Source organism: Microbacterium sp. NPDC064584 (assembly GCF_040687315.1).
Classification (GTDB): Bacteria; Actinomycetota; Actinomycetes; order Actinomycetales; family Microbacteriaceae; genus Microbacterium; species Microbacterium lacus.
This window is the reverse complement of the sequence record NZ_JBFBMZ010000005.1, coordinates 79,842-136,470: the sequence shown is the minus strand read 5'-3', so window position 1 is coordinate 136,470 and position 56,629 is coordinate 79,842. Positions and strand designations below refer to the sequence as shown.

56 protein-coding genes, 1 tRNA gene and 1 pseudogene (1 of these 58 running past the window's edge) are annotated in these 56,629 nt (G+C 70.0%); 15 read left to right on the top strand and 43 right to left on the bottom strand.

Annotated elements, in window-relative coordinates; genetic code table 11:
- The 4 genes from AB0P18_RS09455 to AB0P18_RS09440 all read right to left on the bottom strand — a co-directional run.
- On the bottom strand, positions 1-519 hold the 5' portion of the coding sequence (locus AB0P18_RS09455; protein ID WP_344053114.1) for a hypothetical protein. The gene continues 78 nt to the left of window position 1, outside the view; the window shows 519 of its 597 coding nt (coding positions 1-519); the start codon lies at positions 517-519; its stop codon lies beyond the left edge, outside the window.
- Positions 516-1,469 carry a 16S rRNA (cytosine(1402)-N(4))-methyltransferase RsmH gene (gene rsmH / locus AB0P18_RS09450; protein WP_363359805.1) on the bottom strand — a complete coding sequence of 318 codons (954 nt, stop codon included), beginning with the start codon at positions 1,467-1,469 and terminating at the stop codon, positions 516-518. Before rsmH ends, AB0P18_RS09455 begins: the two co-directional genes overlap by 4 nt.
- A gap of 104 nt (positions 1,470-1,573) precedes the next feature.
- Entirely contained in the window at positions 1,574-2,005 is a 432-nt protein-coding gene (gene mraZ / locus AB0P18_RS09445) for a division/cell wall cluster transcriptional repressor MraZ (RefSeq protein WP_344055816.1), read from the bottom strand.
- 185 nt (positions 2,006-2,190) lie between these two features.
- Complete coding sequence (locus AB0P18_RS09440) at positions 2,191-2,559, bottom strand: DUF3040 domain-containing protein (RefSeq protein ID WP_363359804.1); 369 nt, start codon at positions 2,557-2,559, stop codon at positions 2,191-2,193.
- Positions 2,560-2,624: 65 nt separating this feature from the next.
- Between AB0P18_RS09440 and AB0P18_RS09435 the strand changes: the two genes are divergently transcribed.
- Positions 2,625-3,719 carry a polyprenyl synthetase family protein gene (locus AB0P18_RS09435; RefSeq protein WP_363359803.1) on the top strand — a complete coding sequence of 365 codons (1,095 nt, stop codon included), beginning with the start codon at positions 2,625-2,627 and terminating at the stop codon, positions 3,717-3,719.
- Positions 3,720-3,747: 28 nt separating this feature from the next.
- Here the strand turns inward: AB0P18_RS09435 and AB0P18_RS09430 are convergent, their stop codons facing one another.
- On the bottom strand, positions 3,748-4,092 hold the full coding sequence (locus tag AB0P18_RS09430) for an Rv2175c family DNA-binding protein (protein WP_344053106.1): 345 nt from the start codon (positions 4,090-4,092) through the stop codon (positions 3,748-3,750).
- A 174-nt stretch (positions 4,093-4,266) separates the two neighbouring features.
- Here AB0P18_RS09430 and AB0P18_RS09425 point away from each other — a divergent pair, with 174 nt between their 5' ends.
- Entirely contained in the window at positions 4,267-5,481 is a 1,215-nt protein-coding gene (locus AB0P18_RS09425; protein WP_363359802.1) for a LysM peptidoglycan-binding domain-containing protein, read from the top strand.
- 82 nt (positions 5,482-5,563) lie between these two features.
- A complete protein-coding gene (gene pknB / locus AB0P18_RS09420; RefSeq protein WP_363359801.1) occupies positions 5,564-7,507 on the top strand; it encodes a Stk1 family PASTA domain-containing Ser/Thr kinase in 1,944 nt (647 codons plus the stop codon).
- Positions 7,508-7,582: 75 nt separating this feature from the next.
- Here the strand turns inward: pknB and AB0P18_RS09415 are convergent, their stop codons facing one another.
- The 4 genes from AB0P18_RS09415 to AB0P18_RS09400 all read right to left on the bottom strand — a co-directional run bounded on the left by AB0P18_RS09415 (position 7,583) and on the right by AB0P18_RS09400 (position 11,738).
- On the bottom strand, positions 7,583-8,515 hold the full coding sequence (locus AB0P18_RS09415; protein WP_363359800.1) for a hypothetical protein: 933 nt from the start codon (positions 8,513-8,515) through the stop codon (positions 7,583-7,585).
- Positions 8,516-8,687: 172 nt separating this feature from the next.
- Positions 8,688-10,025: a class II 3-deoxy-7-phosphoheptulonate synthase gene (locus AB0P18_RS09410; protein WP_344053099.1), complete on the bottom strand. Its 1,338-nt coding sequence runs from the start codon at positions 10,023-10,025 to the stop codon at positions 8,688-8,690.
- Between the two features lie 66 nt (positions 10,026-10,091).
- Positions 10,092-10,784 carry a lysophospholipid acyltransferase family protein gene (locus AB0P18_RS09405; protein ID WP_363359799.1) on the bottom strand — a complete coding sequence of 231 codons (693 nt, stop codon included), beginning with the start codon at positions 10,782-10,784 and terminating at the stop codon, positions 10,092-10,094.
- Between the two features lie 3 nt (positions 10,785-10,787).
- Positions 10,788-11,738, bottom strand: coding sequence for an ROK family glucokinase (locus AB0P18_RS09400; RefSeq protein ID WP_363359798.1), 951 nt, complete (start codon positions 11,736-11,738; stop codon positions 10,788-10,790).
- A 220-nt stretch (positions 11,739-11,958) separates the two neighbouring features.
- Here AB0P18_RS09400 and AB0P18_RS09395 point away from each other — a divergent pair, with 220 nt between their 5' ends.
- A complete protein-coding gene (locus tag AB0P18_RS09395; RefSeq protein ID WP_344053093.1) occupies positions 11,959-13,785 on the top strand; it encodes an AMP-dependent synthetase/ligase in 1,827 nt (608 codons plus the stop codon).
- 58 nt (positions 13,786-13,843) lie between these two features.
- On the opposite strand, the gene AB0P18_RS09390 is transcribed toward AB0P18_RS09395, so the two are convergent.
- From AB0P18_RS09390 to AB0P18_RS09380, 3 genes are read right to left on the bottom strand one after another with little or no spacing between them, the layout of a single operon-like run.
- A complete protein-coding gene (locus AB0P18_RS09390) occupies positions 13,844-14,335 on the bottom strand; it encodes a peptide deformylase (RefSeq protein WP_344053091.1) in 492 nt (163 codons plus the stop codon).
- Between the two features lie 4 nt (positions 14,336-14,339).
- Positions 14,340-15,836: a MinD/ParA family protein gene (locus AB0P18_RS09385; RefSeq protein ID WP_363359797.1), complete on the bottom strand. Its 1,497-nt coding sequence runs from the start codon at positions 15,834-15,836 to the stop codon at positions 14,340-14,342.
- A 54-nt stretch (positions 15,837-15,890) separates the two neighbouring features.
- Positions 15,891-19,298: a pyruvate carboxylase gene (locus tag AB0P18_RS09380; RefSeq protein ID WP_344053087.1), complete on the bottom strand. Its 3,408-nt coding sequence runs from the start codon at positions 19,296-19,298 to the stop codon at positions 15,891-15,893.
- 85 nt (positions 19,299-19,383) lie between these two features.
- Here AB0P18_RS09380 and AB0P18_RS09375 point away from each other — a divergent pair, with 85 nt between their 5' ends.
- On the top strand, positions 19,384-20,193 hold the full coding sequence (locus AB0P18_RS09375) for a ParA family protein (protein WP_344053085.1): 810 nt from the start codon (positions 19,384-19,386) through the stop codon (positions 20,191-20,193).
- A gap of 55 nt (positions 20,194-20,248) precedes the next feature.
- On the opposite strand, the gene AB0P18_RS09370 is transcribed toward AB0P18_RS09375, so the two are convergent.
- From AB0P18_RS09370 to AB0P18_RS09360, 3 genes are all read right to left on the bottom strand, one after another.
- Positions 20,249-20,791 (bottom strand): MerR family transcriptional regulator, encoded by a 543-nt coding sequence (locus tag AB0P18_RS09370; protein WP_344053083.1) that lies wholly within the window; start codon positions 20,789-20,791, stop codon positions 20,249-20,251.
- Positions 20,792-20,884: 93 nt separating this feature from the next.
- A complete protein-coding gene (locus AB0P18_RS09365) occupies positions 20,885-21,574 on the bottom strand; it encodes a MerR family transcriptional regulator (RefSeq protein WP_344053081.1) in 690 nt (229 codons plus the stop codon).
- Positions 21,574-22,080: an FHA domain-containing protein gene (locus AB0P18_RS09360; protein ID WP_344055815.1), complete on the bottom strand. Its 507-nt coding sequence runs from the start codon at positions 22,078-22,080 to the stop codon at positions 21,574-21,576. The genes AB0P18_RS09365 and AB0P18_RS09360 overlap by 1 nt, the downstream gene beginning before the upstream one ends.
- 171 nt (positions 22,081-22,251) lie before the next feature.
- On the opposite strand from AB0P18_RS09360, the gene AB0P18_RS09355 reads away from it, so the two are divergent.
- Positions 22,252-22,602 (top strand): hypothetical protein, encoded by a 351-nt coding sequence (locus AB0P18_RS09355; protein ID WP_344053079.1) that lies wholly within the window; start codon positions 22,252-22,254, stop codon positions 22,600-22,602.
- A gap of 29 nt (positions 22,603-22,631) precedes the next feature.
- Here the strand turns inward: AB0P18_RS09355 and AB0P18_RS09350 are convergent, their stop codons facing one another.
- Positions 22,632-23,036: a hypothetical protein gene (locus AB0P18_RS09350; protein WP_344055814.1), complete on the bottom strand. Its 405-nt coding sequence runs from the start codon at positions 23,034-23,036 to the stop codon at positions 22,632-22,634.
- Positions 23,037-23,195: 159 nt separating this feature from the next.
- On the opposite strand from AB0P18_RS09350, the gene AB0P18_RS09345 reads away from it, so the two are divergent.
- Positions 23,196-23,924, top strand: a complete 729-nt coding sequence (locus AB0P18_RS09345) for a copper resistance CopC family protein (RefSeq protein WP_363359796.1) — start codon at positions 23,196-23,198, stop codon at positions 23,922-23,924.
- A gap of 9 nt (positions 23,925-23,933) precedes the next feature.
- Positions 23,934-25,334, top strand: coding sequence for a dihydrolipoyl dehydrogenase (gene lpdA / locus AB0P18_RS09340; protein WP_363359795.1), 1,401 nt, complete (start codon positions 23,934-23,936; stop codon positions 25,332-25,334).
- A 174-nt stretch (positions 25,335-25,508) separates the two neighbouring features.
- Here the strand turns inward: lpdA and AB0P18_RS09335 are convergent, their stop codons facing one another.
- Together AB0P18_RS09335 and AB0P18_RS09330 are read right to left on the bottom strand one after the other, a co-directional pair.
- Positions 25,509-26,141, bottom strand: a complete 633-nt coding sequence (locus tag AB0P18_RS09335) for a CYTH domain-containing protein (RefSeq protein ID WP_363359794.1) — start codon at positions 26,139-26,141, stop codon at positions 25,509-25,511.
- Positions 26,128-26,361, bottom strand: coding sequence for a response regulator (locus tag AB0P18_RS09330; RefSeq protein WP_344053072.1), 234 nt, complete (start codon positions 26,359-26,361; stop codon positions 26,128-26,130). The genes AB0P18_RS09335 and AB0P18_RS09330 overlap by 14 nt, the downstream gene beginning before the upstream one ends.
- A 67-nt stretch (positions 26,362-26,428) precedes the next feature.
- On the opposite strand from AB0P18_RS09330, the gene AB0P18_RS09325 reads away from it, so the two are divergent.
- Positions 26,429-27,160: a glutamine amidotransferase gene (locus AB0P18_RS09325; RefSeq protein WP_363359792.1), complete on the top strand. Its 732-nt coding sequence runs from the start codon at positions 26,429-26,431 to the stop codon at positions 27,158-27,160.
- A 21-nt stretch (positions 27,161-27,181) separates the two neighbouring features.
- Here AB0P18_RS09325 and AB0P18_RS09320 read toward each other — a convergent pair whose 3' ends face one another.
- The 6 genes from AB0P18_RS09320 to AB0P18_RS09295 all read right to left on the bottom strand — a co-directional run bounded on the left by AB0P18_RS09320 (position 27,182) and on the right by AB0P18_RS09295 (position 34,330).
- Positions 27,182-29,692, bottom strand: coding sequence for a glycogen/starch/alpha-glucan phosphorylase (locus AB0P18_RS09320; protein WP_363359791.1), 2,511 nt, complete (start codon positions 29,690-29,692; stop codon positions 27,182-27,184).
- Between the two features lie 102 nt (positions 29,693-29,794).
- The gene (locus AB0P18_RS09315; RefSeq protein WP_363359789.1) at positions 29,795-30,796 is read right to left on the bottom strand and encodes a YihY/virulence factor BrkB family protein; all 1,002 of its coding nucleotides are present in this window, start codon (positions 30,794-30,796) and stop codon (positions 29,795-29,797) included.
- An 88-nt stretch (positions 30,797-30,884) separates the two neighbouring features.
- Complete coding sequence (locus AB0P18_RS09310) at positions 30,885-31,721, bottom strand: prepilin peptidase (RefSeq protein WP_363359788.1); 837 nt, start codon at positions 31,719-31,721, stop codon at positions 30,885-30,887.
- A gap of 404 nt (positions 31,722-32,125) precedes the next feature.
- Positions 32,126-32,824, bottom strand: coding sequence for a hypothetical protein (locus AB0P18_RS09305; protein ID WP_363359787.1), 699 nt, complete (start codon positions 32,822-32,824; stop codon positions 32,126-32,128).
- 291 nt (positions 32,825-33,115) lie between these two features.
- Positions 33,116-33,283 (bottom strand): hypothetical protein, encoded by a 168-nt coding sequence (locus AB0P18_RS09300; RefSeq protein ID WP_363359786.1) that lies wholly within the window; start codon positions 33,281-33,283, stop codon positions 33,116-33,118.
- A gap of 54 nt (positions 33,284-33,337) precedes the next feature.
- On the bottom strand, positions 33,338-34,330 hold the full coding sequence (locus AB0P18_RS09295) for an aldo/keto reductase (protein WP_363359785.1): 993 nt from the start codon (positions 34,328-34,330) through the stop codon (positions 33,338-33,340).
- A gap of 136 nt (positions 34,331-34,466) precedes the next feature.
- Between AB0P18_RS09295 and AB0P18_RS09290 the strand changes: the two genes are divergently transcribed.
- A complete protein-coding gene (locus tag AB0P18_RS09290; RefSeq protein ID WP_363359784.1) occupies positions 34,467-35,747 on the top strand; it encodes a glutamine synthetase family protein in 1,281 nt (426 codons plus the stop codon).
- 89 nt (positions 35,748-35,836) lie between these two features.
- Positions 35,837-36,619: an SDR family oxidoreductase gene (locus AB0P18_RS09285; protein WP_363359782.1), complete on the top strand. Its 783-nt coding sequence runs from the start codon at positions 35,837-35,839 to the stop codon at positions 36,617-36,619.
- Positions 36,620-36,680: 61 nt separating this feature from the next.
- Here AB0P18_RS09285 and AB0P18_RS09280 read toward each other — a convergent pair whose 3' ends face one another.
- Positions 36,681-37,607, bottom strand: a complete 927-nt coding sequence (locus AB0P18_RS09280; protein WP_363359781.1) for a L,D-transpeptidase — start codon at positions 37,605-37,607, stop codon at positions 36,681-36,683.
- A gap of 106 nt (positions 37,608-37,713) precedes the next feature.
- On the opposite strand from AB0P18_RS09280, the gene AB0P18_RS09275 reads away from it, so the two are divergent.
- A tRNA-Pro gene (locus AB0P18_RS09275) sits at positions 37,714-37,790 on the top strand.
- 43 nt (positions 37,791-37,833) lie between these two features.
- On the opposite strand, the gene AB0P18_RS09270 is transcribed toward AB0P18_RS09275, so the two are convergent.
- Complete coding sequence (locus AB0P18_RS09270) at positions 37,834-38,436, bottom strand: HD domain-containing protein (protein WP_363359780.1); 603 nt, start codon at positions 38,434-38,436, stop codon at positions 37,834-37,836.
- 206 nt (positions 38,437-38,642) lie between these two features.
- On the opposite strand from AB0P18_RS09270, the gene AB0P18_RS09265 reads away from it, so the two are divergent.
- A complete protein-coding gene (locus AB0P18_RS09265; protein ID WP_363359779.1) occupies positions 38,643-39,230 on the top strand; it encodes a GNAT family N-acetyltransferase in 588 nt (195 codons plus the stop codon).
- A 162-nt stretch (positions 39,231-39,392) separates the two neighbouring features.
- Positions 39,393-39,779: a S4 domain-containing protein gene (locus AB0P18_RS09260; protein WP_344053027.1), complete on the top strand. Its 387-nt coding sequence runs from the start codon at positions 39,393-39,395 to the stop codon at positions 39,777-39,779.
- Between the two features lie 9 nt (positions 39,780-39,788).
- Here AB0P18_RS09260 and AB0P18_RS09255 read toward each other — a convergent pair whose 3' ends face one another.
- Positions 39,789-40,691 carry an NUDIX domain-containing protein gene (locus AB0P18_RS09255; RefSeq protein ID WP_363359778.1) on the bottom strand — a complete coding sequence of 301 codons (903 nt, stop codon included), beginning with the start codon at positions 40,689-40,691 and terminating at the stop codon, positions 39,789-39,791.
- 92 nt (positions 40,692-40,783) lie between these two features.
- On the opposite strand from AB0P18_RS09255, the gene AB0P18_RS09250 reads away from it, so the two are divergent.
- Entirely contained in the window at positions 40,784-41,212 is a 429-nt protein-coding gene (locus AB0P18_RS09250) for a GNAT family N-acetyltransferase (protein WP_363359777.1), read from the top strand.
- A 33-nt stretch (positions 41,213-41,245) separates the two neighbouring features.
- Here AB0P18_RS09250 and der read toward each other — a convergent pair whose 3' ends face one another.
- The 16 genes and pseudogenes from der to AB0P18_RS09170 all read right to left on the bottom strand — a co-directional run.
- Positions 41,246-42,769, bottom strand: coding sequence for a ribosome biogenesis GTPase Der (der, locus tag AB0P18_RS09245; protein ID WP_363359776.1), 1,524 nt, complete (start codon positions 42,767-42,769; stop codon positions 41,246-41,248).
- Complete coding sequence (gene cmk / locus AB0P18_RS09240; RefSeq protein WP_363359775.1) at positions 42,759-43,463, bottom strand: (d)CMP kinase; 705 nt, start codon at positions 43,461-43,463, stop codon at positions 42,759-42,761. The genes der and cmk overlap by 11 nt, the downstream gene beginning before the upstream one ends.
- Positions 43,456-44,565 (bottom strand): prephenate dehydrogenase, encoded by a 1,110-nt coding sequence (locus AB0P18_RS09235; protein ID WP_363359774.1) that lies wholly within the window; start codon positions 44,563-44,565, stop codon positions 43,456-43,458. The genes cmk and AB0P18_RS09235 overlap by 8 nt, the downstream gene beginning before the upstream one ends.
- 50 nt (positions 44,566-44,615) lie before the next feature.
- On the bottom strand, positions 44,616-45,407 hold the full coding sequence (locus AB0P18_RS09230) for a pseudouridine synthase (protein WP_363359773.1): 792 nt from the start codon (positions 45,405-45,407) through the stop codon (positions 44,616-44,618).
- Complete coding sequence (scpB, locus tag AB0P18_RS09225) at positions 45,404-45,991, bottom strand: SMC-Scp complex subunit ScpB (protein WP_363359772.1); 588 nt, start codon at positions 45,989-45,991, stop codon at positions 45,404-45,406. Before scpB ends, AB0P18_RS09230 begins: the two co-directional genes overlap by 4 nt.
- Positions 45,981-46,814 carry a ScpA family protein gene (locus AB0P18_RS09220; RefSeq protein ID WP_344053010.1) on the bottom strand — a complete coding sequence of 278 codons (834 nt, stop codon included), beginning with the start codon at positions 46,812-46,814 and terminating at the stop codon, positions 45,981-45,983. The genes scpB and AB0P18_RS09220 overlap by 11 nt, the downstream gene beginning before the upstream one ends.
- Positions 46,798-47,631 carry a ParA family protein gene (locus AB0P18_RS09215; protein WP_344055813.1) on the bottom strand — a complete coding sequence of 278 codons (834 nt, stop codon included), beginning with the start codon at positions 47,629-47,631 and terminating at the stop codon, positions 46,798-46,800. The genes AB0P18_RS09220 and AB0P18_RS09215 overlap by 17 nt, the downstream gene beginning before the upstream one ends.
- Positions 47,632-47,759: 128 nt before the next feature.
- Entirely contained in the window at positions 47,760-48,683 is a 924-nt protein-coding gene (gene xerD / locus AB0P18_RS09210; protein ID WP_363359771.1) for a site-specific tyrosine recombinase XerD, read from the bottom strand.
- Position 48,684: 1 nt separating this feature from the next.
- Positions 48,685-49,272 carry an NUDIX hydrolase gene (locus tag AB0P18_RS09205; protein WP_363359770.1) on the bottom strand — a complete coding sequence of 196 codons (588 nt, stop codon included), beginning with the start codon at positions 49,270-49,272 and terminating at the stop codon, positions 48,685-48,687.
- Positions 49,265-50,968, bottom strand: coding sequence for a CTP synthase (locus AB0P18_RS09200; protein WP_363359769.1), 1,704 nt, complete (start codon positions 50,966-50,968; stop codon positions 49,265-49,267). The genes AB0P18_RS09205 and AB0P18_RS09200 overlap by 8 nt, the downstream gene beginning before the upstream one ends.
- Positions 50,969-50,982: 14 nt before the next feature.
- Positions 50,983-52,674, bottom strand: coding sequence for a DNA repair protein RecN (recN, locus tag AB0P18_RS09195; RefSeq protein ID WP_363359768.1), 1,692 nt, complete (start codon positions 52,672-52,674; stop codon positions 50,983-50,985).
- A complete protein-coding gene (locus AB0P18_RS09190; RefSeq protein WP_363359767.1) occupies positions 52,671-53,615 on the bottom strand; it encodes an NAD kinase in 945 nt (314 codons plus the stop codon). Before AB0P18_RS09190 ends, recN begins: the two co-directional genes overlap by 4 nt.
- On the bottom strand, positions 53,612-54,427 hold the full coding sequence (locus AB0P18_RS09185; RefSeq protein WP_363359766.1) for a TlyA family RNA methyltransferase: 816 nt from the start codon (positions 54,425-54,427) through the stop codon (positions 53,612-53,614). The genes AB0P18_RS09190 and AB0P18_RS09185 overlap by 4 nt, the downstream gene beginning before the upstream one ends.
- Positions 54,424-54,588, bottom strand: coding sequence for a hypothetical protein (locus AB0P18_RS09180; protein WP_344052996.1), 165 nt, complete (start codon positions 54,586-54,588; stop codon positions 54,424-54,426). Before AB0P18_RS09180 ends, AB0P18_RS09185 begins: the two co-directional genes overlap by 4 nt.
- Positions 54,589-54,627: 39 nt before the next feature.
- The gene (locus tag AB0P18_RS09175; protein ID WP_363359765.1) at positions 54,628-55,665 is read right to left on the bottom strand and encodes an HAD-IIA family hydrolase; all 1,038 of its coding nucleotides are present in this window, start codon (positions 55,663-55,665) and stop codon (positions 54,628-54,630) included.
- Positions 55,665-56,629: pseudogene (locus AB0P18_RS09170) on the bottom strand (primosomal protein); the annotation flags it as partial. The gene AB0P18_RS09175 and the pseudogene AB0P18_RS09170, both read right to left, overlap by 1 nt.

The window sequence follows — 56,629 nt, the reverse complement described above, 5'->3', positions numbered from 1 at the left end:
GTCCGTCTCGACCGGGGCGCCCTCGATCGTCGCGTCGGGCGCCGTCACGAGGGGCGTGTCGGTGATGAGTGCGTTCGGAACCGTGGAGCGTCCGATCGCGTCGACCGAAGACGCTCCGAGTGCCGCCTGCCCGGCACCGAGCAGGGCGCCGTCGCTCAACCGGAGGTAGCTCGGAGATTCCTCGATCACCATGCCGAGCGCCGACGCGTTGGCGGCGAGGTACTGGGGAGAGCTCAGACCCGCGACGTCGTCGGCGAGGATCTGCTTCTGCCACGTGAGCTGGCGTGCTTCCTGCGTCAGCGCGGAGAGCTCGTAGGAGCTCTGCGTCGTCATGATCGAGAGCGCCATCTGCGCGGTCCCGATCGCGAGAGCCCCGGCGAGGGCGACGATCCCGTAGACGAGCTTCGGGCGGCGGCGGCGAGACGGCTCCTCGACCACGCGCAGGCGCCGACCCGATGACGGCACCCTCTCGGTCGGGCGAAGCAGGTCGAAGTCGAGCAACGGGTCGACAGCGCTCATCGGTCAGCCCTCACTCGTTCGGCGGCGCGCAGACGCACCGGGGTCGCCCGCGGATTGCGGGCACGTTCGTCGTCCGTGGCCAGCTCGGCGCCTTTCACGAGAAGGCGGAAGCGCGGCGCGTGCTCGGGCAGTTCCACGGGAAGTCCCGCGGGAGACGTGGATGCCGAGGCCTCGGCGAACGCTCGCTTCACGAGGCGGTCCTCGAGAGACTGATAGGCCAGCACGACGATGCGGCCGCCGATGGGAAGGGTGCCCAGAGCGGCGGGAATCGCTCGTTCGAGAACGGCGAGCTCGCCGTTCACCTCGATGCGCAGAGCCTGGAACACGCGCTTCGCGGGGTGACCGGCGCGCTGTGCGGCATACGGCGTGGCCGCCACGAGGATCTCGACCAATTGCCCGGAGCGCTCGATCGGCGCGACCTGGCGCGCCGCGATGATCGCGCGCGCGTAGCGCCCCGCAAGCTTCTCCTCGCCGTACCGTTCGAAGATCCGCCGCAGTTCGCCTTCGCTGTACGTGGCGAGCACGTAGGCCGCCGTCGGCCCGCTGCTCTGGTCCATGCGCATGTCCAGCGGAGCGTCCTGGGAGTAGGCGAACCCGCGGTCGGCGACATCCAGCTGCAGCGAGGACACCCCGAGGTCGAACAGGATGCCGTCCGCGGAGTCGAAGCCGGCGGAGGCGAGAGCTGCGGCGATGCCGTCGTAGACCGTGTGGACGAGGGTGATCCGGTCCGCGAACCGCTCCAGCCGCTCACCGGCGATGCGCAGCGCGTCCTGGTCTCGGTCCAATCCCACCAGGTGCACGCCGGGGAAACGCTCGAGCAATGCCTCGGAGTGGCCCCCCATGCCGAGGGTCGCGTCCACGAGGACCGCGCCGTCGCGTTCGAGCGCGGGCGCGAGCAGCTCGATGCAGCGCTCGAGAAGGACGGGGGTGTGGATGTCGCGCAGGCTCATGGTGTCTCGGGATCGTCGACCCCAGATCCTGATCCCCATCCGCTCTGACCTGACACCGGGGAAGTGCGTCAGGGCGTGAGCGGCTGGGAGTCAGGGCCGGGGGGCTAGAAAAGTCCCGGAATCACCTCCTGCTCGAGTTCGGCGTAGCTCTCTTCGTTGCCTTCGGCGTAGGCGTTCCATGCCTCCGCGTTCCAGATCTCGGCGTGCGCCCCGACGCCCGTGACGACGAGCTCCTTCTCGAGCCCGGCGTAGGCCCGAAGCGACGGCGGGATCGTGATGCGGTTCTGCCCGTCGGGCTTCTCCGCGCTCGCTCCGGAAAGGAACATGCGCAGGAAGTCGCGCGCCTGCTTGTTCGACAGCGGCGTCTCACGGATCCGCTCGTGGATCCGCTCGAATTCGTCCGCGCTGAACACGTAGAGGCACCGTTCCTGGCCGCGCGTGATGACGATTCCCGCACCCAGGTCGTCGCGGAATTTCGCCGGGAGGATCACGCGACCTTTTTCGTCGAGCTTGGGAGTGTGCGTGCCGAGAAGCATCGCCACCACCCCCTTCGTCCGACCCCCGCGGGATGCTCGCCACTTTACTCCACTTCACTCCACTTTGTCACCCATTCGTGACCTCGAAGCCCCCCTCTCCTCCCCCGCCTCTTCTCCACCCGCGTGGTGGGGCAAAAAAAAGCACCGACCCGAAGGTCGGTGCTTTGGTGTGACGTCGCGCGCGGCTACTGGCCCTCGCGCCGCCGGTCCCAGCGATCGTTCATGCGATCCATGAACGAAGATGCGGGCCGGGGCTTCGCGGCAGACGGCGCGATGTCGACGGGCCCGCGCGGGATCCCGCGCGTCGGCGTGACCGCCAGGATCACGCCGCCGAGCATCACGACGAAGCCGATGACGCCCACGACGATGAGCTGAGTGGAGACGCCGACGATGAGGGCGCCGAGCCCCACGAGCACGAGGATCGTGCCGTACACGATGTTGCGATAACTCAGCGTGCGACCGTCCGTCGGCGCGCTGACCACATCGGCGTCATTGCGCATGAGATGGCGTTCCATCTCGTCGAGCAGACGCTGCTCCTGTTCGGAGAGTGGCATGCATCCCCCTCTGCTTGCTCGGACCCGACGATTCTACGCGCGCCCTCGATCACTAGGCTAGGCCCGTGTCACCCTCTCCGGATGCCGTCGAAGCTGTTTCTCAGCGTCTGAACATGTTCCTGACGGCGCAGCGCGCCGCCGCCGCCGATTTCGGGCCTGAGGCGGTACTCCTCGTCGAGGCCGGTGCGACCGCTCTGGAGGGCGGGAAGCGCCTGCGCGGCAGGTTCTGCGTCGCAGGGTGGAGGGCTGTGGAGGAGGCCGGAGGATCCTCCCCGGCGCTCCCGGATGACCTCATCACGGTCGCCGCCTCCCTGGAGATCTTCCATGCCGCCGCCCTCGTCCACGACGACGTGATCGACAACTCCGACACGCGTCGCGGGCGTCCTGCCGCCCACCGCGCGCTCGAGGCCGCGCACCGCTCGCGGCACTGGGTCGGCGACGCCGGAGCCTTCGGCAGGTCGGGAGCGATCCTGCTGGGCGACCTGCTCGTGGCCTGGAGCGATGATCTTCTCGAAGAGGGCCTGGCCGCAGCATCCCCCGCGCGCGCGTCGGCGGCGCGCAGGGAATACGCGATCATGCGGCGAGAGGTCACGATCGGCCAGTTCCTCGACATCGCCGAGGAATCCGCCTACGTCACGGAGCCCGACGACGAGCACGCGGCGCGCGCCTTGCGTGTGGCGTCGCTCAAGTCGGCCCGGTACAGCATCCAGCAGCCGCTTGCGATCGGCGCCGCGCTCGCGGGAGCGGATGCCGACCAGCAGGCGGCCCTGGCTGCTTTCGGCCATCCGGTCGGCATGGCCTTCCAGCTGCGCGACGACGTGCTGGGCGTGTTCGGCGACGAATCCGAGACGGGCAAGCCCTCCGGCGACGATCTGCGCGAGGGTAAGCGCACCGTGCTCATCGCCTACGCGCGCGAAGGCCTGGGCTCGACGGCCCGTCGGGTGATGGACGAGCTCATCGGCGATCCCACGCTGGACGCGCAGCAGATCGCGTCGCTGCAGCAGACGATCATCGAGACGGGAGCCCTGGAGCGCGTCGAGCACCTGATCGCCGACTACGCGCGCGAAGGTGAGCGATCGCTGTCCGGCGCCCGTCTGGGCAACGCGGCCGTCGGAGGCCTGCGCGACCTCGCCCGCGCCGCGACCGTCCGCACGACCTGACGGTCGCCGCCCGTTCAGCCGAGCCGGATCAGCCGAGCGCCTGGGCGACGCGGCGGACTTCGCTCTTGCGGCCGGCACGGAGCGCCTCGATCGGCGCCACGCCGATGGACTCCTCCGGCGCCAGCAGCCAGTCGATGGCCTCGTCGTCCGAGAAGCCCGCATCGTGGAGCACGAACAGTGTTCCGCGGAGGGATCCGATGGGCGCATCGTCCATCAGGAAGACGGACGGCACGCGAAGAGCCCCGTGACGTCGCGAACCGACCAGATGCTGCTCATCCAGGAGGCGGCGCACCCGGCCGAGCGGTTCGCCGAGGATCTCGGTCAGATCGGCAAGGGTCAGCCATTCGGTTTCGACAGGCGTGGCGTCAGTCACGGTCCCAGTATCGCGCACGGCGGAAGGTGTCCCACCAGTCCGCGACGCCCGGACGGAGCTCATACGCGCGGACCGGACACCGTTCTAATGTTCACTTCAGTCACACCAGCCACATTGGTTGACAGCAGTTAGCATCCGTGACACCGTTTCAGGCAGTCGACAGAGGGGGATCCCGTGAGAGCCGACTCCTTCCACATGGCCGCGCCACCGCGGCGGATCGCCGCGAACGCCCTGCCCGCGCTCGCCGGATCGCTCGCGGTCCTCATGACCGCCGCCCCGGCGCACGCCGTGCAGCAGCCGGAGCGCTCCGTCGCACCGATCGACCTCGGTGCGCTCACGGCGCTCGACCGTGCGACCCTGTCCTCCGCGGCGACCCTCCGCGTGACGACCACCGCGCCGGACACGTACGAGGTCCAACCGGGCGACACCGTGTCGGCGATCGCCGCGCGCAACGGCCTGCGCACCGCCGACGTCCTCGCGATCAACGGCTTGTCCGCGTCGTCGATCATCTACCCCGGACAGACCCTGCGCCTGATCGGCGCGGTACCCGAGAGTGCGCCCGCCGCTTCCGCGCCGACCGGCTCCGCGCACGTCGTGAGCGCCGGCGAGACGATCAGCGCGATCGCCGCGAGGTACGGACTGTCCGTGCAGAGCGTGCTCACCGCGAACGGTCTGGACTGGTCGTCCGTGATCTACCCCGGGCAGAGCATCGCCATCCCCGGCGCAACGTCACCGGCTGCTCCGCCGGCGCCCGCGGCGCCCGCGGCTCCCGCTGCGACGGAGACGGCCGGCACGTACGTCGTGGTGTCCGGCGACACGATCAGCGGGATCGCCCGCCAGCACGGGACGTCCACGCAGGCCGTCCTCAGCGCGAACGGGCTGGACGCCTCCTCGATCATCTACCCGGGGCAGACACTCTCCATCCCGGTCTCGGTCTCGCCGGTGCTCGCCGCGCAGACGGCGCCCGCGCCCGCATCGAGCGGACTCGACGCCGAGCAGGCCGGCAACGCGGCTCTCATCATCCAGATCGGCAGGGAACTCGGCATCCCGGATCGAGGAATCGCGATCGCGCTGGGAACCGCCATGCAGGAATCGTGGCTGCGCAACCTGGACTGGGGCGATCGCGACTCGCTCGGTCTCTTCCAGCAGCGACCGAGCTCCGGTTGGGGCACACCCGAGCAGGTGCGTGACCCCGCCCGCGCGGTGCGCGTCTTCTACGGCGGCCCCGCGGATCCGAACGGAACCGCCACCCGGGGGCTTCTGGACATCCCCGGCTGGCAGGACATGTCGTACGCGGATGCCGCGCAGGCGGTCCAGATCTCGGCCTACCCCGAGCGCTACGCGCAGTGGGAACAGCCCGCGTACGCGTGGCTCGCCGCCCACGGGTGAGTGCTCCCGACCCGGGAATCCGGGCGGTTGCAGGGGTGAGCCGCTCCGCGGGCTCGCAGGAACCCGTCCGTAGACTCGGATCGTGAGCACGAGTCAGCAGGCCGACCCGTTGATCGGTCGTCTTGTCGACGGCCGATACCGGGTGCGCGCGCGGATCGCGCGCGGGGGCATGGCGACCGTCTACGTGGCCACGGACCTCCGCCTCGAGCGGAGGATCGCTCTGAAGGTGATGCACGGTCACCTCAGCGACGACACCGTCTTCCAGAGCAGGTTCATCCAAGAGGCCCGCGCCGCGGCGCGCCTGGCCGACCCGCATGTCGTGAACGTCTTCGACCAGGGCCAGGACGGCGACATGGCCTACCTCGTCATGGAGTACCTGCCGGGCATCACGCTGCGCGAGCTGCTGCGCGAACAGCGGCGGCTCACCGTCCCGCAGACCGTCACGATCATGGATGCGATCCTCTCCGGGCTCGCGGCCGCCCACCGCGCGGGAATCGTGCATCGCGACGTGAAGCCCGAGAACGTGCTCCTCGCGGAGGACGGCCGGATCAAGATCGGAGATTTCGGTCTCGCCCGCGCCACGACGGCGAACACCGCGAGCGGAGCGCAGCTGCTCGGCACGATCGCCTATCTCGCCCCGGAGCTCGTGACGCGCGGCATGGCCGACGCGCGCAGCGACATCTACTCGCTCGGCATCATGCTGTACGAGATGCTCGTCGGCGAGCAGCCTTACAAGGGCGAGCAGCCCATGCAGATCGCCTTCCAGCACGCGACGGATTCCGTGCCGCGGCCGAGCGTGAAGAACCCCGGCGTCCCCGAGCAGCTCGACGAGCTCGTGCTGTGGGCGACCGAGAAGAACCCCGACGAACGACCCACCGATGCCTCGGTGATGCTCGACCGGCTCCGCGAGATCGAACGCGAACTCGGCATCGCGCCGCAGGTCGCGCGCACCTTGTCGGCCGGGATCATCCGCGAAGAGGTGGCCGGCGACTCGGGGGATCTCACGCAGGTGCTGCCCGCGGCCATGACAGGCCCGACGGGCGCGGTGGAGGAAGCCGACAACGCCACGCGCCTGCGCACCGCGTCGCGCAGACGCTCCCGGCGCGGCGCATGGCTCGTCGCCCTGGTTCTGCTGCTGGCCGGTCTGGCCGCGGGGGCCGGTTGGTGGTTCGGCTCCGGGCCCGGGTCTCTGGTCGGTGTACCGGATGTGAGCGGACGCAGCTTCGCCGAGGCGCAGACCATCCTCGCCGAGCGGGGACTGCAGGCGGTGCAGCAGGACGTCTACGACATCGACATCGAGGCCGGACTCGTCGTCGGCACTGACCCGCCGGCCGGTTCTCGGCTCGATAAGGACGCGTCGGTGTCGGTGCTCGTCTCGCAAGGGCCGCAGCCGCAGACGGTGCAGGCGCTCGCCGGTGTCGCCGCGAACGAGGCGCGCGGCATCCTGCAGGCGATAAACCTGACGGTGGCCGAACCGGACCAGGAATTCTTCACGGACGCCGCCGAGGGCAGCGTGATCGGCGTGTCGGTCGCGCCCCGGGCGGGCGGCGACGCCGTCGACTGCACGCAGGGATGCACGGTGCTCGAGGGCGACACGGCGACGCTGTCGGTCTCGGTCGGCCCGGTGCCGGACGTGAGCGGTATGGGTGTGGACTCGGCGACCGTCACGCTCGGCGACAAGGGCCTCACGGTCGCCGGCACCGTCGAGGAACCCAGCGACTCGTTCGATGCAGGCAGCGTCATCCGCCTCGCCGATCGCGACGGCGGCGGAAACTGGCGTCCCGGCGAAAGCGTCACCCTCGTGGTCTCGAGCGGTCCGCCCCTGTTCCCCGTGCCCAACATCGTCGGGATGACCCGCGATGAGGCGAAGAAGACCCTGACGGACGCCGGCTTCGACTTCGAATACGCGACGCTGTGGGATGCCGTCCTCAACGAGATCACGAAGGTCGAGTCGCAGGTCCCGGCCGCGGGCAGCGAGCGCGCGAAGGGCACCGTGGTGTCGTTCCGCATCCAGGGCGCGTTCTGACCCACCCGCTCCTCGCGAGAGGGCAGATATGCACCCCTTCTGCGGCGTGTTGCCCAACAGAAGTGCCCTCTCGCGTCAGCAGGTGAGTGCCCGACGAACCCGCGCGGCGAGTGCCCGGCAGTCCGGCACGAGGTCGGCGTCGCCGATCAGCATCACGCGGTAGCCGGCGTCCTGGAGCAGTTGCACCCTCGTCAGATCCGCGAGCCAGCGCGCACGCGACGTGCGGTGCTCATCACCCTGGAACTCCAGCAGCAATCGCTCCCTGCGGTAGCCGAGGTCGGCATGCCTGAGTCCCTGGGCGGTCTCGACGGGCAACTGGACCTCCGGCTCGGGCAGCCCGCAGCCGACGAGGCCGAGACGCAGGAAGGTCTCCTTCACCGAGTCGACCGGATGCCGCACCGCCGCCACCGCGACCCGCAGCGCCTTCGCTCCACGCTTCCCGTTACGTCGGTCGGCCGCCGCCTCGAGCTCGGCGAGAGTGCAGAGAGCCGGTGCCCGACCCGCATCCGTGCGCTCGCCGCTCACGAGGAAGTCGCCGATCGCGACGAGCCACTCGGTGGAGAGCGTGGCGCCGGGCCGGAGCGCCGAGCGGACGGACAGGCTCGCCCACACATCCGCCGGCGCGACGATCCGCACCCCGTTCTCCCACCGCCGGGACGGTGGCCGCTCGAGAACACGCCACCCGGTCACCCCGGCGCGCCGCACCCGGTCGTCGGTACCGACCGAAGTCACGTGCACAGAGTCCTCGTGCTGCGCGAACGCGGGGAGCGGCATCCGGTACAGCCGCGCCGCCGTCAGGTGACTGAACCACTCGTCGACCTCGAGGGTCGGCGCGAGAGCGCGGCAGCGGTCCTCCTCGTCGTCCGCGAGACCGGCGGTGTACACGCCGTGGAACGGATGCCCGATGTCGGCACTTCGCAGCCGGGCTCGACCCACGCCCGCGGCCGCGGCATCGGCGAGGCTGAAGGATCGAGCCGTCAACTCCGACGGGAGCGGCGTGTAGCGCATGCCCTGATCGTGCGCGATCGCACGCCGCGATCGTCTCGCAGTACTCACTCCGGTGGACAACCGATCCCCGCACGCCGTCTGGGGAGGAGGCGCCTGCCGTCCGCGAGAGGGCAGAAAAGCACCTGCCGCACGGCGTGTCGCCCTACAGAAGTGCCCTCTCGCGGAGCAGCTGTCAGCGCTTGTCGAGCTCCTCGGCCACGAGGAATGCGAGCTCGAGGGACTGCATGTGATTCAGTCGCGGATCGCACAGGCTCTCGTAACGGGTGGCGAGCGTGGCCTCGTCGATCATCTCCGAACCCCCGAGGCACTCCGTCACGTCATCGCCGGTCAGCTCGACGTGGATGCCGCCCGGGTGGGTGCCGACGGCGCGATGCGCGTCGAAGAAGCCGCGCACCTCGTCCACGACGTCGTCGAACCGGCGCGTCTTGTAGCCGGTCGGGGTCGTGATGCCGTTGCCGTGCATCGGATCGGTCACCCACAGCGGCACGGCTCCGGAGTCGCGCACGGCCTCCAGCAGCGGAGGCAGCGCGTCGCGGATCTTGCCGGCGCCCATCCGGGTGATGAACGTCAGGCGGCCGGGCTCGCGCTCGGGGTCGAGCTTGTCGATCAGGGCGAGAGCGGTTTCGGGCGTCGTCGTGGGGCCGAGCTTCACGCCGATCGGGTTGCGGATCTTCGAGAAGTAGTCCACGTGCGCGCCGTCGAGGTCGCGCGTGCGCTCCCCGATCCAGAGGAAGTGCGCGGACGTGTTGTACGGCGTCGACGTGCGCGAGTCGATGCGCGTCATCGGCCGCTCGTAGTCCATGAGCAGACCCTCGTGGCCGGTGTAGAAGTCGACGCGACGCAGCTCGTCGAAGTCGGCGCCGGCCGCCTCCATGAACTTGATGGCGCGGTCGATGTCGTGCGCGAGTCGCTCGTACGCCTGGTTCGCCGGGTTCTCGGCGAACCCCTTGTTCCAGCTGTGCACCTCGCGGAGGTCGGCGAAACCACCCTGTGTGAACGCCCGGATCAGATTGATCGTCGACGCGGCCATGTGGTAGCCCTTGAGCAGCCGCGCGGGGTCCGCGCGACGCGATCCCTCGGTGAAGTCGAAGCCGTTGACGATGTCGCCCCGGTAGGCCGGCAGCGTCACATCGCCGCGGGTCTCGGTGTCACTCGAGCGCGGCTTGGCGAACTGCCCCGCCATCCGACCCATCTTCACGACGGGCATCGCGGCGCCGTACGTCAGGACGACCGCCATCTGCAGGACGGTCTTGATGCGGTTGCGGATCTGCTCCGCGGTCGCGCCCGCGAACGTCTCGGCGCAGTCGCCGCCCTGCAGCACGAATGCGCGACCGGATGCCGCACGGGCGAGGTCGACGCGCAGCTTGTCGACCTCACCGGCGAACACGAGCGGAGGCAGCGACGCGATCTCGGCCGAGACGGCGGCCACGGCGTCGGTGTCGTACCACGTGGGCTGCTGCTTGATGGGAAGAGTCCGCCAGTGGTCGAGGGTGTCAAGCTGCTGGAGCATCCGCTCAGTCTATCGGCGCCCGGGCCCCGCCCTCCGCGCCATGACGCCGCCGCCGACCGTGCGCGCTCAGGGCGCCGGCGAAGCCGGCATGCGGTTCTTGACAGTGGAGGCGTACACGTCGTCGTACGTCTGCTCCCCCAACCGCTGCAGAGCGACCATGATCTCGTCGGTGACCGAACGGAGGATGTAGCGATCGCCCTCCATTCCCGCGAAGCGCGAGAAATCGAGCGGCTCGCCGATCACGACTCCCACACGACCGACACGCGGGATGCTGCGCCCGATCGGCATGATGACGTCCGTGTCCACCATCACGACGGGGATCACCGGCACGTGCGCTTCGAGCGCCATCCGGGCCAGGCCCGTGCGACCCCGGTACAGCTTGCCGTCGGGGCTGCGGGTGCCCTCAGGGTAGATGCCGAGCAGATCGCCGCGTCCCAGCACCTGCAGCCCGGTGTTCAGCGACGCCTCCGACGCCTTCCCGCCGGTCCGGTCGATCGGGATCTGCCCTGTCGCCTTCATGAACATCCGGGTGGCCCAGCCTCTCAGGCCCTTGCCGGTGAAGTAGTCGCTCTTGGCGAGGAAGGACATCGGCCGGTCGATCATGAGCGGGAGGAAGATCGAGTCCGACACCGAGAGGTGGTTGCTCGCGAGGATCGCGGCGCCCTCGCTCGGGACGTTGCGCCGCCCGACGATCCACGGTCGGAAGATCGCCTTGACCAGCGGCCCGATCACGATGTACTTCATCAGCCAGTAGAACATCGGCTACGCGCCTTCCCCTGACCGTGCCGTCTCGGCGAGATCGGCCGCGCCGATGAAACCGGCGTCGTTGCCGAGCTCCGCGATCGCGAACGCGGCGATCGGACGGTCGCCGTATCCGGGGAGCGAGGTCTCGTACGCGATGCGCACCGGGCCGAGAAGGTCTTCGCCGAGCTGCGCGACACCGCCGCCGATCACGAACAGTCCGGGATCCAGCACCGCCTGGAAGCCGCCGCACGCCTCACCGAGAGCGGTCGCCACCCTCCGGAGCGCCTCGACGGCGCCCGGGTCGCCAGCGAGCACCAGCCGGGACACGGCCGGTCCGCTGATCGAGCCCGTCTGCGCCCGGAGCTCTGCGAGCGCGGTGCCGATGCCACCGGCATCGGCGATCGCGTTCGCCTCGCGCTGGAGGGCCCGCCCGGACGCATACTGCTCGAGGCATCCGTTCTGGCCGCAGCCGCACGGCAGTCCGTCGCGCGTGAAGCGGATGTGTCCGAGCTCGCCGCCGATTCCGTGACCGCCGCGATAGAGCGCGCCGCTCGCGATCACCGCCCCGCCGACACCGGTGCCCATCGTGAGCATGACCATGTCCTCGACGTCGCGCCCCGCGCCGAACCGGAACTCCGCCCAACCGGCGGCGTTCGCGTCGTTCTCGATCGTGACGGGCACGTCGATGCGGGCTTCCAGGATCGCTTTGAGGGGCTCGTCGCGCCACGCGATGTTCGGCGCGTGGATCACGTTCGCCCGCTGCCGATCGATGAAGCCCGCGGCCGCGACCCCGACGGCGGCGATGTCATGGTGTGCGGCGAAGTGCCGGGACATGTCGACGACGGCATCCGCGAGTTCGCCCGTGTCCACGGGCGTGTCCACGCGCAGCTTCTCCACGATGCGTCCGTCCGCGTCGACCACGCCGCCCGCGATCTTCGTCCCGCCGATGTCGATGCCGACCTTGAGCACTGCCCGTCCCTCCCGGCCGACACGCGCGCGACGGCGTCTTGAAGTCTATCCCCGGGGGCGCCGGCGGCCAGTGCGGGAGGACCGGCGGCGCATTCGCACGACATGCGTGACACTGAGAATCAGCGCAGGTGAAACTCAGTGTCACCACCTTCGCTGGTAGGCCCGCGTCGCGCCACGGTAGACTCGAATCCGATCGTCACCCGACACCGAAGGAGCTGCCGTGGTCCAGTTCGAAGTACCCGCAATCGTGCCTGCCGATCCGCAGGCGAATGTCACCGATCTCCTGGTCGATCGCGTCAAGGCCACCCCGAATCTGGCCCTGTTCGCCGTTCCCGAGGGCGACGGATGGCGGGACATCACCGCCGCCGAATTCCACGCGCAGGTGATCGCCCTGGCCAAAGGCCTGGTCGCCGCCGGCATCGAGCCCGGCGACAAGGTCGGCTTCATCGCCCGCACGACGTACGACTGGACGCTGGTCGACTTCGCCCTCTTCTTCGCCGGCGCCGTGATGGTGCCGATCTACGAGACGAGCTCGCCCGCGCAGATCGCCTGGAACCTCACGGACTCCGGCGCGATCGCCTGCATCACCGAGTCCACCGACCACTCGGCCCGGCTTGACGAGATCCGCGCCGAGGTGCCCCTGGTCCGGTCGGTGTGGGAGATGCACCGCGGCGATCTCGACAAGCTCGTGAGCCAGGGCAAGGACGTGACGGATGCCGAGATCGAGCGTCGGCGCAACATCGCGAACGGCGCCGACATCGCCACGCTGATCTACACGTCCGGCTCGACCGGCCGCCCCAAGGGATGCGTTCTCACGCACAGCAACTTCGTCGAACTCATCCGCAACGCGACGCGCTCCAACAAAGAGGTCTTCGAGTCTCCCGGCGCGTCCACCCTGCTGTTCATCACCACCGCGCACATCTTCGCGCGCTTCATCTCGATCCTCGACATCCACGCAGGCGTGAAGACGGGTCACCAGCCCGACACGAAGCAGCTTCTTCCCGCGCTCGGCTCGTTCAAGCCGACGTTCCTCCTCGCCGTCCCCCGCGTATTCGAGAAGGTGTACAACTCCTCCGAGCAGAAGGCGGAGGCCGGCGGCAAGGGCAAGATCTTCCGCGCGGCTGCGGACGCAGCGATCGAGCACTCGAAGCTCCTGCAGGACGGCAAGAAGATCCCGTTCGGCCTGAAGATCAAGTTCGCCCTGTTCGACCGGCTCGTCTACAGCAAGCTGCGGGCAGCCATGGGCGGCCGCGTCGAGTACGCGGTGTCCGGCTCGGCTCCCCTCGGCCCGCGACTCGGACACTTCTTCCACAGCCTCGGCATCACGATTCTCGAAGGCTACGGACTGACGGAGACGACGGCTCCCGCCACGGTCAACCAGGCGAGCAAGTCGAAGATCGGCACGGTCGGTCCGGTGATCCCGGGCGTCGGCATCCGCATCGCCGACGACGGCGAGATCCAGGTGCGCGGTGTCAACGTGTTCAAGGAGTACTGGCGAAACCCCGAGGCCACGGCCGCCACGTTCGACGGCGACTGGTTCAAGACCGGCGACATCGGAGCCTTCGACGCCGAGGGCTTCCTCACGATCACCGGTCGCAAGAAGGAGATCATCGTCACGGCCGGCGGCAAGAACGTCGCCCCCGCCGCGCTGGAGGACCCGATCCGCGCCAACCCGATCGTGGGCCAGGTCGTCGTGGTCGGCGATCAGAAGCCGTTCATCGCCGCTCTGGTGACCCTCGACAGCGAGATGCTCCCCACGTGGCTCGGCAACAACGGGCTGCCCTCGGACATGTCGCTGACGGATGCCGCGAAGAACCCGGCGGTGCGCGCCGAGGTCCAGCGCGCCATCGACGGCGCCAATGCGCGCGTGTCCCGAGCGGAATCGATCCGCAAGTTCACGATCCTCGACACGGAGTGGTCCGAGGCGAGCGGTCATCTGACTCCGAAGATGAGCATCAAGCGCAACGTGATCATGGCCGACTTCGCCGGCGACGTCGACGAGCTGTACAGCGTCCCGGTCTCCACGACCAACGTGTCGCTGGGCTGACGCGAGGACGGATGCGGAAAGCCCCGAGGCTCGGCCTCGGGGCTTTCCGCATCGTGGGTCAGAACCAGTCGCTTTCGCGGATCTCCCGCATCGCCGTACGCCGGGTCTCGGCAGGCAGGCGACTGAGGTACAGCATGCCGTCGAGGTGGTCGGTCTCGTGCTGCAGCGCCTGAGCCAGCAGGCCGTCGCCCTCCAGCACGACCGGGTTGCCGTCCAAATCGATGCCCTCGACTCGCGCGTGCGGGTGGCGCAGCGCCTCATGCCACAGCCCCGGGACCGACAGGCAGCCCTCGCCGACGAGTTCGGCCTCCCCCTCGACGGCGACCAGCACCGGATTCAGGACATAGCCGATGTCGCCGTCGATGTTGTAGCTGAACGCGCGCAGGCCCACGCCGATCTGCGGGGCGGCGACGCCGGCGCGACCGGGCAGCTCGACGGTGTCGAGCAGATCGCGGACGAGGGACCGGATGCCGTCATCGATCTCCCCGATCGGCGCGCTGGGCGCTCGCAGGATGGGGTCGCCGAAGACGCGAATGGGTCGGACGGTCATGCGCTCAGGCCGCCGACGCGAGCGAGCGGAGCCCCTCGACCACCGCGGCGGCGAGTTCGCGTGCAGCCTGGCGCGTCCCCGGCTGCAGCTCGCGGTACGAGATCGCGCTGCCCGCGGCGATGTGCGGATCGTACGGGACCCGCACGACCGTACGGACCCGGCTGCGGAAGTGCCCTTCGAGCTCGTCCTGACGCACGAGCGGCGCACCGGGCCGGGCGTTGTTGATCACCACGACCGCACCGCGGACCTGCTCGGCGTAGCCGTTCGTCTCCAGCCAGGTGAGGGTCTCCGAGGCGAGGCGGGCCTCGTCGACGCTCAGCCCCGCGACGACGACGATCTGGTCGGCGAGGTCGAGGGTCGCGCCCATCACGGAGTGCACGATCCCCGTGCCCGTGTCGGTCAGCACGATCGAGTAGTAGTGCGCGGCGACGCCGGCGACGTCGTGGTAATCGCGGTCGCTGAGAGCCTCGGAAACCCGCGGATCGGCATCCGATGCGAGCACGTCCAGCCGGGTCTCGTCTCGGGCGACGATGTTCGAGATGTCGTTGTAGCCCGAGACCTCGGACCGCACCTTCACGAGGTCTCGCACCGTCTTGCCGCTCGAGCGCGAGATGCGCTCCGCGAGCGTGCCGCGATCCGGGTTCGCGTCCACGGCGATGACCCGGTCGTCGCGCGCGTCGGCCAGAGCCATGCCGAGGAGGGTGGTGACCGTGGTCTTGCCGACCCCACCCTTCCTCGAGAGCACCGGCACGAATCGCGCTCCCCCGCTCAGCGGAGCCGAGATCCGCCGATCGAGCTCCTTGCGATCCCGTGCACGCTTGCCGTCGCCGAGGTTGATGCGACGACGCGAGATCGAGTAGACGAAGTGCTGCCACGCGCCCTCGGGCTCGGGGCGGACGATGTGCTGCGGGTCCAGCAGCCGATCGGCGGTGAGCAGATCCGCGGTCTCCCGATCCGCCTCGAATTCACCCAGGCGCTTGGAGGTCATCGCGACCTCGGTGCGCGGCTGCATCGCGGGCTGCGGGCGGACGGCCTCGCCGGGGTGGTGCGCCTCCCGTCGCGTGGTCGGCAGCGATCCGGTGTCCGCGACGGCGGTGGAGGGGGCGTCGAGGACGGGTGCAGCCGGGCGAGGGGGGATGTCATCGACGATCACCGCGTCCTCGACGTCGCCGGTCGCCGGCGCGTGCATCGACTCCGGGACGACGGTGTCGTCCTCGATGACGGCTTCCGCGACGATCTCCGGATGCACCTCGGGCGCGGCCTCCACCTCGGATTCGTGGATCTCGATCACGAGAGGACCGTCTTCGGTGAAAGCACGCACATCGTCGACCACGTCGTCGTCGACGAGGTCGTCATCCTCGTGCGGGGGCAGGACGACGTCCACTTGCGCGGTGTGCCCGCCCAGGATGCCGATGCCCGAGGTCTCGACGCTGGCCGCGTCCGAGAGCACGGCGTGCTCGCCGGTGTCGTCGTGCGTCGGGTCGTTGCGATCGGGCGTCACGGGTATCTCCAAGACAGGAAGGGAAGATGCGCGAAGATCAGCGCATCCTCCAGGCTACTGTCCGGTGCGGATGACGACCAAAAGGTCGCCGGCCTCCACCTGCTGCGTCGCACCGATCGCGAGACGCTCCACGACGCCGTCCACCGGCGCGGTGATCGCCGCCTCCATCTTCATCGCCTCGATCGACGCGACCGGCTGACCGGCCTTGACCGTCTCCCCCACCGACGCCTTGAGCGTCACGACGCCGGAGAACGGCGCCGCGACCTGACCCGGCTTCGTGGTGTCGGCACGCTCGGCCTGTCGCTCCTGCACCGCGATGCTGCGGTCGCGCACATACACCGGGCGCAGCTGGCCGTTGAGCGTGGTCATCACGGTGCGGATGCCCTTCGCGTCGGCTTCGCCGATGGCCTCGAGTCCGACGTACAGCTGCACGCCGGGATCGATCTCGGCCACGTGCTCCTCGCCGGGCTTGAGCCCGTAGAGGTAGTCCGGGGTGCCGAGACTGGACAGGTCGCCGTACGTCTCGCGCGCCGCCTCGAACTCTTTCGCCGGGCCGGGGAAGAGCAGGCGGTTCAGGGTACGACGGCGGGATGCCGCGTCCCCAGCGAGACCTTCGCGCTCGGCATCCGTCAGCGGAGGGATCTCGATCGAGACCTGACGACCGGCGAGGACCTTCGTGCGGAACGGCTCCGGCCAGCCTCCGGGAAGGTCGCCGAGTTCGCCGGCCATGAAGCCGACGACCGAGTCGGGGATGTCGTAGTTCTGCGGGTTCTCGGCGAAGTCGGCCGGATCCGCCTTCGCTGCCACGAGCGCGAGGGCCAGATCGCCGACGACCTTCGACGAGGGGGTGACCTTCGGGATCCGGCCGAGGATCCGGTCGGCGGCGGCGTACATGTCCTCGATGAGTTCGAAATCATCCGCCATGCCCAGAGCGATCGCCTGCTGGCGGAGGTTGGAGAGCTGACCCCCGGGGATCTCGTGGTGGTACACCCGGCCGGTGGGCCCGGGCAGGCCCGACTCGAATGGCGCGTACAGGTGGCGGACGCCCTCCCAGTACGGCTCCAGGTCGCTGATCGCGGCGAGGTCGAGACCCGTGTCGCGGTCGGTGTCGGCGAGAGCCGCGACCAGCGCGGACAGGGAGGGCTGGCTCGTGGTGCCCGACAGCGGCGCGGCCGCGGCATCCACGGCGTCCACGCCGGCAGCGCTCGCCGCGAGCAGGGTCGCGAGCTGGCCGCCGGCCGTGTCGTGCGTGTGCAGGTGCACGGGCAGGTCGAATCGCTCGCGCAGTGCGGTGACGAGCCGGGCCGCCGCGGCGGGACGCAGGAGTCCCGCCATGTCCTTGATCGCGAGGATGTGCGCGCCGGAAGCCACGATCTGGTCAGCCAGACGCAGGTAGTAGTCCAGCGTGTAGAGGTCTTCCGCGGGGTCGAGCAGATTGCCGGTGTAGCAGACGGCGACTTCGGCGACGGCGGTGCCCGTGTCCAGGACGGATTCGATCGCCGGCCGCATCTGGTCGACGTCGTTGAGGGCGTCGAAGATCCGGAAGATGTCGACGCCGGTCGCGGCCGCCTCCTTCACGAAGGCATCCGTCACCTCGACCGGGCGCGGCGTGTAGCCGACGGTGTTGCGTCCGCGCAGCAGCATCTGGATCGGGATGTTGGGGATCGCCTCGCGGACCGCCGCCAGACGCTCCCAGGGATCCTCGGCGAGGAAGCGCAGCGCGACGTCGTACGTCGCACCACCCCACGCCTCCACGGACAGCAGCCCCGGGGTCATCCGCGCGACGTGGGGACCGACGCGGACGAGATCGCGCGTGCGCACGCGTGTCGCGAGGAGAGACTGGTGGGCGTCGCGGTAGGTGGTCTCGGTGACCGCGAGCGGCACCTGGGCGCGCAGCGCCTGCGCGAACCCGGCGGGGCCGAGCTCCCTCAGTCGGTCCAGAGTTCCCGCGGGAGCGGGAGCCGACAGGTCGATCGCCGGAAGCTTGCTGCCGGGCGAGGTCGCCAGCGGCTTCTCGCCGTAGGGGCGATTCACGGTGACGTCGGCGAGCCAGTTGATGAGCTTCGTCGCGCGGTCGCGGGACGGGTTCGTGGTCAGCAGCGCCGGACGCTCCTCGATGAACGCCGTGCTGAGATCGCCCACCACGAACGACGGATCATCGAGCACCGCGCGCAGGAACGGGATGTTGGTCGCGACACCGCGGATGCGGAACTCCGCGAGCGCGCGCTTGGCCCGGGCGACGGCGGCGGGGAAGTCCCTCCCGCGGCACGTGAGCTTGGCGAGCATCGAGTCGAAGTGAGGGCTGATCTGGGATCCTGCGGCGGTCGTTCCGCCGTCGAGACGGATGCCGGCACCGCCGGGCGACCGATACGTCGTGATGCGTCCGGTGTCGGGACGGAACCCCTGCGACGGGTCCTCCGTCGTGATGCGGCACTGCAGCGCCGCCCCGCGCAGGACGATGTCCTCCTGATTCAGACCGAGGTCGACCAGGGTCTCGCCGGCCGCGATGCGGATCTGCGACTGCACCAGGTCGACGTCGGTGACCTCTTCCGTGACGGTGTGCTCGACCTGGATGCGGGGGTTCATCTCGATGAAGACGTGCTCCCCCGCCCGCTCCCCCGCGGTATCGACCAGGAACTCCACCGTTCCCGCGTTCGCGTAGCCGATCGACTCCGCGAACGCGACGGCGTCGCGGTGGATGCGGCGACGCAGCTCCTCGTCCAGGTTCGGTGCGGGCGCGATCTCGATCACCTTCTGGTGCCGACGCTGCACGGAGCAGTCGCGCTCGAACAGGTGCACGGTGTGCCCGGTCGCGTCCGCGAGGATCTGCACCTCGATGTGGCGCGGGCGGACGACGGCCTGCTCCAGGAAGACGCGCGAGTCGCCGAACGCAGCACCCGCTTCGCGCATCGCCTCCGCGATGGCCGGCGGGAGCGCCCCGGGCGTCTCGACACGGCGCATGCCGCGACCGCCGCCACCGGCGACGGCCTTCACGAAGATCGGGAAGCCGATGTCCGCGGCCTGGGCGACGAGGACGTCGACGTCCTCCGAGGCCTCGGTCGAGCGCAGCACGGGGACGCCCGCGGCGATCGCGTACTGCTTCGCGGTCACCTTGTTGCCCGCCATCTCCAGGGCGGCCGAGGGCGGCCCGATGAACGTGATGCCGTTCTCGGCGGCCCGTGCGGCGAGCTCGGGATTCTCGGACAGGAAGCCGTAACCGGGGTAGATCGCGTCCGCGCCGGATTCGAGTGCGACGCGGATGATCTCGTCGACGTCGAGGTACGCGCGTACCGGATGCCCCGGCTCGCCGATCACGTAGGACTCATCGGCTTTCTGCCGGTGCAGCGAGCCCCTGTCCTCGTAAGGGAAGACGGCGACGGTGCGCGCCCCCAGCTCGTATGCGGCACGGAACGCGCGGATGGCGATTTCACCGCGGTTGGCGACCAGGATCTTGCGGAACATTCACACCTCGCTGGGTGGCCCGTCGATGAGGCCTGGGGTCGGGCTGAGTGTGCTCTCAGCCTAGGGGACGGTAACGTGGTGGATTGTGCACGTACTCTCCGTCAGCTCGCTCAAGGGCGGGGTCGGCAAGACAACCGTGACTCTGGGACTCGCCTCCGCGGCATTCGCGCGGGGAGTTCGGACTCTCGTGGTGGATCTCGACCCGCAGTCCGATGTCTCCACCGGCATGGACATCCAGGTCGCCGGTCGCCTCAACGTCGCCGACGTGCTGGCGAACCCGAAGGAGAAGGTCGTCCGTCAGGCGATCACCTCGAGCGGCTGGGCGAAGGTGCACCCCGGAACGATCGACGTGATGATCGGAAGCCCGTCGGCGATCAACTTCGACGGGCCGCACCCCTCCGTGCGCGACGTCTGGAAGATGGAGGAGGCGCTGGCCACGATCGAGGCCGACTACGACCTCGTGCTGATCGACTGTGCGCCGTCGCTCAACGCCCTGACCCGCACCGCGTGGGCGGCATCCGATCGGGTCATCGTCGTGACCGAGCCCGGTCTGTTCTCCGTCGCGGCCGCCGACCGCGCTCTGCGCGCGATCGAGGAGATCCGCCGTGGTCTCTCGCCGCGCCTGCAGCCCCTCGGCATCGTCGTCAACCGCGTGCGGCCCCAGTCGATCGAGCACCAGTTCCGCATCAAGGAGCTGCGCGACATGTTCGGCCCGCTCGTGCTCTCGCCGCAGCTGCCGGAACGCACGTCTCTTCAGCAGGCGCAGGGCGCCGCGAAGCCCCTGCACATCTGGCCCGGCGACTCCGCGCAGGAGCTCGCCGCGGACTTCGACGCCCTGCTGGACCGCGTCGTCCGCACCGGGCGCATCCCGGTCGCCGGCGAAGCCCGCGCCTGAACCCGTCCCCCGCGCACGGCTCCTCCGTCGCGCGGAGCCCGCGTCTGGCTGAGCGTCAGGCGGTGCGGGCGGCGCGGCGAGCCGAAAGCTCGTCCATCGCCTCGGGCGCCTGCGCGTCGAAGTCGACGAGCGTCGACTCGACCTCGTGCAGCACCTTCCCGACCGCGATGCCGAAGACGCCCTGCCCGCGGCTGACGAGGTCGATGACCTCATCGTTCGACGTGCACAGGTAGACGGACGCGCCGTCGCTCATGAGCGTGGTTCCGGCGAGGTCGCGGATGCCGGAGGCTCTCAGCTGCTCGACGGCGGTGCGGATCTGCTGAAGGGAGATCCCGGTGTCCAGCAGTCGCTTCACGAGCTTGAGCACGAGGATGTCGCGGAAGCCGTACAACCGCTGGGATCCCGAGCCGTTCGCTCCCCGGACGGTGGGTTCCACCAGTTCGGTGCGGGCCCAGTAGTCCAGCTGACGGTAGGTGATGCCGGCCGCGCGCGCTGCGACGGCGCCGCGGTAGCCGACCTCGTCATCCATCGCCGGCAGGCCGTCCGTGAAAAGGAGGTCGGTCACGAACCGGGGTTCGCCCTCGTCGTGCGCGTTCATACGCCTCCTCCTTGATGATCGGACATCTCAACGTTAGATGGGCCACGGCCCTCGGGCAACGACATCCGCTCCGGCCGGGCGGCGTGTCGCTGATCAGGAAAGGATTCGATCCAGCGCCGCACGGGCGAAGATCGCCCGCACATCGTCGAGACGCTGAGCGAGTTCGGGCGCCAGTTCGCTCGCGCGGGCGCGGGATCCGGCATCCGATCGCCGGAGGAGCGGGGCAAGCGCCGACTCGACGAGGGCGACATCGCGTTCGGCGCTCTGGCGGAGCGTGCGGACGTGGCGCGGCTCGATGCCGTGCCGGTCGAGGGCGACGAGGGCCCGAAGAATCGCCACGGCCTGGTCGTTGTACCCGTCTGCTGCCGTCAGGACGCCCGTGCTGATCGCGTCGTTGAGCAGCTGCGGAGCCGCTCCCGAGGCCGCGAGCAGCTCCTCGCGACGGTAGCGGCGCGGAGCCGCGACGATCGACGGCGGCACCGTCGTGGGCAGTGCCGGATCGCGCCCGGCGTCGAGATCTGCCAGGTACTCGCGGATCACGACGAGGGGCATGTAGTGGTCGCGCTGCAGCGTCAACGCGAGTCGCAGTCGTTCGAGATCGCCCTGCGAGAACTTGCGGTAGCCGGACTCGGTCCGGGTCGGCATCACGATGCCCTGCACCTCGAGGAAGCGGAGTTTGCTCGAGGTGAGATTCGGGAACTCGGGGCTCAGCCGTGCCAGCACCTGACCGATGCTGAGCAGACCCGCGGACGACGAGCGTTCGCGGGCGGACGACGCCGGCATCAGGCGTCCGCCGCCTGCGCGAGGTCGGCGGGCGAGACGAAGAAGTTGAGGCGGAACTTGCCGACGCGCACTTCCGAGCCGTTCGTGAGCACGGCACGGTCGACGCGCTCGCCGTTGACGTACGTCCCGTTCAGCGAGCGCTGGTCGACGAGCTCGAAAGACGTGCCGCTGCGCGTGATCTCGGCATGACGGCGGGACACGGTCACGTCGTCGAAGAAGATGTCGGCCTCGGGGTGGCGGCCCACGGTCGTCACGTCGGTGTCCAGAAGGTACCGGGCTCCGGCTGTCGGGCCGGAGCGGACGAGGAACAGCGCCGAGCGCGTCGGGAGAGCCTCGATCGCGTCGAGCTCGGCTTCGCTCAGGTCGCTGCCGAAGGGCACGAACGACAGGTCGGAGTCGTGCCCGAAGGTCTGCGTCGTGTCGGCACCGTGCGAGAAGCCCGCGTCGGCGCCCGTACCGGGAGCCTTGCGGATGTCATCCGGCTCGGGGCGGCGGTTGTCCTCCACGGTGTTCCTCTCGTCCATTCCAGCGTAACGGATCGGGCGCCCCTCGAAACGGCCGCATCGGGGGGATGAAGGCGCCGGACGCAATGTTGCGTCGTGTGTCGCGTGACGTGTCCGCCGGCGGCATCGCGCCTAGCCTGACGGATAACCGAACCTACCTGTCAGGAGATCACCGTGTCGAGTCCGCACCGCCACCTTCCGCCCGTTCCGGTGCGTGAGCGTGCGGCGTGCATGTGCATCCACGGCGCCTCCTGCTCGTCCTTCGCCCCCGGGCACGCTCTGCACCTGATCCAGGCACGCCTCTCGGCGGCGACGCCGTCGGATTGGGTCGACGGCATCGTCGAATCCGCGGATGCCGGCACCGGCGTGATCGCGGTGCGCACGCTCGCCGAGGGTGAACTGGTCGAGCTGTGGAGCGGCGCCGGCGCCGCGGCGGAAGCCCTCACGGGCACACCGATCGCGCTGCACGGGCGGTACGACGTGCTCGCCGTGGGAGCGCGTCGCTTCAACGTCCTGCGCGGCTGATCCGCCGGACGCTCACCGAGTGTGCGGCGTCACGCCGCCTTCATCATGCTGTCTTTGAGGGCCATGCAGGCATCCATGCAGGCCTGGCACGCCTGAGCGCACATCTTGCAGACGTCGCTGGAGTCCGCGTGCTCCATGCACTCGTCCATGCACATCTGGCACATCGCCATGCACGCGTCGAGCATCGACATCATCACGGCGGGGGTCATGCCCTGCATCCGCAGCATCGACCGCATCATCGTGTTGCACATGTCCGCGCAGTTCATGCACGCCGGCGCACACGACATCATCTGCGTCGAGCAGACGGTGCACGCCTGCTCGCATGCCGAGCAGGCGTCCATACACGCCTGCATGAGCTGCATGTCCATCATGGCCATGCCGTTCTCGGCCGACCCGCTCGACATCATCTCCTTGGACATCATGTCCATCATCATCGCGTCCACGGCGCTCTCCTTCTCTTGACCTGAAAGCGGCGTGCGCCGCCCGATCCGCACGCTACTCCTCGATCACGACGGCGTCACCGGGTTCTGAGCACGCCCAGCTCGAATTCACACGGACGTCACACGCCGAGCCTCGGGCGTAGCCTGAAACGGATGACTACTCTCTCTACCTCCTCCGCTTCCGACCGTCGGGGGCCCGTGCGCAGTCTGCGCTTCGCGGTCGCGATGCTCGTTTCCCTCCTGCTCGCCGCGGGCGGCGTCCTCGTCGCGGCTCCCGCGCACGCACACGACGAGCTCGTGTCCTCCGACCCGGCCGCTGACGCCGCCGTCGACACGCTGCCGGCGCAGCTGACGCTCACCTTCAGCGGCGAGCTCGCGACCGACCCGGGCGCGACAGAACTCGCCGTCACCGACGCGACCGGCGCCTCACTTGCCGATGGAGAGCCGGTCGTTGCGGGAACCGTGGTGACCCAGGCACTCGCGGGGGCGGCATCCGGCGTCGTGACCGTGCTCTGGAAAGTGGTCTCAAGCGACGGCCACCCGATCTCGGGCGAGTACGCCTTCACCGTCACGGCAGCGCCGTCGCCCACCTCGACGCCGACGGACGAGCCCACGACGGAGCCCACGGACGAACCGGACGAGATCGCGACGCCGGAGCCGCTCGTGACGGCGACGCCCGCGAGCGATGATTCGAGCTTCGGCGACGTGTGGCCGTGGATCGTCGGCGGCCTTCTCGTCGCCGGCCTCGGCGGCGCCGTCCTGTACCTCCTGGTGTCGCGGGCGCGTCGCGAGAAGGAACTCGAACGGACGCGCGCCGACGCCCTCTCCGGCGGCGGCTCCACCCCGTCGGCGCCCCCTGCCGACGGCCCCGCCGACCGATAGGCTGGAACCATGCCTCACTACGACGTCGCCATTCTCGGCGCGGGCCCCGGCGGGTATGTCGCCGCCGTCCGGGCCGCTCAGCTCGGCCTTTCCGTTGCGATCATCGAGGAGAAGTACTGGGGCGGTGTGTGCCTGAACGTCGGGTGCATTCCCTCCAAGGCGCTCCTGCGCAACGCCGACCTCGCCCACGTGTTCCACCACCAGGCCGAGCAGTTCGGCATCTCGGGTGATGTGAACTTCGACTTCGGAACGGCGTGGGACCGCAGCCGCAAGGTGTCCGAGACGCACGTCAAGGGCATCCACTTCCTGATGAAGAAGAACAAGGTCACCGAGTACGAGGGCCGCGGTTCGTTCGTCGACGCGAACACGATCGACGTGAAGAAGGCCGACGGCTCAACGGATCGTGTGACGTTCGACAACGTCATCATCTCGACCGGCTCCCGCGTGCGGCTCCTGCCCGGCGTGCAGCTCAGCGAGAACGTCGTCACGTACGAAGAGCAGATCATGACGCGTGGCCTGCCGTCCTCGATCGTCATCGTCGGCGCCGGCGCGATCGGCATGGAGTTCGGCTTCATCATGACGAACTACGGCGTGAAGGTCACGATCATCGAGTTCCTCGACCGTGCGCTGCCGAACGAGGATGCCGACGTCTCGAAGGAGATCGCCCGCCAGTACAAGAAGTACGGCGTGGACATCCTGACCTCGACCAAGGTCGAGACCGTCACCGACTACGGCGACCGCGTGACGGTCACCTATACGCCCAACGCGGGCGGCGAGACCCAGTCCATCGACGCCGACAAGGTGCTCATGTCGATCGGCTTCGCACCGAACGTCGAGGACTTCGGTCTCGAGAACACCGGGGTGAAGCTCACCGACCGCGGCGCGATCGAGATCGACGACTACATGCGCACGAACGTGCCGCACATCTTCGCGATCGGCGACGTCACCGCCAAGCTGCAGCTCGCGCACGTCGCCGAGGCGCAGGGCGTCGTCGCCGCCGAGACGATCGGCAAGGCCGAGACGATGACCCTCGGCGACTACCGCATGATGCCGCGCGCGACGTTCTGCTCGCCGCAGGTCGCCTCGTTCGGTCTGACCGAGCAGCAGGCGCGCGACGCCGGCTACGACGTGAAGGTCGCCAAGTTCCCGTTCTCGGCCAACGGCAAGGCGAACGGCCTGGGCGAGCCGATCGGCTTCGTGAAGCTCATCGCCGACGGCGAGCACCTCGAGCTCCTCGGCGGGCACCTGATCGGCCCGGATGTCTCCGAGCTGCTCCCCGAGCTCACGCTCGCGCAGAAGTGGGACCTCACGGCCCTCGAGGCGGCGCGAAACGTCCACACGCACCCGACGCTGTCGGAAGCGGTCCAGGAGGCCTTCCACGGTCTCGCGGGTCACATGATCAACATGTGAACCCGGGCCGCACCCGTGTGAAAGACCGGGGACGAATCGACACGCGGAGGCTCTCCGCGGGGCATCATGCCCGATTCGTCCCCGGTCTTTCACGTGGGGAGGGCACAGCCGACGCACGGGGCCCGGCGATGCGGACCGCGGCCGTGCGACGCCGCCGTTCGGCTGAGCCCTTCCTCAGTACCCGAGGGCGCGAGCGAGCTTCGACGCCGACGCCGCGGCCCTGCCGCCCGCCGCGATGACAGCCGCCTCCACGGCGGCGAAGAACTCCCGCGGGTCGGCGGGCGCTGCGGGACCCAGTTCGATCTCCCACTCCCGCCACTCCCGGACGGCGCCCGAGCGTACGTCGCTCGCGGTCACGCGGTCATCGACGAACTCGGCGACCAGTCCCCCGGTGCCGTCGTTCAGGGCGTACGCGGTGCGCGTGTTGAGGATGCGCGCGATCGGCGTGAGCGCGGAGTCCGTCACCGGCGCGATCGCCGCGCGGACGGCATCCGGAACGTCGTCGGTCTCGCCGAGCGGCCAGTGCAGCTCGGTGCGGCCGCCGCCGATGCGGGGGCCCTTGATGTGCCACCCCGCATCGGGTCCGCCGCTGCGCCGGCGCAGCGCGTAGCCCGCCGACGCGAGCCCGAACTCCGCGGTGTCGAGGTAGCGGGCGTCGAGCTCGCGCACCTCGGCGTCGCCGACCGAAGCCACGCCGGGAAGCGTCGTCCACTCCGGCAGCGGCGTGCCGTCCTCCACGTCGAACTTGAGCTCGATCTCGATCGATCGAGACGGCTCGGGATGAGCGCTGGGCTCAGCGGCGGTCACGCGCCGTGTCGCTGTAGGGGTCGATCTCGTCCTCGGACTCGACGAACCAGAATTCCGCCTCGGTCGGTCCGTCGCCCTCGCCGGTGTGCTCGGGTGCACCCTTGCGCTCGTAGACCACCTGGGTCTCGCTGTAGGGGACGATGAGCTTGTCGAGTTCGGGGTCGTCCAGAGGCAGAAGCTGCCCGTCGAGGGGTCCGCCGTGCAGTCGTGCGATAGCCATGCCTCCAGCCTAGACCCGCGCGTCGACCGCGACGGGGCCCTTGACGGCGACCGCCTAGGCTTGATGCGTGAAGCCGTTCGTCCTCCTCGCGACCCGGGCGGAGGACGTGCCCGCCGACGAGGAATACGCCCTGTTCCTGCGCTACTCGGGCCTGCGCGAGAGCGAGCTCGTCCGCGTGCGGCTGGAGGCAGGGGCGATGCCTCCGCTCGACCTCGATGAGCTGTCCGGCATCTTCGTCGGCGGCGGACCGTTCAACGCCTCCGACGCCCCCGAGAAGAAGTCCGCGGTCCAGCACCGCGTGGAGGCGGAATTCGCCGCACTGCTCGGCGATGTCGTCGCGCGCGACTTCCCGTTCCTGGGCGCCTGCTACGGCGTCGGCACGGTCGGCGCCTTCCTCGGCGCCACGATCGACCGCGTGCACTCCGAGCCGATCAGCGTCGTGCCGGTCACGATGACGGATGCCGGCCGCGACGACCCGCTCCTGCAGGAGCTGCCGCCCACGTTCGAGGCGTTCGTGGGGCACAAGGAGGCGATCAGCGCACTGCCGCCCTCCGCTGTCCTCCTCGCCTCCTCCCCCGCGTGCCCCGTGCAGATGTTCCGCGTCGGACAGAACGTGTATGCGACGCAGTTCCACCCCGAGCTCGACGTCGACGGCATCACGACCCGCATCCACGCCTACGCGGACCACGGCTATTTCGCCGGTCACGAGCTCGAGCTGACTCTGGATGCCGTGCGCCGGGCGCCCGTGTCGCACCCGAGCCGCATCCTCCGCACGTTCGTGGAGCGGTACGCCCGTTAGGACGCACCGCTCCACGACCGGTCAGAACGACGGCGGGGTGTGCCAGATGCGGTCGATGTAGTCGCGCATCGACCGGTCCGACGAGAAGAAACCGGTGCGGGCGACGTTGAGGATCGCGGAGCGGTTCCACGCATCCTGGTCGGCATAGGCCGCGTCCACCTTCGCCTGCTCGGCGATGTACGACGAGTAGTCGGCGAGGACCATGAACCGGTCGTCGTACAGCAGGTTCGACACGATCGGCTCGAACGTCGACCGGTCGCCGCGGGAGAACGCCCCCGAGGCGATGAGATCCAGCGCACGGCGCAGGTTGTCGTCGGCCTGATAGAACTCGGCGGGCTTGTAGCCGCGCGCCCAGAGCGCCTCGACCTCGGGCTCGCTCATTCCGAACAGGAAGAAGTTCTCGTCGCCGACGAGCTCGCGGATCTCGACGTTCGCCCCGTCATCCGTGCCGATCGTGAGGGCGCCGTTCAGGGCGAACTTCATGTTGCCCGTGCCCGACGCCTCCTTGCCGGCGAGCGAGATCTGCTCGGACAGGTCGGCGGCGGGGATCACGCGCTCGGCGAGGGTCACGTTGTAGTTCGGCGGGAACAGGACCTTGAGGCGCCCCTCGAGGCGCGTGTCGGCGTTCACGACGGAACCCACGGCGTTGATCAGGTGGATGATGTTCTTCGCCATCGCGTAGCCCGGGGCGGCCTTCGCACCGAAGATCGCCGTCCGTGGCTGCAGGTCGGCGGCCGCGACGCGCCCCGAGATGACGCTCTCGTACTGCGTCACCACGTGCAGGATCTTGAGCATCTGGCGCTTGTACTCGTGCAGACGCTTGACCATGACATCGAGCATGTGGCCGTCGCTCACCTCGAACCCGTCGCGCTCACGCAGCACGGCGCTGAGGCGGCGCTTGTTCGCGACCTTCACCTCGGCGAAGCGGGCGCGGAACTCCGGATCCTCGGCGTGCGTCTCGAGTTCGCGCAGGCGCTCCAGATCGGTGACCCAGCCCGATCCGAGGGCGTCGGTGATCAGCGCCGACAGCTCGGGGTTGGCGAGGCGAACGAAACGGCGCGGGGTGACGCCGTTCGTGACGTTCGTGAACTTGCCGGGGAAGAACTCGTCGAAGTCCGGCAGCACCTTCTCGCGCAGCAGCTGCGAGTGCAGCTCGGCGACGCCGTTGACCTTCGCGCCGGCGACCGTCGCGAGGTAGGCCATGCGGACGGATCGGACCGGGTGCTCGCCGATGATCGACATGTCGCGGATGCGCATCTCGTCGTCGCCGAAGCGCTCGCGGACGGCATCCAGGAAGTCGTCGTTGATGCGGTAGATGATCTCGAGGTGCCGCGGCAGCAGGTGGCCGAGCAGATCAACCGACCAGACCTCGAGGGCTTCGGGCAGCAGCGTGTGGCACGTGTACGCGAAGCACTTCTGGGTGATCGCCCACGCGTCCTCCCACTCCATCTTCTTCTCGTCCACGAGCACACGCATGAGCTCGGGCACGGCGATGACCGGGTGGGTGTCGTTCAGCTGGAAGATGATGCGGTCGGGCAGCTTCGTGAGGTCGAAGTCCTTCGGCAGCGTGACATCGAGGAAGTCCTTGATGGATGCCGCGACGAAGAAGTACTGCTGCTGCAGCCGCAGCTCCTTGCCCTGGGGCGTGGAGTCCTCGGGGTACAGCACTTTGGAGATGTTCTCGGCGAACGTCTGCGCGCGGACGGCCTCTTCGTAGTCGCCGGAGTTGAACACGCGCAGATCGAAGGAGTTCGTCGCCTTCGCGCTCCACAGGCGGAGCGTGTTGACCCGGCCGTTCTGGTAGCCCGGCACCATGTAGTTGTACGGAACGGCCTGGACGTTCCAGCCCGGCAGCCAGCGGGAGCGCTGCACACCACCGTCGTCGTACGTCTCGGTGTGGCCGCCGAATGAGATCGTCTGGGCAGCCTCGGGGTGCGGGAACTCCCACGGCGATCCGTAGGCGAGCCAGGAATCGGGCTGCTCGACCTGCTGGCCGTCGTCGAAGGTCTGGCGGAAGATGCCGTACTCGTAGCGGATGCCGTAACCGGTGTTCGGCACACCCAGCGTGGCGAGCGAGTCGATGAAGCAGGCCGCGAGACGACCCAGGCCGCCGTTGCCGAGGCCGGGCTCGACCTCCTGCTGGCGCAAATCGTCGAGGTCGATACCGCACGATGCGAGTGCCTCGCTCGCGATGTCGGTGAGACCGCTCGCGAGGAGATTGTTGTCGAGCTGCCGGCCGAGCAGGTACTCGGCCGACAGGTACGCCACACCCTTGGCCTGCACTTCGCGCTGGCGGCGCAGGTCTTCGAGCCACCGCGCCATCAGGTAGTCCCGCACGGTGTACGCCAGCGCGAAGTACCGGTCGGTCGCGCTGGAGGTGGACAGCGCGACGCCGCGGTTGAAGTTGAGGTTCTGCAGGAACTCCCGGACGAACCCGTCGACCGTGCTGGCGGGCGCGGTGACGGGAGCCAGAGCGAGAGCATGCGTCGCGCGCGTCGCGGACTCTGAGGCGAGGGTGGGCTTTTCGGGCATGGTACGAAATTACCGATCAGGTTCGGTCGCGCGCCCATCGGACGAGCGCGTGATGCAAGCGTTTACAAGATCTTCACACGTCCCGTGCTCCGCGCACCACGCTCAGACTCCCGTGCGCTCCTTCTCCTCCACCCGACGAGCCGCGGTGAGCTCGGCGGTGGCGATCCGCACCGACTCCTCGGCGCGTCGCACCCGCCGCTGCGCGAACGTCGATGCGCCGAAGCGGGCGCGCACGCGATCCTGCTCCTCCTCGACACCGGTGATGATGTAGGCGCCCGCGATCAGGATGACCTGCGCCGAAAGGTTGAACCACAGCAGCAGCGCGATGAGCGATGCGAACGAGGCGAGGAGCGGGTTCGAGGACGCGCCGGCGACGAAGAGGCTGGACAGCTGCTGGAGCGCGGTCAGTCCGACGGCGCCGAGCAGCGCGCCCGGTAGCAGTGCGCGCCACGAGGCCTTCACTCCGGACAGCGTCCGGAACAGGACCGCGATCGCGGCAGCGTCCAGGAGGAAGACGACGACGACGGAGACCACGCGCGTGCCGATGAGCGTGAGCGGGTCGGTGTCGGATACCCCGATCAGCCCGCTGAGCAAGCCGATGCCGGCGTTGGCGAAGAAGGTGACGACGGCGGATGCCGCGAATGCGGCGCCGATCCCGACCGCGATCAGGAGGTTGCGCAGGAGCGCGAGGACCCAGAAGAGATCGTCGGTCAGCTGCCCCGAGAGGGCGTGGAACGCGGCGCGCAGTGCGCCGATCGCGCCGATCGCGGCGCCGATCAGACCCACGATCGACAGCACGGTCGCGACGGTGAGCCCGCCGGAGAAGGCGATCGAGCTCGGATCGATGAGACCCTCTTCTCCGACGAGCCCGGGGATGGCGGCATCCACCGAGTCGACGAGCGACTGCAGGGCCGCCGGGTTCCCCGCGAGGAAGAGCCCCGCGACGGAGAACCCGAGGAGGACGCCGGCGAACACGCTGAACAGCGCGCGATATGTGACGCTGTCCGCGAGCATCGGTCCGCGGTGCTCGCCGTACAGGAGGAAGGCGCGGACGGGCTTGAGGGTGAGCGCCCACGCGGTGATCCGTGCGATGAGTTCAGGCATGCGATCGAGGCTAACCGGCCCGGAAACCGGTCGTCGGGACTTGACGCTGCGCGGCGTCCGTGCTCGTGGGATGAATCTCCGGTCGGGACTACTGGCCGCCGGTGTACATGCGAAGATAGGCGGCGGCAATCCCCTCGCCGACGAAGATGCCGCTCCATGCCCCGAGGATCATCCAGGGACCGAACGGGATCGCAGTCTTGCGGCCTGCCCGGCGCGCGATCATGAGGCCGATCCCGAACACTCCCCCGTAGAAGAAGGCGAAGAACGCGCCGACCGCGAGCGCCCCCCAACCGATCCAGCCGAGGTACAGCCCGATGATCCCGGCGAGCTTGACGTCGCCGCCGCCCATCCCGCCGGGGCGGATGAGCCGCAACAGGAAGTAGAACGCGTACAGGATCGCCATGCCGATGCCGGCGCGCAGCAGCGCGGGCCAGTCCGCGCTGAACAGCGCCGCAAGGGTCAGCAGTCCGATCGCAACCGGGTAGCTCGGCAGCACGATCGCGTTCGGGAGGCGGTGGGTGTCCAGATCGATGAGCGTCAGCACGATGCTGATGGCGGCGAAGTACAGGTACGCGATCAGGACCAGGGGCACGGCGACCGGCATCCGCGCCCACGACGTGTCGGTGAAGACCGCGAGGAAGAACCAGACGACGGCGGCGAACGCGACACCGGTGAACGCCTCGACAAGCGGATACCTGAGCGGCACCGGCTCTCCGCAGTGAGTACACCGGCCGCGGACCATCAGTCGACCGAGAACAGGCGCTCTGTATCGCGCGGCGATCGCCGAACCGCACCGCGGGCAGCGGCCGCCCTGTATGACGGGGATGCCCGCAGGCACGCGCACGGCGACGAGGTTGAGGAAGGATCCGACGGCGAGACCGAGCAGGCCGGCGACGATGGCGAGGACCGGCGTCAGCGATGTCACCCTCCCGCGCTCCTTCCCGACCCCGACGGCGCGGCCATGCCCGGTCGACACGTGATCTCTTGTTCTGCAGGGCTCGACCGGACTCGCGAGCGGCGCGGAATAGTCCTCATGTCGTCGCCGGCGACGTCGCGTGTGACACCAACGCAGTCTGACACCCCGCGCGACGCCGGTGCGTCGTGCGTCAGATGTTGTGGATGACCACGTTGATTGTTCCCGCCCGGCCGGTTGTCCCATTCCGAGATGGTCGTTCTTGTGCCGAGATGGTCGTTCTTGTGCCGAACATGGCCGCATCGTCCCGGCAGAGAACTGGCCACCTCGGCGGAGGACCCGCCACCTCGGTCGGAGACCGACCACCTCGGCGGAGGACTCATCGGCTCGGCGCGCGAGCAGCGGGAGTTCCGGGACTAGGCGGCCAGAAGCCCGCCCAGCGGGATCGCGCGAGCCGCGACCAGCACTGCGACTGCGGCGAGGGCGAGGACCGACACCATGATCGCGACCACCGGAATCAGCTTGCGAGTCGGACGCCGCACCGCCAGGACGAGGCCGACGGCCGCGAGCAGGAACGCGGCGATCAGCAGCGTCACGACCGCGAGGTTGACCACACCCGCCAGGACGGGATCCGCCCTCAGCGCCGGATGAGCGATCAGCCCACTCACCGCGGCGAGGCCGGCGATGACGAGCGAGGTTCTGGCCGGCCCGTTAGCCGCAGCCGGGAGGTAGGTCACGCGCGGCACATGAACGAACGGCGTCGGCGCAGGAACAGGGACGACCGGGGGTAGCGTGCGATCGTCGAAGCGGATGCCGCTGCCCGCGAACTGGTCCGGGAACAGCCCCGGCGACGCACTCTCACCGCGCAGCCGTGAGGCGGGCAGCGGAACCGGTCCCCGTAGCAACACGGGCTCCGCCTTCTGCTCCGGCTCCCACCGCGGGATCGGGTGTGGGAGGGCCGCCACTTCCTGTTCCCCCTGCGGCACCGGCTGTAGCACCTCCACCATGGCCGGTTCGCGCTCTTCGGCCGGTTCCACCACGGGTTCCGACTCCCCCACCGGCACCCGCTCGCGCTTCGCTGCCGCGGTCGATGCGGTCGGCGCCTCGACCGTCACCGCCCGCGCACGCTGTCGCAGTTGTGCCCGTGTCAGCGGTGCGTCGGGCTGCGCGGTCGCCGCGCCTTCCGCGCGACGCTCTGCGCGAGTGCGGTGCGACGGCGCTGATGACGGCGTACGGTCGGTCATCATCTCCCCCAAGAGACGTCCTGTGGACGGCACGTCATCCCGAAGCTGTGCCGTCTCTGGCAAACCTACCGGTTGCAACGTCGGTCGGCGTCACAGCGTCCGCCCGTGACGCATGACGAGTCGTCGCAGACCGTCGTTCCACCCCGAACGCGCGCGTCGCGCTCACGATCGAGCGGGAACCCCGTGCGTCACCGAGACCTCCGTCACGCGCTCGACGACCGACGAAAGGCGAAGTCCAACCTGGGTCGCAGACTCTTCGCCAGCCCAGCTTCCGTCGATCTCGAGTGCCCGACGCGTCTCGATCGCCTCGATCACGCCGACGATCGCCATGTTGGCGACATCCGAATGCACCTCCCGGCGCAGCCGATCGCAGGCCTTCCAGCCTCACCAGAGCGGGTGAATGGCCTCCCGAAGGCGACGGTCGTAGACCTCACGGACCACCGCGTCGAACGCGTCGACATCGAACCCGGCGGAGACGGCGTCGGCGGCATCCGCATTCGACTGCGCCTGCCCCACGTTGCGGGCGCCCGGGATGACGCTTGTGACGCCGGACTGCGCCGCGATCCACGCGAGCGTCGCCGCCGGCAGGGACACGCCTTCGGGCAGCGCGGCCGCCAGTTCCGCAGCTGCGGCGAGACCCACCTCGAAATCGACACCCGAGAAGGTCTCCCCGCGGTCGAACGCTTCGCCGTGCCGGTTGTACGACCGGTGGTCGTTGTCGGCGAACGACGTCTCAGTCGTGTACTTCCCCGACAGCAGCCCCGACGCCAGCGGCACCCGCGCGAAGACCGCGACGCCGTTCGCCGCGGCCGCGGGCAGCACATCGTCCAACGGCTTCAGACGGAAGGGGTTGAAGATGATCTGCACGTTCGTGACGTTCGGCCGCGCGATCGCGGCGAGCGCCTGCTCGCAGGTCTCGACCGAGACGCCGTACGCGGCGATCGTGCCCGCGTCGACGAGCGCGTCGAGAGCCTCGTACGTCGCGTCGTCCTCGATCACCGCCGTCGGCGGGCAGTGCAACTGCACGAGGTCGAGGGTGTCGACGCCGAGGTTCGCGCGCGAGCGGTCGGTCCATGCGCGGAAGTTCTCGGGCGTGTAGTTCTCCGGCTCCTGCGGCAGGCGGCGGCCCATCTTCGTGGCGACCGTGATGCCGTGATCCGCGCGCCCCGCGAGGAACCGCCCGATGAGCGACTCACTGCGCCCGTCGCCGTAGACGTCGGCGGTGTCGAAGAGGGTCACGCCGCGTTCAGCGGATGCCGCCAGCACGGCGAGCGCGTCCTCCTCGCTGACCGCACCCCAGTCAGCCCCGAGCTGCCAGGTACCCAGGCCGATCTCGGAGATCGATCGGCCGGTGCGTCCCAGGGGGCGCTGCTGCATGGGGATCCTCCTTCGCGTGCCCGCGGCGGGCACCGCGTTCCAGCATGTCACGCGGTGGTCGCGCGGGGGCGTGCGAGTGGACGACGGAGCCGGCAACCGCGATGATGTCCCATCATCGGCATCCGAGGAGCGGATCATGAGCGGCAGCACAGACGATCGCTCCGTCGGCGTCGACGGGCCGCTTCTGATCACGTCCGTCGACGCCGCCGGGCGCGAACGCTCGCGGCTGATCCCCCGGGCACGGGTGGATTCCGTGCTGCGGACGGGGGTGCACGCGTCGATCAGCAGCGTCGCCCTCTTCACGCCGACCGATGATCCGGTCGATGCGCTCGGCCGGGATGCGGTGATCGGCGACCTCCTGCTCGCCCCGGATGCCGAGCGCATCGCACGACTCGGCGAGCGCGGTCCGGCCTGGACGCCCGCGGACGTCCGCGAGATCGACGGCACGCCGTTCGCGGGATGCGGTCGGCGCGCCGTGCGCCGCCAGCAGACGCGCCTCGCCGAGCGGGGACTGAGCGCGCGGATCGGCTTCGAGATCGAGTTCACCCTCGACGGCGGCGAGGCGGTCGATCCGTCACCGGCACACACCGGACCCGCCTACGGCCAGCATCCGATCCTGCAGAACGAGGCGTTCGCGACCGAGCTGCTGACCGAGTTCGACGCGGCCGGCGTCCCGGCGCTGCAGCTCCACGCGGAGCACGGACACGGCCAGTTCGAGGTCGCCCTGGATGCCCGCGACCCTCTGGACGCGTGCGACGACGACGTGCTGGCGCGGCTGGTGATCGACCGCGTCGCGCTTCGGCACGGACTGCGGGCGGACTTCTCGCCGATCCCCCGCGTGGGCGCGGCGTCGAACGGGATGCACATCCACCTCTCGCTCGCCCGCGACGGCGCGCCGCTCTTCAGCCCGGATTCCGATGACGCCCCCGGATCCGCCGGCAAGGCGGCGATCGCCGGGATCCTGGCGGAGCTTCCCGCGCTGACGGCGCTCCTCGCGGGGAGCGTGCCGAGCTACGAGCGGCTCCGGCCCGGCCGTTGGTCGGGCGCCACGGTCTGCTGGGGGCCGGGCAACCGCGAAGCGGCCGTCCGCTACGTCGCATCGACCGCCGGCGGTTCGGCTCGCGGCGCCAACATCGAGATCAAGCCGGGGGACGCGTCCGCCAACCCCTACTACGCCGTGGCTGCCCTCCTGGCGGCGGCCGAGAACGGCATCGCACGCGGAGCCGTCCCGCCCGCACCGGTTCTCGTGAGTCCGACACGCCTTTCCGAGGGCGAACGCGCCGCGGTCGGCATCCGTCCCCTGCCGTCGAGCCTCACCGAGGCGCTGGCGGAGCTCGACCGGTCCGTCGTCCTGCGGGCGGCGCTCGGAGACGCGCTGATCGACCTGTACCTGGCGGTGCGGACACCACACGGGTGACCCGTGGGTCTTTCGGCCTACGCACGGCCGACGCGAGCCGGAGACACTGAAGGCGACGGCGCACCTGAGGCCGTCAGGAAGAGGTTCCCATGTCCCGCACATACGTCATCACCGGCGCCGCCAGCGGCATCGGAAAGGCGACGGCCGACCTGCTCGTCGAGCGGGGTCACAAGGTGATCGGCGTGGACCTGCACGGTACGGACATCGATGCGGACCTGTCGACCGCCGCCGGACGGGAGTCCATGGTCGCCGCCGTGTCCGACATGAGCCGGGGGACGATCGACGCGGTGATCGCGAACGCCGGGCTCGCGACACCCACCGCTGCGACGGTCGCCGTCAACTACTTCGGCGCCGTGGCCACGCTCGAAGGTCTTCGGCCGCTTCTGGGCGGTTCGCCCGCGCCACGCGCCGTCGCGACGGCATCCATGGCGTCCCTCTACCCGCCGGATGAGGCTCTGCTCGAGCTGCTGCTCGCCGGCGACGAACCGGGCGCTCTGGCGCGGGGCGCGGAACTCGAAGCCGCCGGCGGTGACACGGCGAACCTGATCTACGGCACGACCAAGCGCGCGCTCGCCCGATGGATCCGCCGCCACGCGGCCTCCCCCGAATGGGCCGGCGCAGGGATCCCGCTCAACGCCGTCGCTCCGGGAGTCGTCGTGACCCCGATGACCAAAGCGTTCACCGACACCGCGGAAGCCCGCGCGGCGATCCTGCAGATGGTCCCGATGCCGCTGAACGGCATCTTCGAACCTCGCGACGTGGCCTACCTCCTCGGGTGGCTCGCCAGCAAGGAGAACGCCCACCTGTGCGGGCAGGTGATCTTCATCGACGGTGGGTCGGATGCGGTCATCCGGGGCGATTCGACCTGGTGACAGGTCCGCGAGGCCGCGGTCTGGGGGGACCGCGGCCTCGCGTCTTCGGCCGGATCCGCGGTCAGGGGCGGATGACGACGGGCGTCCCGAACGGCAGCGCGGCGAGCTTCTCGATCGCGGCCGGGTCCACGCGGAGGCAGCCGTTGGAGAGGATGCCGGACCGCTCGTCGTGGTAATGGAATGCCGTGACCGCGACGGTCGCCCCACCGAATCCGTCGAGGGTCGGCGACTGCACCGCGAGGTACACGAGCGGAAAGCCGCGTGTGTACCCGAACGAGGGCTCGACCCGCGTGGTCATGATGTACGTGCGGCCCACGGGAGTGGGCGTCTCGGCGACCCCTGAGCCGAAGTCGGTGGCGATGCGCTCGGCCGTACCCGCTCGAACGATGTCGATCGTCCGGGCGGTGAGGTTCACGTCGACGATCGCCTCGGACGGCATGACCTCGACATCCGCGGCACGCAGCCAGCCCGTGACCTGGGCGGAGCTGCCCTGCGAAGGATAGGCCTGGCGGCCCACGAGCAGGACGCGCACCCAGTTCTCCTCGCGCTGGATCACCGGCGCAGTGGTGCCGTCGAACGTCAGGTCGCGCGGGAGGAACGCGATCGGCTGGCCGCTCGGCTCGGCGAACACCGGCGCGCCGGCGGCGAGCGGCCGGGCGGTCTCGCCGGTCAGTGCACCGAAGGGATCATCATCGAGGACGAGGGACGGATTCACGGCGAAGACGTCCAACGGCGCGAGCGTGGCCGGGTCGTACACCGTCGTGTTCGCCGGGATCGGCGGCGGGGCCGGCGTCGCTGCCGGTTCGTCGGACGCGGCGGGCGTCGCGCTGGGTGTCGGAGCGGGCGCGGAGGCGACCGGATCGGCGGGGCGCAGCATCCCCCCGACGATCAGTCCGACGGTGACGACGAGGGCGATCCCGACGATGACCGCCCCCACCACGAAACGCCGCGAGCGGACGAAGGGAGTGGAGTCCTGTGCGTGCTCCATGACTTCATGCTCGGCGCTCCACGCCGGTGCCGCAACTCGGACGTCCGCCCGTTCGCGGGGGCTCCGCCGACCGGCTAGGATAGGGGAGTTGTCCGCTCGCGGACATCGGGATGTGGCGCAGCTTGGTAGCGCACTTGACTGGGGGTCAAGGGGTCGCAGGTTCAAATCCTGTCATCCCGACCACATCGAAAAGGGTCGGCCGTGAGGCCGGCCCTTTTTCGCGGGTTCAGACCCTCTCCAGCGGGTTGGCGGCGAGCTTGCCGATGATCCCGGCGTCGACCAGCCGCCGCGCCGCCGTGTCGGGCTTGCGGGCCGCCTGGTCGATCACGCACGCGCCGAACTCGGCCGCGAGGGTGCCGCGCGGATGCGCGCGCAGAACCTCGCGCCGGAACTCCTCGGGCAGTATCTCGGGCCGCGAACCCGAGATGTCCAGACCCGTGGCGATCTCGAGCAGGTGGCCCTCGGCATCCATCGTCGGATCGACGCTCGGCCAGTTGTGCCGGACGATCACCTCGAGCGCGCGGCGGCGGCGCGGCGCCGGCCAGCCCGCACCCGCCGTGAGCGCGACCGCGACATGTCCGCCCGCGTGCTCGTACGAGATCATGTGGTTGTCGAACTCCGGGACCGTGCCGATGTCGTGCAGCACGGCCGAGACGTACAGCAGTTCGTGGTCGATGTCGGAGATGCCGTCGATCCGCGCGAATCCCTCCGCCCAGAGCCAGGACCGGAGCGCATGCGCGGTGAAGGCCGGCGACTGGTAGCTGCGGGCGATCTCGAGCGCGCCGCGCGCGGCCAGGGTATCGGGAACGGGGAAGTCGGCGATCTGCACACCCCATCGTCCCCTGCACACGGATCGCACGACGTGCGCGCAGCGGACACACCGCGCCGGTTTCCGGCCAACGTGTTCATAACTCCCGCAAAACGAAACCGCGTGACGCGCCCACCGCGTGATTCCGCGCACCATCGACGGCAGCGCGGCGAAGATGCAGGAGTTCTGAGCAGCGGACTGTCCGGTGCCGGGGCTACGGTCGACCCATGGCTGAGATCGTCATCTCCCCCGCGACCGCCGGCCGCTTCGAGGACGCCGAGCACGCGCTCACCGGCGGTGGAGACGGCAGGTCCTGCCAGTGCCAATGGTGGATGATGCCCAACGCGCAGTTCCAGCGGCTGGACACCGCCGAGCGCACCGACCTGCTGCGGAACGAACTGGCCGTGGCGTCGGTCCCGCCCGCGCTCATCGCCTCGGTCAGCGGCGAAGCGGCCGGCTGGGTGCGGGTGGGACCCCGCGTGCACCAGGTGCGCATCGCGCGCACGCGCGCTCTCGCCGCGAACACCGAGCTGCCGCTGGATGACCCTGACGTCTGGGCGATCTCCTGCTTCGTCGTCCGGCGTGAGCACCGCGGCATCGGGCTGAACGCCCGGCTGATCGACGCCGCGGTCGCGTTCGCGCGTGAGCACGGCGCCCGCGTCGTCGAGGCCTATCCCGTCGACACCGCCGTCGCGCACGCCTCGGCGAACGAGCTCTACCACGGGGTGCTGTCCACGTTCCTCGCCGCCGGATTCCGCGAGGTCGCGCGCCCGCGAGCCGACCGCGCGATCGTGGTGCGCGACCTCACCGCCTGACGAGCGGCGCCCCGGGCGGAACTCCCCGGTGACGCGCCGATCTTGTGGCGCAGGCCGATGCGTGCGGAGGCATCCGCCGTGCGACGATGATGGTGCCGTCGGTCAGGGTGAGGAGAGAGCCATGAATCGGATGCCGAGCGCCCGCGCCCGGGTGGTGCCGGCATGAGCTCCTCGGCGCGGGTGGACGCGTGGCTCTGGGCCGTGCGCGTCTACAAGACCCGCTCGGCGGCGACCGCGGCATGCCGGGCCGGTCACGTGCGGATCGGCGGCGAGCGGGCGAAGGCCGCGCAACCGGTCAGGCCGGGCGACGAGCTGCGGGTGCGGATCGCGGGGTTCGACCGGATCCTCGTGGTGAAGGAGCCCATCTCCAAGCGAGTCGGGGCTCCGCTCGCCGCGGCGGCCGTCGAAGACCGGACTCCCCCGCCGCCGCCGCGCGAGGAGCGCGCGTTCGTGCCGATCCGCGACCGGGGCGCCGGGCGGCCGACGAAGCGCGAGCGGCGCGACATCGACCGGCTCCGCGGCCGCGACGGCCTCGAGCCCGACCGATAGACGACGAGCTCAGTCGAACTGGTCGAGCAGCCACCCCGCCCCGCGTGTCGTGGCCCCGGCCGCCTCGACACGGCCGGCCAGCTCGCGGTCGCTCGTCACGACGGTCACGGTGCGCCCGGCGGATACGAGCCGCTCGGCCTCGGCGACGATCGCGTCGTCGCCGGATGCCGCTGCGCGCACGATCCGGACGTCGTCCGGTGCCGTCGCGGCGGCGCGCGCCTCACCCTCGACGACGACTGTCCACTCGGGGTACCAGCGGGACTCGGAGAGACTCAGGAGAGCCGCGTCCACCCCGTCGTCCGCGAGGCGCCCGATCCGGTCGAGAAGCCGGTCGGTCGCTGCGGCACGGTCGCGCCACCAGCCGTCGGGCACGGCACCCACGACGTTCGCGGCGTCCACCACGATCGCCGGACGGACCGCGAGCAGGCTCTGCAGGCGCACCCACGACTCCGCGAACGCCGGATGCAGGGGACGATCGATGACTTCGGACGCGGGAACCCATGCGAGCTCATGACTCTCGGGGTCGCTGATGGTCGGCTCGAACGGCCGGATCACATCGCCGACGACCGTCGTGTACGACCAGTAGCCGAGATCGAGCACGCTCAGCAGCCGAGGCCGCACGGCCGCGTCGGGGACACCTGCCTCCTCGGCCGCCTCCCGTAGCGCGCCGTCGCACGCCGACTCCCCCTCGTGCCGCGCCCCGCCGGGCAGTGCCCACGTGTCGCCGAAGTGCGACCAGGTCACGCGGTGCTGCAGCAGCACGCCGCGTTCGGCATCCACCGCCATGAGCCCCGCCGCGCCGAAGACCCCCCAGTATCGCTCGCCCGTGGGCGCGACGACCCAGGCGTCCCCCGGATCCCGCGGTCCGCTCCGCCGACGCGGCTCACCGGGCGCGGGGGGAAGGATGCTCACGCGTCCACCCTCGCACACCCGCATGCCACGAGATGCCGATCGGCCCGCTCCGCGGCCACACGAGGAAACACGGCCTGCATGAGAATGCTGGGATGCACGACGGATACGAGATCGACGACGACCCGCGCCGGATCCCGCGCGACACGGTCTGGGAGTGGCTGTCGACCGAGGCCTACTGGGCGCGCTGGCGTGCGCGCGCCGATGTCGACGCACAGCTCGACGCCGCGTGGCGCGTCGTGGGCGCCTACCGGGCGGGGACGGACGAGCTGGTCGGATTCGCGCGGGCGGCATCCGACGGCGTCGCCTTCGCCTATCTCGCCGACGTGTTCGTCGTCGAGGGTCATCGGGGCCAGGGCATCGGCAAGCGGCTGATGCGCGCGATGATCGATGACGGGCCGGGGGCCGGGTTCCGCTGGGTCCTGTTCACCGCCGACGCGCACGGACTGTACGAGCAGTTCGGCTTCGCCGTGCCGGACGCCACCGCGATGGTCCGCCCGCCGGCCCTCCCGGCGATCGCCTGACCGCAGGGGCGCCACCGCTCGCACCCGGAGGACTCAGCGCTGGCGCTTCTCGCGCACCCGCATGTTCACCACGATCGGCGTGCCTTCGAAGCCCCAGATCTCGCGGAGGCGCCGCTGGATGAACCGGCGGTAGCCCGGGTCGAGGAATCCGGTCGTGAACAGCACGAACGTCGGCGGACGCGTCGAGGCCTGCGTGCCGAACAGGATGCGCGGCTGCTTGCCGCCGCGGAGCGGATGCGGGTGCTCCGCGACGAGCTCGGCGAGGAATGCGTTGAACTTGCCGGTCGGGATGCGGGTGTCCCACGAGTCCAGCGCGGTCTCGAGCGCCGGCACGAGCTTGTCCAGGTGCCGGCCGGTGCGCGCGGAGATGTTCACGCGCGGCGCCCAAGACACGTGCGCGAGGTCCTGCTCGATCTCGCGTTCGAGGTAGCGGCGGCGGTCGGCGTTCTCGAGATCGTCGTCGTTCAAGCGGTCCCACTTGTTGAACGCGAGAACGAGGGCGCGGCCGGACTCGAGCACGAGATCGATGATGCGCACGTCCTGCTCGCTGATCGACTCGCTGACATCGAGCACGACGACGGCCACTTCGGCTTTCTCCAGGGCGGCGGAGGTCCGCAGCGACGCGTAGAAGTCGGCGCCCTGCTGCAGGTGGACTCGCCGACGGATGCCGGCGGTGTCGACGAACCGCCAGAGGCGCCCGCCGAGGTCGACGATCTCGTCGACCGGGTCGCGCGTGGTGCCGGCGAGATCGTTCACGACGACCCGCTCCTCCCCCGCGGCCTTGTTCAGCAGCGAGGACTTGCCCACGTTCGGGCGGCCGAGGATCGCGACGCGGCGCGGTCCGCCGATCTCCTGCTTCGCCACCGCGGAGACCGTAGGCAGAACCTTCATGACCTCGTCGAGGAGATCCGCCACACCGCGACCGTGGATCGCGGAGACGGGGTACGGCTCACCGAGACCCAGCCCCCAGAGCACGGCGGCCTCGGGCTCCTGCCGGGCGTCGTCGATCTTGTTCGCGACGAGGAAGACGGGCTTGCCGCTCTTGCGCAGCAGCCTGACGACGTGCTCGTCGGTCGAAGTCGCGCCGACCATCGCGTCGACCACGAACAGCACGACATCGCACAGGTCGATCGCGATCTCGGCCTGAGCCGCGACGGAAGCATCGATGCCTCGTGCGTCCGGCTCCCAGCCGCCGGTGTCGACGACCGTGAAGCGGCGGTCCATCCACTCGGCCTTGTACGTCACCCGGTCGCGCGTGACACCGGGGGTGTCCTCGACGACAGCTTCGCGGCGCCCCAGGATGCGGTTGACCAGCGCCGACTTCCCGACGTTCGGGCGACCGACGATCGCCACGACCGGCAGCGCCGGGGAGTACTCCACACCATGCTCGCCGAGCGTGACACCCGACAGCAGCTCGGCGTCGTCGTCGTCGAGCTCGTAGTCGGACAGGCTCGCGCGCAGCGCTTCGGCGCGCGCGTCGGCAAGGTCCTCGTCGAGGTCGGCGAGGGCCTCGGCGATGTTGTCGTCGCCGCCTTCGTATTCGTCGTCAGCGCCCATCATGGCTTCCTGTCTGTGGAGGGAGGGCCGCGGCGATGACGTCGAGGACGGCATCCACGGTCTGTGTGAAATCGAGATCCGACGAGTCGACGACCTGGACGCCCGGTGCGGCGGTGAGGAAGTCCACGACGGAGGAATCGGCCGCGTCCCGGCGGTGCAGAGCATCGGCGACGGCGCCGGCGTCATGCCCGGAGAGCTCGGCGCTGCGGCGGGCGGCGCGGATGTCGGGAGCCGCTGTCAGGAGGATGCGCACCGGCGCGTCCGGCGCGACCACCGTGGTGATGTCGCGTCCTTCCACGACGACGCCGGGCCGGTCGGCTCCCGCGACGAGCGAGCGGAACAGTGTCGTGGCGGCGTGGCGGACCGCCGGCACGCGCGCGACGCCGCTCACGGCATCCGTGACCCGCGGTTCGCGGATCGCGTCGGTGACGTCCGTGTCCCCGACGCGCACCCAGTACTGATCGGGGTCCAGCGAGATCGAGAAGTCGAAGTCGCCGAGGACGTCGAGGACGGATGCCGCGTCCGACGTGTCCGCGTCGTGCGCGAGCACGTGCCAGGCGAGGGCACGATAGGCCGCTCCGGTGTCGAGGTAGCCGAACCCGAGTCGGCGGGCCACCTGCTTGGAGACGCTCGACTTCCCGCTGCCTGCGGGGCCGTCGACGGCCACCAGGACGGGCGTGGTCGGTTCAGTCATTCGTGGTGCTCGCAATCTTCCAGCCGCGGGACTGGAGGCCGTCGACCGCGCGGCGCACGGCGCTCGGGACGACGCTGATCTCGGCCAGACCGAACTGAGCGCCCGGCGAGTGCTCGAGGCGGAGGTCCTCGACGTTCACCTCGAGGTCGCCGAGCTCGCCGAACAGGCGTCCGAGCTGACCGGGGGTGTCGTCGACCATCACCACGACCTGCTCGAAGCGGCGGTTCTGCCCGTGCTTGCCGGGGAGCCGCTCCACGCCGTCGTTGCCCCGACGGATCGTGTCCGCGACGGCCCGACGGGACCCGGGGGCTTCCGGTTCGCGCAACGCGGCGGCGACCGCGCTCAGATCGGCGGCGAGGGCGTCGAGCACGTCGACGACCGGAGCGGCGTTCGCGCCCAGGATCTGCACCCACAGCTCGGGGGCGGACGCCGCGATGCGCGTCGTGTCGCGCACGCCCTGGCCGGCGAGGCTCAACGACCCGTCCGGGGCCTCGACGAAGCGCCCGGCGAGGAGGCTCGCGACGAGCTGCGGAACGTGCGAGACGAGGGCGACGGCGCGGTCGTGGTCTTCGGGTGTCATCTCCAGCGGCATGGCGCCGACGTCGAGCGCGAGGCCCTCGACCAGCGCGAGATCGGCGGCGGCGGTCTCCCCGTCCCGGCAGACCACCCATGGCCGGCCGACGAAGATGTCGGCGCGGGCCGAGATGGCTCCCCCGCGCTCGCGACCGGCGAGCGGGTGCGAGCCGATGTACTTCGCGAGGTCGACGCCGCGCGCGCGCAGCGTCCGCAGCGGCTCGAGCTTCACACTCGCGACATCCGTGACGACGGCCGAGGGGAAGCGGGCGAGCTCCCGCTGGATCACGTCCGCGGTCACGTCCGGCGGCACGGCCACGACGATGAGCGACGGATCGTCCTCCTCGCGCGGTGCGCGCCCGGCGCCGTAGTCGATCGCGAGCCGCAGCTGCGACGGGGATGTGTCGTCGAGAGCGACATCGACGCCACGCGCCCTGAGCGCGTGTCCGATGCTCGACCCCAGGAGGCCTGCCCCGACGATGCGCACCGTCCCGCGGGTGCGCGCAGCGAGCGCGGCATGCGCGGGCATGGCCGATTCTTCGCTCACTGGCTCTCCTGGTGGTGTGCGCCGGCGCGGCGCTACGGGCTCGCGGGAGGCGGGGTGGCGGTGTCCGCGGTCGCGCTGCGCGCGAGTGTCAGCAGAGCACCCCGCTCCACTTTAGTCAACTCGCGGACGCGACCCACTGGGAGGGTTCCCAGGTGCAGCGGCCCGAACTGGCGGCGCACGAGTTCGACGACCGGGTGGCCGACCGCCGCCATCATCCGCCGGACAATCCGGTTGCGCCCGGAATGCAGGGTGAGCTCGATGAGCGACCCGCCGCCCTCGGCGGAGCTGGAGAGCAGCCGCGCCTTGTCCGCCGCGATCGCGCCGTCCTCCAGATCGATCCCTTTGGTGAGGCGCGCGATCGTCTGCGCGGTGACCTTGCCTTCGACCTTCGCGACGTACACCTTCGTGACACCGAACGAGGGGTGGGCGAGCATATGGGCGAGCTCCCCGTCGTTGGTGAGCACGAGCAGACCGCTCGTGTCGGCATCCAATCGCCCGACGTTGTACAGCCGCTCCTGGAAGTCGCGCGTGAACTCACGCAGGTCGCGGCGCCCGCGTTCGTCCTTCATCGAGCTGACCACACCACGGGGCTTGTTCAGCACGACGTAGCGCTTCGTGGCATCGAGTTGGATCGCTGTGCCGTCCACATCGACCTCGTCGACTTCCGGGTCGATACGCGAGCCGAGCTCGGTCACGACGTGGCCGTTGACGCGCACCCGGCCTTCGACGATGAGGTTCTCCGCCACCCGCCGCGAGGCGACGCCCGCGTTCGCGAGCACTTTCTGCAGACGGATGCCGTCCGTCGGGCGTTCGTCGTCGTTCATGCGCGCAGCACGTCCTCGAATCCGTCAGCGCCGTCGTCCAGGAGCGGCGAGATGTGCGGGAGCTCGTCGAGCGAGTTGATCCCGAGGTTGATGAGCAGAGCGTCCGTCGTGGCGTAGTGGATCGCGCCGGTCTCGGCATCCGTGAACGCCTCGGCGATCAGGCCGCGGGCGAGGAGGGTGCGGACGACCGAGTCGACGTTGACCGCGCGGATCGAGGCGACCTGCCCGCGCGTGACCGGCTGCTTGTAGGCGATGACCGCGAGGGTCTCCAGAGCCGCCTGCGACAGCCGGGACGGTGCCTGCGTGTTCACGAATTCGCTCACCAGCTCGTCGTGCTCGGCGCGCACGTACAGTCGCCATCCGCCGCCGACCTCGCGCAGCTCGAATCCGCGGCGCGGACTGCCGGCGAGGCCGTCGTAATCGGCCACGAGCGCCTCGACGGCCTGACGGACGGCGGGCACCGGTGCTCCGACCGCCGCCGCGAGCGCCACCAGGCTCTGCGGCTCCTCGACGATCAGCAGGATCGCCTCGAGCCTGCGCGCGACGTCCGCGGGAGGAGGGACGGGCGGGTTCTCATCGGTCATAATCGGCTCCCAGGCTGGCGAGGTTCTCATCGGACCACCGCTCGGCGGTCCAGCGGAGGGTGAGTTCGCCGAGCGGCTCCAGCTGCTCGAACGACAGTGCGGCGTGCCGGTACAGCTCGAGCACGGACAGGAAGCGCGCGACGACAACGCCGGGCGCCGTGGCCCCGGCGACGAGCTCACGGAAGCTCAGGGATCCGGCATCCCGCAGCAGCGTCACCACGATCGCGGCCTGCTCGCGGATGCTGACGAGCGGCGCGTGCAGGTGGTCCAGGCCGACGTGCGGGATCTCCTTCGGGGTCATCGCGAGGATCGCGAGCGCCGCGAAGTCCTCGAGGCTGAGGGTCCACACGAGTTCCGGCACCGCGGCGCGGTACTTCTCGTCGAGTCGGACCGCGCGCGTGTGCCGCCCGTCCTCGGCGCGGAGCCGCGCGGCGAACCATGTCGAGACCTCCTTGAAGGCCCGGTACTGCAGGAGCCGCGCGAACAGGAGGTCGCGGGCCTCGAGGAGCGCGACGGACTCCGCGTCGACCAGTTCGCCCTGCGGCAGCAGGCCCGCGACCTTCATGTCCAGAAGCGTCGCCGCGACCACCAGGAACTCGGATGCCTGCTCGAGCTCCTCATCGGCATCCAGTTCGCGCAGGTAGGAGATGAACTCCGCCGTCACGCGGCTCAGGGCGACCTCGGTGATGTCGAGCTCGTGCTTGGACAGCAGCGTCAGCAGGAGGTCGAAGGGTCCGTCGAAGACCCCGAGCGAGACGCGGAATCCCTCGCCGTCGGTGGGGGCGTCCTCGGGCGCGGCGGCGTCCTCAGGCGACGGCACCACGCGCGACCAGCTCCCGCGCCAGCCGCAGATACGCCTGTGCCGCCGCGTGCTCCGGCGCGAACTCGGTGATCGGCATACCCGACACCGACGCGTCGGGGAACTTCACGGTGCGCCCGATCACGGTCTCCAGCACGTCATCGCCGAAGGCCTCGACGACGCGTTCCAGGACTTCGCGCGAGTGCAGCGTCCGCGGGTCGTACATCGTCGCGAGCACGCCGTCCAGCTCGATCGAGGGGTTCAGCCGGTCGCGCACCTTGTCGATGGTCTCGATGAGCAGCGCGACGCCGCGCAGCGCGAAGAACTCGCACTCGAGCGGGATCAGCACACCGTGACTCGCCGTGAGGGCGTTCACGGTCAGCAGCCCGAGCGAGGGCTGGCAGTCGATCAGGATGACGTCGTACTCGGCCGAGACCTTGCGGAGCACCCGGGCGAGGATCGTCTCGCGGGCGACCTCGTTCACGAGGTGCACTTCGGCCGCGGACAGGTCGATGTTCGCGGGGAGGATGTCCAGGCCCTCGACGGAGGTGTGGACGATCACTTCCTTCGGGTCGCGCTTCGTGTCCAGCAGCAGGTCGTAGATCGTCGGCACGTCGTGGGTCTGGATGCCGAGCCCGGCGGACAGCGCGCCCTGCGGGTCGAAATCCACCGCGAGGACTTTGCGACCGTACTGCGCGAGCGAGGCCGCCAGGTTGATCGTCGTGGTGGTCTTGCCCACACCGCCCTTCTGGTTGCAGAGCGAGATGATGCGTGCCGGCCCGTGCCCGTCGAGCTTGGGCGGCGTGGGGAACCCCTGGTAGGGACGACCGGTCGGGCCCATGGGCACATCGCCCTCGCCCGCCTTCGGCTTCTTCGCCGAACCCTTCGTCACACTGCCAGCCACCCGGTCTCCCAACCTTCTCATCGTGCTCGGTCGATTCTAGCGATGAGGCGAACGGATGCCGCGGCTCAGCGCGCCCGCGGGTGCGATGTCGCGTACACATCGCGCAGCGCGTCCACCGAGACGTGCGTGTAGATCTGCGTCGTCGCCACGGACGCATGACCGAGGAGCTCCTGCACGACGCGCACGTCGGCGCCGCCCTGCAGCAGGTGGGTCGCGAAGGAGTGTCGCAGGGTGTGCGGCGACACGTGCGCGGTCAGCTCGGCGCGCTCGGCGGCGTGCTGGATCACCAGCCACGCGCTCTGCCGCGACAGCGGCGCACCGCGTGCGCCGAGGAACAGCCGCGGGGTCGCGCGCCCGCGGCGCGAGAGCTCGGGGCGGGAGCGGGTCAGATAGGCCTCGAGAGCCGCCCGCGCATACGAGCCGACCGGGACGATACGCTCCTTCGCGCCCTTCCCCCGCAGCCGGACCACATCACCCTGAGCCATGTCGTCCACGTCCAGCTGCACGATCTCGGACACGCGGGCCCCGGTCGCATACAGCAGCTCCAGCAGCGCGCGGTCGCGCAGCCCGATGAGGTCGGCGGCGTCGACCCCGCCGGTCGCGGGTCCCGCGGCATCCAGGAGTCTCTCCACCTGATCCACCGTGAGCGCCTTCGGCAGCCGCCGTCCGGCCTTGGGCGGGCGCAGCCTCCCGGTCGGATCCTCGCTCTCGATCCCTTCGCGTGCGAGGAAGCGGTGCAGGCCCCGGACGGAGGACTGCAGGCGCGCGAGGCTCGACGCCGCCGGGGGCGGCTCGGCGGACGCGCGCTCGGCGGCGAACTCGGCCACGACGCTCGCCGTCACGTCGCCCGAATCACGGATGCCGCGGCCGGCGAGCCAGTCCAGGTACCCCGAGAGGTCCCTGCGGTATGCCGCGGCGGTGTGCGCGGACAGTCCGCGCTCGATCGAGACGTGGCGCAAGTACGCGTCGACGGCTCGATCGAGCTGCACGTCAGTGTCCCGAGCGGCGCAGTCGTTCCGCGGCGGCCAGCACACCCACCGCGAGGATGCCGTTGCGCAGCCGCCCGTGCAGCACGCCCGTCACGACGTCATCGAGCGGGACCCACTCCGTGCGGATGTCGGCCTCCTCCTCTTCGCGCGCGTGCGCGGTGCCGACCGGAGCGAGCCGGCGGGCCAGGAAGAGATGGACGACCTCGTCGTTGCCGCCGGGAGTGGTGAAGACGCTCACGAGCGGGTCCCAGTCCTGCGCCGCGAGGTCGGCCTCTTCGGCGAGCTCGCGCTGCGCCGCCTGCAGCGGGTCCTCCCCCGCCACGTCCAACAGCCCTGCCGGGATCTCCCAGTCACGGTGACGGATCGGGTGGCGGTACTGCTGGATCAGCAGAACGCGGTCCTGCGCGTCGACCGCCACCACCGCCGCCGCACCGGGGTGATCGACGTATTGACGCACGATCTCGCCGTCGCCGTAGCGGACGGTGTCGCTGCGCACGTCCCACACGCGCCCGGAGTACACCAGCTCGCTCGATACGACTTCGGGCTCGACCGGCTCGTCCCGGAGCGTCGTCGGGTCCGGGTCAGTCATTCTCGACGTCGAACAGTTCGCTCGCGCGGTGCCGCTCGAGCGCCGCACCCACGAGCCCACGGAAGAGCGGGTGCGGGTCGGTCGGGCGGGAGCGCAGCTCCGGGTGGGCCTGGGTGGCGATGTAGTAGGGGTGCACCTCACGCGGCAGCTCGACGTACTCGACGAGGTTGCGGTCCGGAGACAGGCCGGAGAAGAACAGCCCCGCGCTGGAGAGCGCGTCGCGGTAGGCGTTGTTGACCTCGTAGCGGTGTCGGTGGCGCTCGTCCACGCGCGAGGCGCCGTACACCTCACGGGCGAGCGATCCCTCGGCGAGCTCTGCCGGGTACATGCCGAGACGCATGGTTCCGCCGAGGTCTCCCCCGGCGATGATCTCGACCTGCTCGGCCATCGTGGCGATCACCGGGTTCGTCGTGTCCGGATCGAACTCGGTCGAAGACGCGTCATCGATCCCCGCGACATGGCGCGCGTACTCGATCACCATGCACTGCAATCCGAGGCACAGTCCGAGCGTCGGGATGCCCTGTTCGCGCGCGAAGCGAAGCGCGCCGAGCTTGCCCTCGATGCCGCGGATGCCGAACCCGCCGGGGACGACGATCCCGTCCACGCCGCTGAGTGCCTTCGCGGCGCCTTCGGGGGTCTCGCACTGGTCCGACGGGATCCAGGTGATCGTGACGTGCGTCTCGTGCGCGAAGCCGCCAGCCTTGAGCGCCTCGGTCACGGAGAGGTAGGCATCCGGGAGGTCGATGTACTTGCCGACGAGACCGATCGTCACTTCGTGCTTCGGGTTGTGCACGGCCTGCAGCACGCGCTCCCAGCGCGACCAGTCCACCGCGGCGGCCTTGCCCAGCCCGAGCGAGCGGACGATGTACTCGTCCAGTCCCTGCTCGTGCAGCATCGTCGGGATGTCGTAGATGCTCGGGACGTCCACGGCGTTGACCACGGCGTCCTCGTCGACGTCGCACATCAGCGCGATCTTGCGCTTGTTGGACTCCGTGACGGGGCGGTCGCTGCGCAGCACGAGGGCGTCCGGCTGGATGCCGATCGAACGCAGCGCGGCGACGGAGTGCTGAGTCGGCTTCGTCTTCTGCTCACCGGACGCGCCCATGAAGGGGACGAGCGACACGTGCACGAAGAAGACGTTCTGGCGGCCGAGCTCGTGGCGGATCTGCCGCGCGGACTCGATGAACGGCTGCGACTCGATGTCGCCGACCGTGCCGCCGATCTCGGTGATGATGACGTCGGGCTGAGGCGTCTCGTCGGCCTGCAGACGCATGCGCCGCTTGATCTCGTCGGTGATGTGCGGAATGACCTGCACGGTGTCGCCGAGGTATTCGCCGCGGCGCTCGCGGGCGATCACCTGCGAGTAGATCTGCCCGGTGGTGACGTTCGCCGCCTGGCTGAGGTTGATGTCGAGGAAGCGCTCGTAGTGACCGATGTCCAGATCGGTCTCGGCACCGTCGTCGGTCACGAAGACCTCGCCGTGCTGGAACGGGTTCATCGTGCCCGGATCGACGTTCAGATACGGGTCCAGCTTCTGCATGACCACCCGCAGCCCACGGGCGGTGAGAAGGTTGCCGAGGCTCGCCGCCGTGAGACCCTTGCCCAACGAAGAAACGACACCGCCGGTCACGAAGATGTGCCGAGTGGTGCCGTTCGCGCTGCCGTCCGAAATGCCTGCCGTATGAGTTTCCGCCACGGGCTTTTATCCTATCAGTCAGTCTGGGCGCGAAGGCCCAGCAGCTCGCGCGCGTGAGTCAGCGCGGCATCCGAATCGGGCATCCCCGACAGCAGCCGGGCCATCTCCGCCTCGCGTTCGGCGCCCTCCAGCGTCCGCACGTCCGACGCGGTGACCGCGCCGTCGTGGGCCTTCACGACCGAGAGGTGGTTGTTCGCGAACGCCGCGACCTGGGCGAGGTGCGTGACAGCGATCACCTGGGAGGAGCGGGCAAGGCGCTGCAGACGCCGCCCGACCTCGATCGCCGCCGCGCCGCCGATGCCGGCATCCACTTCGTCGAAGACGAACGTCGGGACGGGGTCGACGCCGGCGATCACGACCTCGATCGCGAGCATGACGCGGCTGAGCTCGCCGCCGGAAGCGCTCTTCGCGATCGGGCGAGGATCGGCTCCCGGATGCGGGGCGAGCAGGATCGAGATGTCGTCGCGCCCGCTCGCGGATTCCGCTCCTGGGGAGACGGCGACCACGACGCGCGCATCGGGCATCGCGAGGGCGTGCAGCTCTTCGGTGACGGCGGCCCCGAGCGTCTCCGCGGCCGTGATGCGTGCCGTCGTCAGCGCGGCGGCACGTTCGTCGAGGAGGGCTGCCGCGGCATCGCGCTCCTGCGTGAGCCGGTCGATGCGCGCACCGTCGTCGTCGAGCTCGACGAGGCGCGCCGAACCGCTTTCGAGGAGTTCGATCGCGGCATCCACCGAACCGTGAACGCGCACGAGCGTGCCGAGATCGGCGCGGCGTTCCTGGACCGCGGCCAACTCGTGCGGCCCGGCGTCATCGAGGTCGGCGAGGAAGCCGGAGAGCGACTGCGCGAGATCCGCCGCACGGTAGCCGAGGTCCGCCGCCTGGGTGGCGAGCTCCTCCAGCGTCGGGTCGTGCGCCCGTTCGAGCGCACGCCGGCACTCCGCCAGCAGGATGCCGACATCCGGCACGTCGCCGTCGCCCGAGAGCATCTCGTGCGCCGCGGAGGCCGCACTGCGAAGCTCTTCCGCGTTGGCCAGCCGTTCCGCGCGGACGGCGAGCTCGGCGTCCTCCCCCGGCTGCGGTGAGATCTGCTCGATCTCGGCGATCGCCGCGCGGAGCTCCTCCGCCTCCCGTGCACGCGCGTCCCGCTCGTCGACGAGCTCCTGCAGTTCGCGACCGACGGAGCGGGTGTGTTCGAACGTCTCGCGGTATGCGGCGAGGGCGGCCCCGATCGGCTCCCCTCCGAAGCGGTCCAGCGCGTCGCGCTGCGCGGCGGCGGTGCGCAGCCGCAACTGGTCGGACTGGCCGTGCACGACGACGAGCTCGTCGGCGAGATCCGACAGCACCCCGGCGGGCGCGGCGCGGCCGCCCACGCTCGCGCGGCTGCGGCCCTCGGCGGTGATGGTCCGGACCACGAACAGTTCGGCGATGCCGTCACGCAACGGCTCCAGCTCACCGCCGGCCTCGCGCACACGGTCGGCGACGGGTCCGTGATCCGGCACGATCCACACCCCGTCGACCGATGCCTGACCCGCGCCGCCGCGAACGGCACCCGAATCCGCGCGCTGCCCGAGCAGCAGCCCGAGCCCGGTGACGACCATCGTCTTGCCCGCACCGGTCTCTCCGGTGATCGCGGTGAATCCCGGCCCGATCGGGAGCGTCGCCTCGGCGATCACTCCCAGATCGCGCAGTCGCATCTCCTCGATCACGGAATCTGACCGATCAGGCCGGTCGACGCCGTCGCCGGGCCCCGCCACCCTTCGACGGGCAGCCGGAACTTGCGCACCAGCCGGTCGGTGAACGCCGCCGGATGCAGACGCGCAAGCCTGACCGGACGCTCCGAGCGGCGCACGACGACGCGGGCTCCGGGAGGAAGATCGTGCGAACGCCGCCCGTCGCACCAGAGGACGCCGGTTCCGTTCGTGCGCTCGAGCACCTCGATGGCCACGGCGTGCTCGGGCCCCACCACGAGGGGCTTGGCGAAAAGGGCGTGAGCGGAGAGCGGGACGACGGCGATCGCCTGCACCGTCGGCCAGATCACGGGGCCGCCCGCAGAGAAGTTGTAGGCAGTGGAACCGGTCGGTGTGGACACCACGACGCCGTCGCAGCCGAACGACGACAGCGGCCTGCCGTCGACCTCGATCACGACTTCCAGCATCCGCTCGCGGCTGGCCTTCTCCACGGTGGCCTCGTTGAGCGCCCATGTGTCGTACAGGACGGCATCTGCGGAGTCCTTGACGCGGACCTGGAGGGCGAGCCGCTCTTCGACGGCGTAGTCGCGTGCGATGACGCGCGCGACTGCCAGGTCCATGTCGTCGCGCTCGATTTCGGCGAGGAAGCCGACATGACCCATGTTGATGCCGAGCACCGGGGCCGTGCCCTCCCGGACGAGCTCGGCGGCGCGCAGGATCGTCCCGTCGCCGCCCAGCACGATGGCCAGTTCGATGTCCGCGACGGACACGTCGACATCCAGCGTCGCCACGTCGCCCAGCAGGGGAAGCGCATCGCCGAGTTCGGCGCGGTCATCCGCCGACAGCACCGGTCGGGCACCCGCACCGCGCAGTGCCGAGACGACGCGCTCGGCGGCGACGACGGTGTCGTCGCGGCGTGCGTGCACGACGACCAGGATGTTGCGTTCGACGTCGGTCATTGACTCCTCGTCAATCGATTCACGGTGCTCAACCATTCTGTCGGATTGGTCGCGCGTCCGAGGTCGTCCGGCATCGCCCGCAGGTGCGCCAGATACTCCGCGTTGCCGTGCGTGCCGACGATCGGCGATGCGATCACGCCGCACGTGCCGAGCCCGGCATCCCACGCCGACCACAACACCCCGGCAACCGCGTCGGCCCGCGTGGCGGCGTCGGTGACGAGCCCGCCTTTCACCGCCGTGCGGCCGGCTTCGAATTGAGGCTTGATCAGCAGAATCAGGTCCGCGCCGGCAGCGGCGACATCGCGCGCGGCGGGGAGGACGTGGGCGAGCGAGATGAACGAGAGATCGCCCGTGATCACCGCGGGCGCCGCAGCGACACCGCTGGCGTCCGCGAGCGAAGCGGGCGTCATGTAGCGGACGTTGAATCCCTCGACGACGACGACGCCGGGATCGTCTCGGACCACGGCAGCCAGCTGATCGTGACCGACGTCGACCGCGATGACCGGATCCGCGCCCCGCTCACGAAGAACCTGGGTGAAGCCGCCGGTGGAGGCGCCCATGTCCAGCGCGACGCGGCCGACGACGGCGACGCCGAAGGTGTCGAGCGCGGCGATGAGCTTGTGAGCGGCCCTACTCACGTAGTGATCCGTCGCCGCGACTTCGAGCACGGCGTCCGCCGAGACGGCCGTCGACGGCTTCACGACGGGTCGCCCGTCGACGGTGACGAGACCGTCCGCGATCAGGGTCGCCGCGTGCGTGCGCGATCTCGCGAGACCACGCTCAGCCAGGGCGGTGTCGAGGCGACTCGTCATGAAGAAGAGATGCCGGACGGACCTGATTCCAGTCGCCGCGCGAGGGCGTCGTGCACACCCAGATACCCTTCGGCCCGGCTGGAGAGCGGCTGCGCTTCGATCACCTCGAGGGTCGAGAGGAGATCGAGGTGTTCCTGCTCGCCCCGCGCGGTGTGGTCCATCACCTCAGGATACGTGGCGATGCGCAGATACCGTCGACCTCACCGGCGATGGAACGGATCGGCGTACAGGCGTTCGGGCACGCGGAAGCCGTAGATCGCCCGGCCGGTGTCCCAGATCGCCTTCGCGCCGGCGCGGAGGAGATCGATGGGGCGCTCTCCTTCGTCGAGGATGACGACATCAGGTCCGTCTATGCGCACGCGCGCCCCGCGGACCGCGACGACGCCGCCCGCCACTTCAGCCTCGGGATACGGCTCATGAAGGTCGCGCAGATCCTCGAGGATGAAGGTCGGCTGGGAGCCCGACGGCGCCGCGAGCACGTGCTTCGGGCGGTCGATGCCGGTCAACACGAGCGCAGAGCGGATGCCGGCACGATTGGCGCCGAGGATGTCGGTGTCCAGCCGATCGCCGAGGAACAGCGGGTTCCGAGCCGCGAAACGCGCGACGGCCTCTTCGAAGATCGGAGTCTCCGGCTTTCCGGCGACCGTCGCCAGACGCCCGACCGCCGTGTGCACCGCGGAGACGAATGTGCCGTTGCCCGGAGCGATGCCTCGGGCCTGCGGAATCGTCCAGTCGGTGTTCGTGGCGATCCAGGGGATCCCACCCTCGTCCTCCGGCAGCGCGAGCGCGTACGCGGCCTCGGCGAGCTGCGACCACCCGACCTCCGGCGCGAAACCTTGCACGACCGCCGCGGGCGCGTCATCGGCGCTTCGTGTCACGACGAAGCCCGCCTTCTCGAGCTCATGGACGAGCCCGTCTCCGCCGACGACCAGAACCGTGGCGCCCGGTGCGATCTTCGTCGCGAGGAGACGCATGGCCGCCTGCGGACTCGTGACGACCTCCTCCGGACTCGTCGGCAGGCCGAGGTCGCTCAGGTGTCCGGCCACCGACGCGTCCGTGCGGGAAGCGTTGTTCGTGATGTATCCGAGCCGGCGACCGTCACGGCTCGCGTTCAGACTCTCCACCGCGTGCGGAATCGCTCCCGGCCCGGCGTAGACCACACCGTCGAGGTCGGCGAGGATGACATCGACCCCGTCCAGCGGCGCGTGGGACGACGACCTGCGGGAGAACAGACCCATCAGCGCTCGCCCTCGGGCTCCTCTGCGGCCCCGGAGTCCTCGAAGATCTCCTCGATCTCGATGACTTCGAGATCGTCTTCGCCGCTGGCGGCGCGCAGAGCCTGCTCGGCGATCTCCGCGCGCGTGCGCCACTGCTCCGCCTCTTCGGCGCGACCGAGTTCCTCCAGCACGGTGGCGCGCGCGGCGAAAAGACCCGGACTCCATTCGAACGCGCGGTTCGGATCCAGTTCGGGGATGTCGAGTTCCTGGAGCGCGCGCTCGGTCTCACCCAGATCCAGGCGCGCCCCGGACATGGCGATCGCGAGTTCGACACGGACACCGGCGGGCAGGGAGCCGCGATCCACGGCACGACCCACCTCGAGGGCGCGGTCGGGTCGACCGACACCGCGTTCGCTGTCGACCATCAGCGCGATCTGGTCGTCGCTGCCGGAAATGCGCCGATAGGTGCGCAGCTCACGCAAAGCGAGCGCGTAGTCGCCGATCGCGTATGCCGTGATCGCGGCGGTCTCGCGGACGATGCCGATGCGACCGGCACGCCGCGTCGCGGCGATCGCATGGCGATGGGCGAGCTCGGGATCACTGTCGATGAGTTCCGCCGCCATCGCCAGGTGACGGGCGACGTCCTCCGCGTTCTCCTTGCTCAGCGTCTTCAGCTGATTGCGCGCCGCGGCGTTCAGCGACGAAGCAGTGATCTCGGCCGGCAGCGCCGGCTCGTCGAAGGCGGACCGCACAGAACGCAACTCGTCCGGACGCGACTGGCGCTCATCCCTGCGCGCATCGCGCTGACCGTCTCGTCCGCTGCCGCCGCGCGGGGGTCGCGCACTCCCGTCGCGCTTCGCGTACGGCTTCTTCTCACCGTCCCGCTTCGCGTACGGCTTCTTCTCACCGTCCCGCTTCGCGTACGGCTTCTTCTCACCGTCCCGCTTCGCGTACGGCTTCTTCTCACCGTCCCGCTTCGCGTACG

Coding starts and splice junctions, on each gene's coding strand:
- AB0P18_RS09185 (WP_363359766.1), bottom strand. CDS start 54,427: ATGACGAGTCGCCTCGACACCGCCCTGGCTGAGCGTGGTCTCGCGAGA.
- AB0P18_RS09215 (WP_344055813.1), bottom strand. CDS start 47,631: ATGGGCCCGACCGGTCGTCCCTACCAGGGGTTCCCCACGCCGCCCAAG.
- AB0P18_RS09440 (WP_363359804.1), bottom strand. CDS start 2,559: ATGCCACTCTCCGAACAGGAGCAGCGTCTGCTCGACGAGATGGAACGC.
- AB0P18_RS09205 (WP_363359770.1), bottom strand. CDS start 49,272: ATGACTGACCCGGACCCGACGACGCTCCGGGACGAGCCGGTCGAGCCC.
- AB0P18_RS09370 (WP_344053083.1), bottom strand. CDS start 20,791: ATGAACGCGCACGACGAGGGCGAACCCCGGTTCGTGACCGACCTCCTT.
- der (WP_363359776.1), bottom strand. CDS start 42,769: ATGGGCGCTGACGACGAATACGAAGGCGGCGACGACAACATCGCCGAG.
- AB0P18_RS09265 (WP_363359779.1), top strand. CDS start 38,643: ATGGCTGAGATCGTCATCTCCCCCGCGACCGCCGGCCGCTTCGAGGAC.
- AB0P18_RS09315 (WP_363359789.1), bottom strand. CDS start 30,796: ATGCCTGAACTCATCGCACGGATCACCGCGTGGGCGCTCACCCTCAAG.
- AB0P18_RS09350 (WP_344055814.1), bottom strand. CDS start 23,036: ATGATGATGGACATGATGTCCAAGGAGATGATGTCGAGCGGGTCGGCC.
- AB0P18_RS09380 (WP_344053087.1), bottom strand. CDS start 19,298: ATGTTCCGCAAGATCCTGGTCGCCAACCGCGGTGAAATCGCCATCCGC.
- lpdA (WP_363359795.1), top strand. CDS start 23,934: ATGCCTCACTACGACGTCGCCATTCTCGGCGCGGGCCCCGGCGGGTAT.
- AB0P18_RS09280 (WP_363359781.1), bottom strand. CDS start 37,607: ATGGAGCACGCACAGGACTCCACTCCCTTCGTCCGCTCGCGGCGTTTC.
- scpB (WP_363359772.1), bottom strand. CDS start 45,991: ATGACCGATGAGAACCCGCCCGTCCCTCCTCCCGCGGACGTCGCGCGC.
- AB0P18_RS09365 (WP_344053081.1), bottom strand. CDS start 21,574: ATGCCGGCGTCGTCCGCCCGCGAACGCTCGTCGTCCGCGGGTCTGCTC.
- AB0P18_RS09320 (WP_363359791.1), bottom strand. CDS start 29,692: ATGCCCGAAAAGCCCACCCTCGCCTCAGAGTCCGCGACGCGCGCGACG.
- AB0P18_RS09300 (WP_363359786.1), bottom strand. CDS start 33,283: ATGGCGATCGTCGGCGTGATCGAGGCGATCGAGACGCGTCGGGCACTC.
- AB0P18_RS09295 (WP_363359785.1), bottom strand. CDS start 34,330: ATGCAGCAGCGCCCCCTGGGACGCACCGGCCGATCGATCTCCGAGATC.
- mraZ (WP_344055816.1), bottom strand. CDS start 2,005: ATGCTTCTCGGCACGCACACTCCCAAGCTCGACGAAAAAGGTCGCGTG.
- AB0P18_RS09250 (WP_363359777.1), top strand. CDS start 40,784: ATGCACGACGGATACGAGATCGACGACGACCCGCGCCGGATCCCGCGC.
- AB0P18_RS09285 (WP_363359782.1), top strand. CDS start 35,837: ATGTCCCGCACATACGTCATCACCGGCGCCGCCAGCGGCATCGGAAAG.
- AB0P18_RS09290 (WP_363359784.1), top strand. CDS start 34,467: ATGAGCGGCAGCACAGACGATCGCTCCGTCGGCGTCGACGGGCCGCTT.
- AB0P18_RS09405 (WP_363359799.1), bottom strand. CDS start 10,784: ATGTTCTACTGGCTGATGAAGTACATCGTGATCGGGCCGCTGGTCAAG.
- AB0P18_RS09175 (WP_363359765.1), bottom strand. CDS start 55,665: ATGGGTCTGTTCTCCCGCAGGTCGTCGTCCCACGCGCCGCTGGACGGG.
- AB0P18_RS09330 (WP_344053072.1), bottom strand. CDS start 26,361: ATGGCTATCGCACGACTGCACGGCGGACCCCTCGACGGGCAGCTTCTG.
- rsmH (WP_363359805.1), bottom strand. CDS start 1,469: ATGAGCCTGCGCGACATCCACACCCCCGTCCTTCTCGAGCGCTGCATC.
- AB0P18_RS09230 (WP_363359773.1), bottom strand. CDS start 45,407: ATGAACGACGACGAACGCCCGACGGACGGCATCCGTCTGCAGAAAGTG.
- AB0P18_RS09415 (WP_363359800.1), bottom strand. CDS start 8,515: ATGCGCTACACGCCGCTCCCGTCGGAGTTGACGGCTCGATCCTTCAGC.
- cmk (WP_363359775.1), bottom strand. CDS start 43,463: ATGACTGAACCGACCACGCCCGTCCTGGTGGCCGTCGACGGCCCCGCA.
- AB0P18_RS09180 (WP_344052996.1), bottom strand. CDS start 54,588: ATGGACCACACCGCGCGGGGCGAGCAGGAACACCTCGATCTCCTCTCG.
- AB0P18_RS09390 (WP_344053091.1), bottom strand. CDS start 14,335: ATGACCGTCCGACCCATTCGCGTCTTCGGCGACCCCATCCTGCGAGCG.
- AB0P18_RS09345 (WP_363359796.1), top strand. CDS start 23,196: ATGACTACTCTCTCTACCTCCTCCGCTTCCGACCGTCGGGGGCCCGTG.
- AB0P18_RS09235 (WP_363359774.1), bottom strand. CDS start 44,565: ATGCCCGCGCATGCCGCGCTCGCTGCGCGCACCCGCGGGACGGTGCGC.
- AB0P18_RS09410 (WP_344053099.1), bottom strand. CDS start 10,025: ATGCTCCAGCAGCTTGACACCCTCGACCACTGGCGGACTCTTCCCATC.
- AB0P18_RS09190 (WP_363359767.1), bottom strand. CDS start 53,615: ATGACCGACGTCGAACGCAACATCCTGGTCGTCGTGCACGCACGCCGC.
- AB0P18_RS09260 (WP_344053027.1), top strand. CDS start 39,393: ATGAGCTCCTCGGCGCGGGTGGACGCGTGGCTCTGGGCCGTGCGCGTC.